The organism is Moraxella pluranimalium (genome assembly GCF_002014825.1).
GTDB classification, from domain to species: Bacteria; Pseudomonadota; Gammaproteobacteria; order Pseudomonadales; family Moraxellaceae; genus Moraxella; species Moraxella pluranimalium.
Window position 1 is genome coordinate 230,687 of the sequence record NZ_MUYU01000006.1, and the last position, 57,671, is coordinate 288,357.

The window sequence follows — 57,671 nt, forward strand, 5'->3', positions numbered from 1 at the left end:
AAAGGCTCAAAGCTTTGTTATACTATCAATTTTAGAAATGATGATTATTTCTTGGTAGGGCGTTCATGCATCGGCTGAATACCGTGGCTGAATACTGTACCAAGCATGGAAAATGCCATGACGACACAGCTACATATCGACACCCAGACACAGACCCTAAGCCTAATCCAAGACGGTCAAGTGCTGCGAAGTTTTTTGGTTTCAACCGCCAAAAATGGCACAGGACAAGCCGAAGGCACAGGCTGCACACCGCTTGGCAAGCATAAGATTGGCGAGAAATTTGGTGATGACTTGCCAAATAACGCTGTCTTTGTCGCGCGTCAATTCACCGGTGAGCTGTATGATGATAAGCTTGCCTGCGAGTATCCCGAGCGAGATTGGATTTTGGGTCGGATACTGTGGCTCGATGGCTGTGAAGATGGCATCAATAAAGGCTGTGATGCCGATGGTGTCTGTGTTGATACCAAATCTCGCTACATCTATATCCACGGTACGCCTGATAGCGAGCCGATGGGCGTGCCACGCTCGCACGGCTGTGTGCGGATGCGTAATGATGAGCTGGTGTGGCTGTATGACCAAGTGGCTGTCGGCTGTGATGTTGTGATTGTATAAATTAAGGAAACTCAGATGAAAAAATTAGCAATTGTTTTGGCGACAGCTTTGGCACTCAGTGCCTGCCAAAGTTATGATGGACTAAAAATCACCAAAAAAGACGGCATGACAACCGCCGTACCAAAGACCGCACCCAAACATAGCTTGCCTGCAGATAATGCGCTCAAATATGCCCCACAAGTCGCCCAAAATGCCGCCGAAACAGGCAATTTGATTATCTTTTTTGAGCCATCTGCCAAAGCAGGCGTGCTTGAGATGGTCAAACGCCGTGGCGATGAGCTGATTTATAGCTATGAGAATTTTAATGGTATTGCCATTCGCCCGACTTATCATCGTATTGACGATACCATCAATGCTTACCAAAAGCTAACCGGCGTACTCAGCGTACAGCGTGATACCGTGCATGAGATTGGCTTGCCAACGCCAAATACGACGCAATAGTCTGTAGTGATGGTATCAAAATTACAAGGTTGTTTTTATGAATTTACAAAAAGTTGATCTGAATTTGCTGTTTTATCTGGATGTGCTTTTGCGTGAAAAAAATGTCACCCGAGCCGCCGAACAGCTTGGCATCACACAGCCTGCGATGAGTAATATTCTGCGTCGATTACGCTCGTTGTTCAATGACCCGCTACTTGTGCGTTCGTCCGAAGGGATGACGCCGACCGAGCGTGCCTTTGAGCTACAGCCACGAGTGCGTGAAGTGCTGTCAGACATCACAACCTTGCTCGAGCCACGCACCGAGTTTCGCCCTTATAGCACATCTCGAGTGTTCCGCATTATGACGAGCGACTATGCCGAAGCAACGCTTGTACCACGCCTAGTCAAGGCATTACGCTCAGAAGCACCGAATGTCATCTTGGACTTTTTGACGCCGTCGGATGTATCGTACCGTGATATGGAACAGGGGCGAGTGGATTTGGCGATTAACCGCTTTAATGAAATCCCCCAAAGCTTTCATCAGGTCTTGGTGTGGCGAGATACTTTTAGCTGCCTGCTATCCGCCGAAAGTCCGTATGTCAATCGCTTTAATCTCAAAAATTACCTAAAAGCACAGCACGTGTGGGTCTCAAAGACAGGTATGGGCGTGGGCTTTGGGGTAAATCCCGAAAAATCAGGCGGTCTAGGCTCAATCGACCAAGCGCTACAACGACTTGGACAAAAACGCCAAATCAGCGTTTTTACCCGTCATTATCAGATGCCTGCGATGCTTGCGGCAAATAAGGATTTGATTGCGACATTGCCGACCCGTGTGGCAAAACTGCAAGCGGATAATAATTCGCAAATCGTCGTCAAAGAACCGCCGTTTTTTATCCCAGAGTTTGAGCTCACTATGGCATGGTCGCCACTACTTCAGCACCATCCTGCACATCGCTGGTTGCGTCAGTTGATTTTGCACGTGGCTCGTCAAGTCATCGCCGAAGAAGAGCAAGCTCAAAAAGCCCAAAAAACACAAACTGCTTAATTGATGTATAGAAAAACCTATCATGGTGATTGCCTTGATAGGTTTTTTTGATATATTAATTAAACTGCATTGAATCTACTTTTATTTTTTCTTGCCATGTTTGCTGAACAAATTCTAAACCAGACCCTAAGTCCTCATATGAGTGGCAACGAACCTGATTGGGATCAAACCCATCGGTTACAATGGTTGGTTTTTGCATTTCTTTTATGCTTTTATTGTATTTTACTTTAATGGCATTGCTGTATATTACTTGTCTAGTTTGATTGTCAAAAAATGCGATAGAGACATAAATTGGCAATGGATGCAAATAGCGCAACTTTCTTTTATCTTCGTGAAGGTTGTAGAGTCGCGGTGTAAGATAATATCCAACAGCGCTAACCGTAGCAAGATTATTTTGGCTTTCTAAGGTTTTGATTTGGTTTGCGATTTCAGGGTTCATTTTAAAACCAGAAAAACAATCGTTTAACAATCCATATGAATAAAGGCTGTATGTAAAATACCCCTTGTTGGCATTAATCATGGCAGTATACAGGCCTTTACTGCTGTCATAATAACCCAAATCAACCTTGATAGCACCAAGTTCGGTAGCTTGATCGTATGGACCAAAATCTAGATTAATAGTCTTTTTGTATAGAGGATATTTGTTGCGAACCGCAGGGATGATATCACTATATACATAATTCTCTAGCTGGCTTTGCTTGATAGAGTCATAACGTGCAGACTCATATGCATCTGTGAGATTATTAACAGAGTAGATGATATCTGTCGCATCAGCTTTATTTTGTTTGATTCTTTCAGAAAGAAATGCAATCTTGGCAAAGTATATAACCTCGTCACGCCCCTCGTATACATATTCGTTATAAGGAATTGAATAATCAATCTTATTCAAGTCGGCATTTGCCAATAGAACTTTTGGATTGGTTACCGCGAGCAGTCCGTCATTAACGATGGTTTTGGGATAGCCAAATACAGCAAATGCACTGTGTGAAAAAGACAATGCAGCTATCGCAACCAGGGGCAGAATTCTCATTTATTAACTCCTTTTTTAATTGGTTTTATTTATCCGCTTATCCCGTTGGTCGGGCAAGGTGGTTTGGCTTTCTTTAAAGCTAGATAGGGGATAGAAAACCACATTTTGGGCGGGTAATTTCTCGGTTTGTACCAAACGCCAATTGTGCGCACCATCATTGCCAACTTGCAGATAATATTTGCCGGCATCTGGGTCAAGCTTGACCGTGCCTTGATATAGATTGGCTTGGGTATGGTTAAGTGTAAAATCACGGTCTTTGCTATCATCGGTGGCGTGAGAGATACGCACCGCCAAAGTATCAGGATAGGTGAGCGGTGAGCCATCACGAAGTTTGCCACTAGATAGGCTGTCATCAGGATAACGAAGCTCAAAGCTGACCTGAGTCTCATCGCCTTGAGTATTGAGACGCATCACACCAGCCAATCCCAAATCATAACTCATCTTATCTCGAGAAGCATCTTGGTATAGGGTTTTACCGTCCATATACCAGTCATCACGCACGGTAGAGTCTTGGATTTTTATCGAAAAATAAATAAAATACAAACAAACAATCACGACAAACACAGGCAGACCGATGACAAAAATCAGCACCATGTAGTTTTTGTACCAAATATTGGCTTGTGGCTTGTTGTTCGATTGGGTAGTCATGTGATTATTTTTCCCAAGTAAGTATCCAAAAATCAAGCCCCATTGTATCACAACAGGGCTTGGTTTTTAAGGCTAGGCAGGTTATTTTTTGCCTTTTGGCGGTTCATAGATGAACACATCTTGCGCTGATGCACTGTATTTACCATCTTTACTATACACAGTGATGGTAATTGGCGTGCTACCTGCTTGCAAGGTCGCAGGGTCAGCTGTGATGTTTACCGGCAAATCATAAGGCTCGTTGGCGTCTAGCGGTAGTTCGTCAAAGCGGGCTTTGAGATGCATACCGTTAGCATTTTCAAGCTTGACCTTATAGACATTGCGTTCGTCAGTTTTATTGACTAGCTTAAGCACATAGCTGTTTTTGACCATACCATCACGACCGATGGTAGATAGCTGTTTGCGGTCATGGCGGATTTCCATCTCAAGTGGCGCACGACCCGTTGCCACAAGCACCGCCGCTACGATACACGCACTCAGCACGCCGATATAGGCAAAGATACGCCAGCCGATGATTTTGGTCTTTTGTTTTTCGACCAATTGACGCTCGGTGGTGTAGCGAATCAGACCACGTGGATAGCCGACTTTGTCCATGATTTCGTTACAGGCATCGATACAGGCAGCACATTGAATGCATTCAACTTGCAAGCCATCACGGATATCGATACCAGTTGGGCACACTTGCACACACATGGTGCAGTCCACGCAGTCGCCGTAGCCTTCAGGGTGGCTGTCTTTTTTGCGTGCGCCACGCGGTTCGCCACGCTCATAGTCATAAGAGACAATCAAGGTGTCTTTATCAAACATCACTGACTGGAAACGACCATAAGGGCAGATGTACACGCACATATGTTCACGCATATAGCCTGCATTGATGTGGGTCACAAAGGTGATGATACCAAAGAAAATCCAGCTAAGCTTGCTCCACTCCATAAAAAACAGTGGATTGCCGTTCAAAATCAGTTCATCAATCCCGACGACAAACGACATAAAAGTCAACGCCGTCACAATCGAGAACACACCCCAAATCGTATGAATCAAAGCAAGTTTGGCAAATTTGCTACCGCTCATCGGTTCACGGTCAAATTTCATGCGCTTGTTACGTTCGCCAAGCACCAATTTTTCTACTTGCTGATACAGATGCACATAGATGGTCTGCGGGCAGGCATAACCGCACCACACACGACCTGCATAGACAGTGACCATAAATAGCATCAACGCAGCGATGATGAATACAAAGGCAAAGAAATAAAAATCCTGCGGCATGAATGTCGCCCCAAAGATATAAAACTTCGGCTCAGTGACATTAAACAAAATCGCTTGGCGACCATTCCAACGAATCCACGGTGCAATCAAAAAGCCAATCAAGATGGCATACATACTAAATAGGCGGATGTTTTGATATTTACCCGTGACAAATCGTGGATGGACACGTTTTTTGGTGGCATCCATGTCTTTGGATGTTGGGATGATTTTTTCGGGTGCAGGGCGGGGTTTTTTCTTGGGTTTTTCTTGCTCTGACATAATATAAACCTTGGCAGTTGCCATCGCATTGCAAGTGCGACATAAATTTGCACACATTGATGGTGCAAACCTTAGGCTGGCTGGGGCTAAAAAAATCGCCAAGACTGCTCGGTGCTGCAAAAAAATGACCGAGTAATAAGCGTCCTAGCGAGTGCAATTATGTCTATTCTACCACTGTTTGTAATAAAATGTGATGAATTTTTTTTAGACAATCATCAGTTTTAATGATTAAAATCAAATCAGGATTTTTTCTAAAAATGTCATTCAAAATCAAAAACAAAAAAGCCTGATAAGAAGCATCAGGCTTATGTTAGATTTGGATAAATACCATGCAATCAATGCTTGGTGTAAGTATCACAGGCACTTAGCACCATCAAAATTCAGTCATTGCTTTGATTTGTTTATACAGTGCTTTTTGTTCTTGGCTTGGCTTGGCAGATTGTAGTGCCATCACCTGCGTCATATCGCCATCAATGCGAATTTTGCCCATCATAAATGCTTCGATAGCGATATTGACATCACCTGAATTGATGATTTGGCTAAGTGTATCGCTATCGATGCTCACCGTGCTGATGGCATTGTCAATCAAGCCTTGATAGAGTTTGCCTTGTTTTAGGTGTAGCTCGGTGCTGTCAGTGCCGGTTACTTTAGCATTCAACAACACCGCATCCAAATTTGGCGGTAGGTTGAGATTGCCTGCTTGCTCATTGAGTGTTGCAACTTCGTCAAACCATGCTTGGCTTAGAAATTTTGCCATAATAATAGTGCCTTTTATAATAAACAAAGAATCAAACTTGGTACGATTTTTGGGCTATTATAAAGCAAAAAATCATCAGGTGCGAAATAGTTTGATGTAAGTTTGGTATAAAAAAGTACAAAAATTTTGCCAAAATTGGTCAATTTTGCCCAAAATTTGTCCAATTTGCCAAATCAAATACCGCCTAAGCCATTGAAAATCCACAATAAATGTATAAAAAACAAGCAAATTTTCAAATATTGCCAAAAAATTTCATTATTTTTACAAAATATACCCAAAAATTACAATTGTGTTGTATAATAAAAGGTGATAAACCGCTGGCAATACCTTATTGCTAGTATGGATATATGAAAATGTGGGATTACCCACCTAGTCTTACGCAAGCCAAGCAAATTATTTGTAAGCAAGCATTTTATCGGGTTTTGCGGTTTGTATATAACCATGCGTCAAAACCGAACAGATATTCCTTAAAAAAATTGGGGATTTTTTCACTTTTGCTTGTCGGATTTGATGATATTTGCCTAACTTTGCGTTACAATAGACACACAATATCAAAAGCAAGTACAGTTTTGGGCATTTGTTAACCAAAACTGAATCGCTAAATAAATCGGGCTGCACAGGAAAATATCCAATGAGTCTATATAAATCAGCAGTAGCCCCACTCTCTGTTGACCATGAGTACGAAATCACCATTGTGCGATTGTTTACCATCATGGCTGTGGTTTGGGGCATCGTTGGCATGACTGTCGGTGTATTTATTGCATCGCAGTTGGCATGGCCAGTATTGAACTTTGACACTTCTTGGCTATCTTTTGGACGCTTAAGACCGCTACACACCAATGCGGTGATTTTTGCGTTTGGGGGATCGGCACTATTTGCAACATCATATTACATCGTTCAGCGTACCTGTAAAACCAGATTGTTCGCACCGTATTTGGCGTGGTTTACTTTCTGGGGCTGGCAAGCGATTATTATCGCTGCGGTGATTACACTACCGCTAGGTATCACATCAGCCAAAGAATATGCCGAACTAGAATGGCCAATCGACATCGCCATTGCATTGGTGTGGGTTGCTTATGCCATCGTATTTTTTGGCACAATCATCAAGCGCCAAACTTCACACATCTATGTAGCAAACTGGTTCTTTGCCGCATTCATCATTACCATTGCTCTACTACACATCGTGAATAGCTTTGCAGTTCCAGTTGGTCTGTGGAAATCATACTCGCTATTTGGCGGTGCAACTGATGCGATGGTTCAATGGTGGTATGGTCATAATGCCGTTGGTTTCTACCTAACTGCTGCATTCTTGGGTATGATGTACTACTTCATCCCTGTGCAAGTAGGTCGTCCAGTGTATTCATATCGTCTATCGATTGTTCACTTCTGGGCATTGATTGCTTCATATATGTGGGCAGGTGGTCACCATCTACATTATTCAGCGCTACCCGACTGGACTCAGTCATTGGGTATGGTATTCTCGCTAATCCTATTCGCACCATCTTGGGGTGGTATGATTAACGGTGTGCTAACGCTATCAGGTAGCTGGGATAAATTGCGTACTGACCCAATCATCCGTTTCTTGATTGTTGCACTATCATTCTATGCAATGAGTACCTTCGAAGGCCCAATGCTGTCAATCAAAGCAGTGAATGCTATTAGCCATAACACTGACTGGACAGTTGGTCACGTACACTCAGGCGCACTTGGCTGGGTTGGTATGGTAACGATTGGTTCGATTTATGTACTATTGCCACGTATCTATAACAAAGCAAAAATGTACTCAACTAGCCTAATCATGCTACATTTCTGGTTGGCAACGACCGGTACGGTTCTATATATCGTCGCTCTATGGATCTCGGGTATTACCCAAGGTATGATGTGGCGTGCAACCAACCCAGATGGTACATTGGCTTATGACTTTATCCAAACGGTTGTGGTATCACACTGGCCATTTGTTGTCCGTGCGTTGGGTGGTGCTTTGTATGTCGCTGGTATGGTGGTGATGGCATATAACTGCTATCGTACAATTAAGATGCCAAGCGTAGTTGAGCCAGCTGCAGAAAAGCAAGCTGACGACGCTGCAACAGCACAAGCATAAGGGGTAAACAATGTCTAAATTGACTCATGAAGTTTTCGAGAAAAATACAGGTTTACTCGTTACATTTATCGTGATCGCAATTAGCTTTGCGACATTGGTTGAGATTGTTCCACTGATTTTTGATAAAAACGCACCTGAAGAAGGTGGTGTGAACAAGCCATTGCCAAATATGCGTCCATGGACTGCACTAGAGCTTGAAGGCCGTGACATCTATATCCGTGAAGGTTGTCATGTTTGCCATACGCAAATGGTACGTCCACTGCGTGCAGAAGTAGAGCGTTATGGACCATATAGCCGTGCGGCAGAATCAGCTTGGGACCATCCATTCCTATGGGGTTCAAAACGTACTGGTCCTGATCTAGCTCGTGTGGGCGGACGTTATTCTGACCAATGGCATATCGACCATTTGATCGATCCGCGTTCTGTTGTGCCTGATTCAGTGATGCCTTCATATCCTTGGCTTGCCAAGAATGAAGTGGATGGCCAAAAAGTACAAGCTAAGATGCGTCTATTCAAAGAGCGTTTTGGCGTACCATACACTGAAGCTGACATTGAGGCTGCACCTGACCAAGTTTTGGGTGCAACCGAGCTTGATGCGGTCGTTGCATACCTACAACAGCTTGGTATTGCGATGAAAGGTCAGCGCTAATGGATTTGGGCGTTTTACATAGTATTGCGACGGTGAGTGCATTTATTGCATTCATCGGCATCGCATGGTGGGCATACTCACCAAAAAATAAAAAACGCTTTGAAGAAGATGCACAACTTGCGTTAGATGACAAAGATATCAACAGCTTGTCATCACAACAACGCACTAAGGATACACAATGAGCTTTTTTTGGGGTTCTTGGATTACCATCCTATCGCTAGGCTGTTGGTTATTCATCTTCGGTGTTTTGGTCTGGACGCTAAAATCTAAACCAGAACTAGAAGAAGATGGCACAACTGGTCATGAATACGATGGTATCCGTGAGTATGATAAGCCACTACCAAAATGGTGGTTGGTAATTTTCTTTGGTACATTGATTTGGGGTCTTGGTTATTTTGTGCTGTTCCCATCAATCCAACCAAACGTATGGAAAGGTGTGACTACAGTTGAAGTTGATGGTCAACAAGTGCCTTGGACTTCGGCAAATGAGCTAAACAGCCAATTGCAAGCGAACAACAAAGTCTTCACCGAAAACTTTGAGCAAGTGATCTTGGCAAATGCTGGCGCATCTGAAGCTACCGCAGTATTGGCGAAGCTAAATGAACTGCAAGCACAGCGCAAAGATGGCGAAGAGAACCAAGAGCTACAAAAGCAAATCGACGCACAACTTGCGCTACTTGCGCCTTATGTAGATAAATTGGCTGCCGACCCTGAAGCACAAAAAATCGGTAACCGTCTATTCCTACAAAACTGCGCACTATGCCACGGTACAAACGCTGAAGGTAACTTGGGCTATCCAAACCTAACTGACAACGATTGGCTATATGGTGGTTCAGCGGATCAAATCCTAATGACCATCCACAATGGTCGTGTCGGTGCGATGCCTGAATGGACCAAAACTTTGGGCGAATCAGGTGTAAAAGCCGCTGCGGAATATGTGATGAGCATTTCTGGCAACCAAAACCAAGAAACGCTTGATCCTGCCAAAGTGACTCAAGGTAAAGCCATGTTTGAGGCCAACTGTGTGGCGTGTCATGGTCCAGATGCCAAAGGTATGACTGCAGTAGGTGCACCAAACCTAACCGACGATATTTGGCTGTTTGGTGGTGATCGCAAAACCATCGAAGAGACCATCCGTAAAGGTCGTGCTGGTGTGATGCCTGAATGGCAAACCAAGCTTGGTAACGAACGTGTAATGCTACTTGCAGCCTATGTGCGTTCACTATCACAAAACCAAGCACAATAATTGCAATCGCAATATCCAAAAAGAGCTACAATCCGTAGCTCTTTTTTATTTACATAAAAAATTTGGTCAGCCCCCTATATTTTTTTGCTATTTTTTAGTAAAATTCGGTTTTACCAGTAACCGATGCATTACTATGACGACTAAATTTATCTTTGTAACCGGCGGCGTTGTGTCATCTCTTGGCAAAGGTATTGCCGCCGCATCTCTTGCAGCTGTTTTGGAAGCTCGTGGTCTAAAAGTGACCATGACCAAAATGGACCCATACATCAACGTTGACCCGGGCACCATGAGCCCGTTCCAGCACGGCGAAGTCTTTGTTACCGAAGACGGTGCTGAAACTGACCTTGACCTTGGTTATTATGAGCGTTTCTTACGCCGCTCAAAAATGAGCAAAGCCAACAACTTCACCAGTGGTCGCATCTATCAGACCGTACTTGCCAAAGAGCGTCGTGGCGACTATCTGGGCGGTACTGTACAAGTTATTCCACACATCACTGATGAAATCAAGCACAAAATTCGCACCAGTGGCGAAGGCTATGACATCGCCATCATCGAAATCGGTGGTACGGTTGGTGATATCGAAAGCTTGCCATTTATGGAAGCGGTACGCCAAATGCAAGTCGAGCTAGGTCGCAACAATTCACTTTTGATGCACCTAACGCTTGTGCCGTATATCGCATCAGCAGGCGAATCAAAAACCAAACCGACACAGCATTCGGTTAAAGAACTGCGCTCAATCGGCCTACAGCCTGATGTGCTGATTTGCCGTTCAGAACAGCCGATTTCTGAAGACAATCGCCAAAAAATCGCACTATTTACCAATGTCGAGACTCGTGGTGTCATTCTCTGTGAAGATGCCAAATCTATCTATCAAATCCCACGCCGTTTCTATGAGCAGGATTTGGATGATTTGATTTGTGAGCGTTTTGGTATTACTGCACCTGAAGCGGATTTGTCTGATTGGGATCAGGTGGTCAATGACCTGTTTAATTCTCAAGGTGAAATCGTCGTGGCAATGGTGGGCAAATATGTTGAACTGCCTGATGCTTATAAATCAGTCAATGAAGCATTGCTACACGCGGGTATCCATAACAAAACCAAAGTCCGCATCCAGTACATCAGCGCAGAGACGCTTGAGACTGATGGTGGTGCGATGGATGAGCTTAAGAAAGCTGATGCCATCTTGGTGCCGGGCGGCTTTGGTGAGCGTGGTACACTTGGCAAGATGAAAGCCATTCAGTATGCTCGTGAGAACGGCAAGCCGTTTTTGGGTATCTGTCTAGGTATGCAGCTTGCGGTGATTGAATTTGCTCGCAATGTGCTTGGACTACAAGCCAACTCAACCGAATTTGACCGTAAGACACCAGACCCAATTATCGGTCTGATTACCGAATGGTTCGACGAAAAAGGCGAACTACAAATCCGCTCAGATGATTCGGACTTGGGCGGTACAATGCGTCTTGGTGCTCAAGAAGCCGAATTGGTTCAAGGTTCAAAACTTGCCAAAATCTACGGTGCGAACAACATCACCGAACGTCATCGCCATCGCTATGAGATGAACAATCGCTATGTTGAGCCACTTGAAAATGCTGGTATGAAAATTTCAGGCTATTCAGCCAAACAGCATTTGGTAGAAGCGGTTGAGATTGACAGCCATCCGTGGTTCGTTGCGGTGCAATATCACCCAGAGTTTACCAGCTCGCCTCGTGGCGGACATCCATTGTTTAACAGCTTTATCAAAGCGGCAATTGATGTGAAAAACGCATAACAACAAAAAGCACATCAAATTTTGGTGTGCTTTTTGTTTTGATGGGTGCATTTTACGCAAGTTTCCTAGTATAATAGAGTGGCTTGTTTGGCTAAGGTGATAACCAGCCAATTTGCCATTTTTATAAGGATTTTTATAATGACACAGCCATTAACAGTTGCTCAATCAACCGTCAATGTTGCCGGTATTGAGATTGCCAATGACAAGCCATTTGTGCTATTTGGCGGGATGAATGTGCTTGAAAGTCGTGAACTGGCTTTTGAGATTGCTGAGCAATACATTGATATTTGTAGCCGTTTGGGTATTGGCTATGTGTTCAAGGCAAGCTTTGATAAGGCGAACCGCTCAAGTCTGCATTCGTTTCGTGGCCCAAGCCTTGAGACGGGTTTGACTTGGCTTAATGACATCAAAGAAAAATATTCTGTGCCAATCATCACTGATGTACATGAGCCATACCAAGCCGCACCAGTGGCAAAAGTCGCTGATGTGCTACAGCTACCTGCGTTTTTGTCTCGCCAAACTGACTTGGTGAGTGCCATTGCTCGTACTGGCAAAGTGATTAATGTCAAAAAAGCACAGTTTCTAGCACCGCACGAGATGCGTCATATCATCAATAAATGCCTAGAAGCGGGTAATGACCAAGTTATCCTGTGCGAGCGTGGCTCGGCATTTGGCTATAATAATTTGGTCGTTGATATGCTTGGCTTTGATACCATGAAAGCGATGAATGTGCCTGTGTTCTTTGATGTCACACACGCACTACAAGAGCCGGGTGGTCGTCCTGACAGTGCAGGTGGTCGTCGTCATCAGATTACCACACTTGCCAAAGCGGGTATGGCGACGGGATTGGCTGGTCTATTCTTAGAAGCGCATCCTGACCCTGACAAGGCAAAATGCGACGGTCCATGTGCGCTACGCCTAAATCAGCTTGAGCCATTTTTGACACAATTAAAGCAAATTGACGATTTGGTCAAAGGCTTTGAAGTATTGAATACCAAATAATTCATTTGGCACAAAGCAGGGTTTGGCTTGGTGCTAAGTATTTACAGTGATGGCTTGCCATCAATCTACCAAAGGAGTTTTTTATGTACGCAGAAGAAACCAAAAACCAAATTGAAATCAAAGATATCCGTGCTCGTGAAATCCTAGATTCACGTGGCAACCCAACCATCGAAGCGGACGTGATTTTGGCAAATGGTATCTGTGGTCGTGCGGCAGCACCGAGCGGTGCATCAACAGGTTCTCGTGAAGCGCTAGAATTGCGTGATGGCGATTCGGCTCGTTATTTGGGCAAGGGCGTCAAAAAAGCCGTCGCCAATGCCAACAGCCAAATTCGCACTGCGCTACTTGACAAAAATGTCACTAATCAAAGCGAAATTGACAACATTTTGATTGAGCTTGATGGCACTGAGAACAAAGGCAACATGGGTGCTAACGCCATGCTTGCAGTGTCTTTGGCAGCAGCAAAAGCGGCGGCACTATCACAAGCTCTACCGCTACATCAATACATCGCCAATCTGCGTGGTCAAACCGCACTGACCATGCCTGTACCGATGATGAACATCCTAAACGGTGGTGCGCACGCTGATAATACGGTGGATATCCAAGAGTTTATGATTGAGCCAGTTGGCTTTACATCATTCTCAGAAGCTTTGCGTGCTGGTACTGAGATTTTCCACAGCCTAAAATCGGTACTAAAAGCTCAAGGTCTAAACACTGCGGTGGGCGATGAAGGTGGCTTTGCGCCAAACCTCCGCTCTAACGAAGAAGCCATCACTGTTATCATGCAAGCGATTGAAAAAGCGGGCTATAAAGCAGGTCAGGACATCTTCCTTGCGCTAGACTGTGCGTCATCTGAATTTTATAAAAATGGTCAATACCTCCTAGCAGGCGAAGGCAACAAAGCCTTTGACAGCCAAGGCTTTAGCGACTATTTGACTGGTCTGTGCAATCAATACCCAATCATCTCAATCGAAGATGGTCTGGATGAGAGCGACTGGGAAGGCTGGGCGTATCTTACCAAACAGCTTGGCAACAAGGTGCAATTGGTGGGTGATGACCTATTTGTAACCAATCCAAAAATCCTACAAGAAGGTATCGATAAGCAAATCGCCAACGCCATCTTGATTAAATTCAACCAAATCGGCACACTGACTGAGACTTTGGATGCGATTTATCTAGCTAAGCAAAACGGCTATGCAACCGTCATCAGCCATCGTTCAGGCGAAACCGAAGATTCAACCATCGCTGATTTGGCAGTGGGTACAGCGGCAGGTCAAATCAAAACTGGTTCACTATGCCGTTCTGACCGTGTTGCCAAATACAACCAACTACTTCGCATCGAAGAGCAAGTCAGCGCTGCCTATCGTGGCCGTGAAGAGTTCATCGGTCTGCGCGGCTAATTGACAGGATAACGACTGTGGTAAATTCGACTTATACACCCAAACGCACCATTGGCACGAATGCTGGCTATATGTGTGCAATCGCATTTGCCGTGGTTGTGCTGATTGCATTGCAGTATCAATATTGGCATGGTGAATATGGCCGTACCAATCTTGAAGCCTTGAAAATCAAGCTCCAAGAACAACAGCGACTCAACGAATCGCAGATTTATACCAACAGTATTTTGCTTGCTGATGTGCAAGATTTGAAATCGGGACTATCTGCCATCGAAGAGCACGCTCGATTGGATTTGGGGCTGATTAAACCGGGTGAAACTTTCATCCAATTATCCAATGCGCCGATTACTTATAGTCGTCAGCCATTACCAAGCACAACCGAATCGCTCGAAAGTGTGGATTCAGTGCCTGAGCTTGAGCCAAGTGCGACAAAGTCATCGACGACGGGTAATTAAAATACAATGCAATTCGCCTGATGCCTGATAGTTAGCTTTTTTTGATAATAATCGCCAACGAGTGTTTGGCGATTTTTTGTACATTAAATGAATCATTAATAATACATTGAGTGATAATAAATGAGCACGCCCAAGATTTTTGCATTGATGGTGGCAGCTGGCAAAGGGATGAGATTTGGCGCAGATGTGCCAAAGCAATACACAAAGCTACTGGATAAAACAGTGCTTGAACACAGTGTCTTGGCACTCAAATCGCCCCGAATGGTTGATTTGACTTTGGTGCACGCTTGTGATGATGAGTATATTGCCAAGCTTTTGCCACGTCTGATGGTGCAGTATGGACAGACGATTCATCTAGCACATGGCGGTGATGAGCGCTGGCAATCTGTGCGTAATGGCGTGGCAGCCATTCGCAGTCGTGGGGCAGATGATAATGACTGGGTACTGATTCATGATGCTGCTAGACCATGCTTACCTGATGATGATTTGGCACGCCTGTTGACTTGTATCGAACAAGCAGATGGTGATGAAGTGCAGGGGCTGATTTTGGCGACGCCTGTGGTAGATACGCTAAAGAGTGTCAAGGATGGGCTGATAGAGCGTACGGTCAGCCGTGAGCAGTTGTGGTGTGCATTGACACCGCAGGCATTTCGCTTATCTGAGCTTGAAGTGGTGCTTGATTATGTGGATAAGCAAAAGCTTGACATTACTGATGAAGCCAGTGCGTTTGAGATGCTGAATAAGCCTGTGCGTATCGTCCCTGCGTCACGGATGAATATGAAGCTGACCTATAAGGATGATTTACCGATATTGGCATTAATTCTGCAAGCCAAACAAGGCTAAACGCATAGCACGATGGCGGTTTGGCTGTTTGTTGGCATCAGTAGTTTGGTGCTTGTGATATTGGGCGTGACTGATGGTTTTATGCTAAGTGATGTATGGCTTGGCTATTTGTCATCAGGCGGTGCATCTGTGGCGGGACTGTGCTTGCTTGTGCTGTGCGCCTTGCTGATTTGCTGTATCAAAGGTAGATATCGCATTATTTGCATGACGCTATGCTCTGCATTGATGGCGATACTATTTGCCATGCGTGCGTTGATTGCGGCAGAAGCCTTTGACCAAAAAACGCTCGACACTCGGCATATCGTCCAAGCCAAAGCATATATGCCTACCATCAGTGATGGTGTCTATGACCCTGTATTGGGCACAAGCTATCGACAGATGGCAGTGCTGTCTGATGTCAAGCTTGCCCAAGCACCTAGTGATACCATTGGGGTGCAGACCATCGCCAATCCATTATCTGATACGGCGACGGCTACAACCAACCAACCGCCACCATCTGATATCAGCCTAGATGCGCTTAATGGCATTAGTGTGATGATGTCTGCCAATCCTAATTTTAGTAAGCAAGATTTATCAGTGCTGAACACGCTAAAGCCGGGCGATGTCGCTGATGTGGTGCTCTTGATTACGCCGATTGAGCGGACGGTCAGTGCTGGTGGCTTTGATGCCAATCAGTGGCTACGCACACGCCATATCCATGCTAATGCGCGCATTATCCAAGCGGGTTCTATCAGCACGCACACGCCACAGAGCTTTGGCGAAGGGCTGATTATCACGCTTGAGCAATACCGCCATCGCTTGCGTACGCATTTTTATCAAGATTGGCATAAGCTCACCACCGAGCAAGCGCAAGCACAGGCGGTTACTCTAAGCCTATTAACCGGTGATCGTGCGCTGATTGATAAATCCACTAAGCAGATGTATCAGCTTGCTGGCATTTCGCATTTGCTCGCCATCTCGGGCGCTCATGTGCTGTTTTTGGCGATGATGTTGGCGGCTGTACTGCTGTGGGTGCTTGATCGCTTTGCGATGAGTGTCTATCAAGCCATACCCAGATGGCAAATTCGCATGGCGATTATGGTGGCAGCAAGCCTGCTCTATGCGCTGTTTACAGGCTTTGATGTGCCGGCGGTGCGTACTGTGTATATGCTGATGGCGGTGTGGGCGGTGCGTTATTTTGCTTTGCCGATATCGGCGCTGTCGGTGCTGTGCGTCGTGGCTTTGGTGATGGTGTGGCTTGACCCGTATATGCTGTGGCAAGCAGGATTTTGGCTGTCGTTCATCGCTGTGCTACTACTCATGCGATATGAGATGGATGATGCTAAGCTGGTGCAAGGCGGGGCGATGACACTTGGCTGGGTGCGCACCAAGCAACTCATTAAGCTACAATGCTGGCTATTTTTTGCGATGTTACCTTTGTCGGTGATGCTATTTGGCAAGGTATCAATATGGGGCTTGGTGGTCAATGTATTTGCCGTATCGCTATTTGGTGCGGCAATTGTCCCGATCAATCTGATTGCAGGGGCAGTATTTGTCATCGCACCAAGTATCTCGGATATGCTGTGGGATGTGTCGGCGCAGATTTTGCAGTTATTGCACACAGGGCTTGAGTTTACGCTCGTGGAGCAATTAGGCGGTATCAGTGCTTGGCTGTATGCGCCGTTTGGCATGGCGGGCTTTGTGCTGTGCTTTATGATGGTGGCATTATTACTACTGCCAAAGGTGCTACCAAAGACCGTGCTATGCGTGCCACTTGTGGCGTTATGCTTGATTGGTATGCCAAAGCATTCATCAGGCATTGAGCTGATTTGGCTAGATAGTGATAGCCCAAATCTTAGCCAATATTTACTAAAAGTGCATGATGACAACGGTACACGGCATTGGCTACTACTATCCGAACAAGGGGCTCGGCTTAAGGATAATTATACAAATCAGCTCATAGATACACTACATCGACAAGGCGTGGATACGCTTGATGGTGTCATCGTCCAAAGTCCAAGTGCCAAACTAATGCCTGTAGTGGCGCACATTCAACAAACCATCCCCATTCATCGCTACTGGCAAGCAGGGCGGCATGAGCCATTGCCATCACCATATCATGAGCCATGCACCGCAGGGATGGCGTGGCAAGATGATGCACTCAGTATTCGTGCCTTGACAGGGTGGCAGATGATTGATGATGAGCGTGTCCAGCACTGTGAGCTTGAGATTATCAGCGATTTGCCGATGCTTGCGGTTGATATGCCAAGCATGGATGCTGATGCGGCCGCTTTGGATGAGCTGGACCAAGATGATGCACAATTGCCACAACCAAACCCATTAAATCCACCCAATCAGCAGGGCGTGCAGATGGTAACCATGACCGGTGGTGAGCCGCTATTATGGCAATTATGGGCGATGCTGTGCGATAGCGAGCCATCTTTGGCAGTTGCACCAAAGCAAGGGCATCAGCCACTGATTTTGGGCACACAAAACGCTACCGACACCAAACCCATCACAAGACAACTTCCCGCGGCGACCATCTATCCGAGCACAAGATAGATGGCATGGATTGCGGACTATCGCCAAAGGGATTTTTGGGGTAGAATAGAGTGGTTTTAGTTATCAAATTTATCCATCAAAGGAATTTTTATGGCGTGGCCACCAAATCCCAATAAATCCAACGAATCCAACCAACCAAAGCTTGAGCAAACGCCAATAACACCGCCAAGACAGGGCGAAGAATGGCGTCTGCTCGAAAAAACCCTACTTGCCAGCATCGAAGAACAAAAGGCAAGCCGTCGTTGGGGGATTTTCTTTAAATTACTCACTTTTGCTTATATTGTATTTATCATCATCGCCTTTGGCTATGGCTGTAGCTCGTCATCATCGACACTTGACACGGTGGGCATGGCTGAACCGCACATTGCGGTGGTGGATGTCAATGGCGTGATTGCCAGCGACACTGATACCAATGCCCAAAATATCGGCGAGTCACTGACTCAAGCCTTTGAAAATGACAACGCACAAGCAGTGGTTCTAAACATCAACTCGCCTGGTGGCTCACCTGTGCAGTCAGATGAGATTTGGCAAACGGCGATGGATCTACGCAAAGAATACCCTGATAAGAAACTCTATGCCATCATCGGCGATGTCGGCGCATCTGGTGCGTATTATATCGCAGCGGCAGCTGATGAGATTTGGGTCAATCCATCAAGTCTGGTTGGCTCAATCGGTGTCATCATGTCGGGCTACAACATCGAAGAGCTGATGAAAAAAGTCGGCGTCAAAGATCGCACCTTGACCGCAGGCGAGTACAAGGACATCTTGAGTATGAGCCGTGAGATGACCGCAGAAGAAGCTGCCCATGTCCAAAAAATGCTCGATACCACGCACCAAAATTTCATCAATGCCGTCAAACAAGGTCGTGGCGATAAGCTCAAAAATCCTGAACAAAATAAGCTATTTACAGGGCTTTTTTGGACGGGTAAAGATGCGGTGGCACTCGGGTTGGCGGACAAAACCGGTGGCATCACCCAGCTCAAAAAACAGCTTGAGCTAGATACGGTGGATTATACCTATGTTGATCCGATGAATCAGTTTTTTGATCGATTTGGTGTGCAAATCGGCAAAGGGCTTGGCGATGGCGTAAAGTTAAGCTTTGACGAACCTGCGACCAAATTGCAATAAACTTTCCATCAGCATTGTATCAACATTGCAATCAGCATTGCTATAAATCAGTCCAAAGAAATGCACCATCTTGGTAGGTGGTGCATTTTTTATATGGCTTTGATTGGTCAATCAGTGTTGATAAGTGTTTGGCGGTGTGAATTTAGCCCAAATCGCATTTTTGATTGACATCGGCTAGGGCTTCATCGATGATTTTTTGGCTGACGCCTTTTTGCGTAGTTTTTCGATAAATAGCACATCATCAGCTAGGGTGTAGTTGGAATTATCACGGTCAAGCCCTTGGCGGATATACAGGCGAATCAAGCCTTGAATACGGTCAAAGCCATGATCTTGGGCGGTGACTTCAAGATGCTTGATAATCTCTTCGGATAGACGCAGATGCACAGGGCGCATGATGGTCTGCGGATGATCTGAGTAGCGATTTTTGATGTGTGGGGGTAGCATGGCAAATCCTTTGTATTATAAAATCTGAATGGTCGCCCATGATTATAGCATGATAGCTAGGCTTGTCAAATTACATGGTTTGGCAAATTATCATGATGCAAATAAAAAAACCCTTGGCAATCACCAAGGGCTTCTTTGAATATGGCTCCCCAACCTGGGCTCGAACCAGGGACACACGGATTAACAGTCCGATGCTCTACCGACTGAGCTATTGGGGAATGATGGTGGGTCGTGCAGGATTCGAACCTGCGACCAATTGATTAAAAGTCAACTGCTCTACCAACTGAGCTAACGACCCGTTAGCGATACTAGGATAAATGGTGGGTCGTGCAGGATTCGAACCTGCGACCAATTGATTAAAAGTCAACTGCTCTACCAACTGAGCTAACGACCCATTTATCTAGTCGGATACGGTACTCCGTATCGCTAATGTGGTGCATATTATACGCATAATTTTTATGATTGCAAGCATTAATTTGCAAAAAATCCAAAAATTTTCAAAATTTTAGCAAAAAATCACGCCAAGCATTGATTTTATTGAATTTTGTCTGCTGTGCTTGGGCGTGTAATGCACCACAATTCTACATCAGCACGATTAATTACGACTCAAGGCATCCACAGGATTAAGCTGTGATGCAGAGCGGGCAGGCAAAAAGCCAAATACCACGCCAATTAGGGTCGAGCAGATAAAAGCGGCAACGATGGATAAGGGCGAATATACTACGCTAAAATCCCCACCGCCAAACTTATTAATCAGCTCACCAATGGCAAAGGCAAACGTCACACCCAAAATTCCGCCAAGAATACATACAAGCACCGCTTCAATCAAAAACTGCTGCATGATGTCGCTTTGGCGAGCGCCTACCGCCATACGCACACCGATTTCGCTCGTGCGTTCGGTAACTGAGACGAGCATGATATTCATCACGCCGATACCGCCGACGATGAGCGAGATGATGGCGATGGATGAGACAAGTAGTGTCATCGTGCCTGTCGTGGATTCGATGGTCTGACGAATTGAGTCGGTGTTCATGATATTAAAGTCATCCGTGCCGTGCCGTGATTTGATGAGCTCACTGATGGCGGTTTCGGCAACATTGGATGGCGTGTTCTCATCGATCAGCACCACAAAGCGGTCTAGGTAGCTTGTACCAAGCATCCGATGCATCACCGTCGTGTAGGGCATATACAGCTGTGGTGTGTTGTTTTGGCGACCAAAGCTTGTGTTTTTGCTAGACAGTACGCCCACCACTTGCCCCGGGACTTTGCCCACTAGGATAATCTCGCCGATGGGATTGCCTTGACCATTAAAAAAGGTCTTATAAGCATTGTTATCAATGATGATATCTTGGGTGAGTTTATTGACACTATCGGCACTAAAGCCTTGTCCCATAGCAAGCTTTTCGCCGGTGACGGCCAAATAATCCTTGCCCACGCCATTGACGCTGGCGGATGCTTCGATGTTCTTGTAGCGAGCGGTGACACTGCTATCGACCTGCGGGCTGACGCTTTTGGCATACGGCTGAGCGGCGACGGCATCGGCATCGGCGGTGGTGAGATTGTCATGACCGTATTTACGCCGTGGGTCGCCAAAGGGGTAGCCATCGATGACGGTGATGGTATTCGTGCCCAGCTGATTGATGTCGGCTAGGATTTTTTGTTGTGAGCCTTGACCCAGACCCACCACCGATACCACTGATGCGATACCGATGATGATGCCAAGCATGGTCAGCAGGGTGCGCATCTTGTGGGCTTTCATGGCGTAGAGCGACATTTTGAACGCTTCTTTTAGCCGATCAAAAAAGCCAAATAAGGCGTTTTTTGTATCTGATTTTTGGCGTGAATGGTCACTGTGGCTGATGCTGGTGCGATGGGTGGCGTGCTCGGTGTAGTAGTCAGCGATGACTTGACCATCTTTGAGTTCAATCACGCGTTCAGCTTCAGCAGCAAGCTTAGGATCGTGCGTGACCATGATGATGGTATGGCCTTTGTCCTTGAGCTCGTGCAAGATTTTCATCACTTCGATACCAGAGTGGCTATCGAGTGCGCCTGTAGGCTCATCAGCTAGGATGATATCACCACCATTCATCAAGGCACGAGCGATAGAGACACGCTGCTGCTGACCACCTGAGAGCTGATTTGGACGGTTTTGGGTCTTATCACCCAAACCCAGTGCGGTGAGTAGCTCAGCGGCTCGGGCACGGCGTTTGGCGGTGTCCATACCGGCATAGACGGCAGGCACGGTGACATTGTCAAGCGCATTGATATCGCCAAGCAGATGATATCGCTGAAAAATAAAGCCAAAGTATTCACGGCGTAGCTTGGCAAGCTCTTCGGTGTCCATATCATCGACCGAGCGACCAAAGATGGCATAGTGTCCGCCGCTGGCTTTATCAAGACAGCCTAAGATATTCATCAAAGTGGACTTGCCTGAGCCTGACTGACCGATGATGGCGACCATTTCGCCTTGATATAGCGTCAGATTGATGCCGTGCAAGATGCGGATTTGGCTATCGCCTGCTGGAAAATCTCGCACCAACTCACGTACTTCAATCAAGGGCGTCTTGCCCTGATGGGATGTCGTTGTTTGCATCATCATCACCTTACATCATCGGTGGGCGGTTATTGCTTCTGCCGCCGCTCGATGACTGCTCTTGGCTTTGTTCGCCGATGACGATGACATCGCCTTTGTTTAGTCCTGATTTGATTTCAGCATTGACTCGATTGTCGATACCGACGACGACTTCAACGGGCTTAGCAAAGCCATCTTCACCGATGATACGCACGGTGCTTTTGCCATCTTTGGTCTCAATGGCAGATGATGGCACGACAAGCACGCCACGAGCGGCATTGATGATGATATTGACCTGTGCGGTCATGTCGATGCGAAATTTACCTTCGCTATTATCCACATCCAAGTAGCCGATATAATACACCGCAGAGTCAGTGCTACTAGTGGTGCTAATGGTCTCGGGCGCAGGCTCGACACCGCTTAAGATGGCGTCAAACTGCTGATTGGGATTGCCAATGATATTAAATCGTGCCGCCATATTTGGGGTGATGTTCACCACATCTGCTTCAGAGATTTGGGCGTTGATACGCACACGGCTTAGGTCAGCGAGCGTCACGATGGTTGGGGCGGATTGGTTGGCATTGACCGTCGTGCCTTGTTTTTGGCTGATGGCGACGACTGTGCCATCCATCGGTGCACGGATGGTGGTGTAGCTTAGGTCTTCTTGGGCGGTGATGACATCGTTCTTGGCTTTGGTGATGGCAGCTTGTTGGCTGTCAATGGCAAGCTTGGCATTATTGACCGCCGTCAGGGTGTTTTGATAATTGGCTTTGGCGGTGGCAAGGGCAGCTTTGGCGACTTCAAGGTTTGATTTGGCTGTGTCGTATTCTTCACGGCTGATGGCATCAATATCAATGAGTCCTGCGAGTCGATTAAAGCTTTGCTGAGCTTTGTTGAGCTCGGCTTGGCGAGTGTCAATGGTGGCTTGGGCGCTTGCGACTTCACCTTGCTTAGTTGCCAAATCCCCCCGTGCTTGGTTTAGGCTCGCTTCGGCTTGTGATAGCGATGCTTGGGCGTTTGAGACGGTGTTTTTTTGTTCGACTTGGCTGATTTGCGCAATCAAATCACCTTTTTTGACTTCATCGCCAATCTCAACATAGAGCCTCGTAATCTCGCCTGAGACCTGTGCGCCGACATCGACGGTTTGGATGGCTTTGATTTTGCCTGATGCCAGTACGGTGTTTTCGATGTTGCCTGTATCGACGGTGGTGGTGAGATATTGTGGGGCGACAGGGGTTGGGTTTAGTTTTTTATACCCAAAAAAAGCAAGGGCAGCCAACACTAAGGCAAGGATAATCCACTTAATATAACGGATGAATTTAACAGAGCTGAACGATTTGGCAGTTGGTTTGGCGGATGACATGATAAATCCTAAAAAATGTCAAAAACAGTGATGATATTGTACCTATAAAATGATGATAATGATAACAGTTTTTATTTATAGTAGGATTTTGGCAAACGTAACTTATGTAGAGAATTGTTGTGTTTTTGTAATTTTTTATCACAAATGGCGTTATGGACAGCTTTGGTCTTTGGGATTGATATAGAAATATAGGCTGATGATGGCGTGATTTGGATACAGTGATGATGGCTCAATGCTTAATTCTTGTTGATTGCGGCAGTAGAATTTTAGTGTATTTGGCTTTTGGATATTGACTGGTTGCCAATTGTGTTCGATGGCATTGGCGTGTACAAGCTGAATTAATTGTTCGTTATAGGGGTATGAGTAGCTGATACCTACAAAATCAATCCCTTGTTTATGCGTATGAGAAATATTTGCGGGTTCACCCAAGCCTTTGGTGAGCTTGGGTATTTCTTGTTGAAATTCTTGGAAAATCTGTGAGCGATTGGCGTAGGGCTTATCACGACCATATGGTCGCTCGCCACTGATGAGAAAGTGAGCAATGGTGATAATAAAGATGATGATTGGGAACACAATGGCGAGCGGATGAGTTTTCATACATCAGCCTGTAGCAACGCCACACCACACACGCCCAAAATCAGCCGTTCAAGCAGTCGCCAGACATCATCATTGCTAAGCCCTTTGATGGCTTTGTCGCAGTGATAGACTTGGGTGTGTAGCACGCCAAGTGCGCTCGGTGCTAGTCGTCTTGATAGACGATAGTAGTTGTTTTCTTTGTTACGCCAAATGCCTAGACTTTGGGCATCTTTACCCGCTTGTAAGCCTGCAATTAGTTTTAGGTCTTTATTAATCGCCCATAGGATGATACTGGGTGCGGTGTCGGTTTGCTTAAGATGGTGTAGGATTTTTTGGCAAGTAATGGCGTCTTGATGGATGAGCGCATCGGACAAATCAAATACGCTAAAGCTACCGCCATCGGACAGCGACTGCATCAGCATCGGTATATCGATGGCTGTTGGCGTGCTTTGGTCGGGTGTGGTATGGCTATACGACAGTCGCCACAGACACTGATAAGCGGTGAGTAAATCATGCTCGGTATGGCTCATCAGCATCCGCCAAGCATCGGTATCTAGCTTTAGATGCAGGCGTGTCGCCCAGTATTGTAGTAGCTCTTGGCGTTGATTTTCGTTAGAGACATTGCCGTCAATAATCGTGCCATGCGTATCAAATAGCCGAAAAGCTTTGGCGGCTTGGGATTTTTTGTCCTGTTTGGGTAGTAGCCAAATCAGATGGTTGGTGCTGTTGCCTGCTTTGACATCATCGGCAAAGCGTGTCAGTGCATCTATCGTGTCATTATCAGGCTTATGCTTGCCTGTGACGATGATGGCGGTGGACTCGGCAAACAGCGATAGGGCGGATAGCTCATTGATGACTTCTTGCCACTGTTTGGGGCTGTTCAGCTCAATGCGTTTGGGCAATTGAGCGTTTGCTTGCCAACTGGGGCGGCAAGCATCGATGAGCCACTGAAGTACTAATGGCTCATCAGAATGCACAAGCCACAATCCACACAGGGTTTGTGGTGCTTGTGATAGGCTTTGGGCAAGTGCCAAAAAACGCTGCTGCATGATTATTGGCTAGTCTGACTACCCATCGCATAGTACTGCTCGGCGATGCGCTCGGCTAAGTTGTCCTGTAGCCATGCTTGAGCCTGTTCGCCTTGCTGGTCGCTGGTGGCGACACCTGCTTCATTGTACTGATAGCTACGCTCGACTTGGATTGGGTAGGTGACACTTTTACCATTGATTTGATAAGTCACATCCGCCATCATCAGTAGGCGTACTTCGGTCAGTACACCAAGAAGCTCATAGCGACGATAACGCAGATTTTGCACCATGATGGTGTGGGTGGCGTCGCTACTGGTGCTCACGCCAAGCTGAGCCAAACGGGTGGCAAGCTTATGCTTAAAGCCATAAGCCAGTGCATTGTCTTCGGTGGTGATATTGACCTGACTATACGCCGGGGCAAGCTTTAGGCTATTTTCGCCCATGCCACGCAGCTGATAGCCGCAGGCGGTCAGTGACAATGCACCGACTGCCATTAGGCTGATCGAAAGGGCTTTTAATGTTGTCATCATGCACCTGCCACGACGAAGCTGATGAGTTTGTTCGGTACGACGATTTCTTTTTTGATGTCGCCGGTGATGAACTTAGCAACGCCTTCTAGTGCTTTGGCTTCACGGATTAGCGTGTCATTGTCAGTGCCGACAGCGACTTCCATTTTACCACGCACTTTACCATTGACCTGTACGACCATCGTGATGGTGTCATTGACTAGGGCGGTTTCATCAAGCACAGGGAACGCAACCATGCGTGTATCAATGCCAAGCGCATCTAGCAAATATTCGCCAACGTGCGGCGCATACAGTGATAGCATGGTCAGTAGCGCAAGAATGGCTTCATGGCGGACTGCCAGCTCATTATCATTTGCTACTTCAAAGCTTGCAATCTCATTGCACAGCTCCATCAGGCTAGATACTGGTGTGTTCAGTGCCAAATGTTCGCCTAAGCTGACATCGATTTTGGCGATGGTTTCGTGTGTCTTACGGCGTAGGTCTTTGGCAACTTTTGATAAATTGGCTTTATCGATATCGCCAATGGTTTTATTGCTGATGGCGTCAATATGCTCGCCAACGGTACGCCATACTTTTTTGACAAAGTTATGTGGGCCTTTGAGTGCTGAATCTGACCATTCGAGAGTCTGATCAGCAGGGGCGGTGAATAGCGTGTATAGACGCACCGTGTCCGCACCGTATTGCTCAATGATTTCTTGGGGATCGACACCGTTATTTTTTGATTTACTCATTTTTTCGATTTTGCCGATGATGACAGGTTTGCCATCAGCTTTGAGCGTCGCGCCACTGACTTCAGTACCATTCATCACAAGGTCGATCTCATGTGGGAAATAGTATGACTTTGAGCCATCGGCATTTTCACGATAATACGTGCCAGCCAGTACCATGCCTTGGGCAAGTAGATTGGCAAATGGCTCATCACCGCTCACTAAGCCTTCATCACGCATCACCTTGTGGAAGAAGCGTGCGTATAGCAAATGTAGGACAGCGTGCTCAACACCACCAACATACTGATCCACAGGCAGCCATTTGTCAGCTGCAGCACGGTCAATCATTTGTGTGTCGTCATGTGGGCTGGCAAAACGCTGTGCATACCAGCTAGACTCAACAAAGGTATCAAAAGTATCTGTCTCACGCTCGGCAGGCTGACCGCATTTTGGGCAGGTGCAGTTGATGAACTCTGGTATATTCTTCAGTGGATTGCCACGACCATCAGGGATGACATCGGTCGGTAGCACCACAGGCAAATCCGCTTCATCGACAGGCACAGTACCGCAGTAAGCACAGTTCACCATCGGAATCGGACAGCCCCAATAACGCTGACGGCTCACACCCCAGTCACGCAGACGGTACTGGATGGTGGCTTTACCAAGATTTTTTGCGCCGACGATTTCTTCGACTTTGGCGATGGCATCAGCTGATGATAGGCCATCAAGCACGTCTGAATTAATGCAGTGGCCAGTTTCTTTGTCGCCGTACCATTCTTGCCACTCACGGCTGTCGTATTGACCTTGTTTGTCGCTCCAGTCGATGACTTGGGTGATTGGCAAGCCATATTTATTGGCAAATTCAAAATCACGCTCATCATGCGCAGGCACGCCCATCACTGCACCTGAGCCATAGCTCATTAGCACATAGTTGGCGACCCAGACAGGCACATTTTCGCCTGTGATTGGGTGGGTGGCAAATAGCCCTGTATCCATGCCGACTTTTTCGGCTTTGGCAAGGTCAGCTTCAGCCACTGAGCCTTGTTTACATTCAGCGCAGAATTGTGCGATGGCTTCGTTTTGCTTAGCGGCGTATTGTGCCAATGGATGCTCGGCAGCCACAGCCAGATAGCTGACACCCATCACCGTATCAGGGCGGGTGGTGAATACACGCAGTACATCGCTTTGCTCACCGAGCGTATAAGTAAAATCAAGCTCCATACCACGACTTTTGCCAATCCAGTTGTGCTGCATTGATAGCACTTGTTTTGGCCAATGACCTTCTAGGGTTTTTAGGTCATCGAGTAGCTCATCGGCATAGTCGGTGATTTTGAAATAATACATCGGGATGTCACGCTTTTCGACAATCGCACCCGAACGCCAACCACGACCATCGACCACTTGCTCATTAGCAAGAACGGTATTGTCCACAGGGTCCCAGTTCACTGTGGCAAGTTTTTTATAAACCAGTCCTTTTTTGTAGAGTTGTAAAAATAGCCACTGCTCCCAGCGATAATATTCAGGCGTACAGGTAGCAAATTCACGAGACCAGTCAATCGACAGACCCAGTGCCTTAAGCTGTGTGCGCATATTGTCGATGTTTTGGAAAGTCCATTTGGCAGGGGCGACCGCATTGGCAATGGCGGCATTTTCGGCAGGCAGACCGAACGCATCCCAGCCCATCGGCTGCATGACATCATAGCCTTTTTGGCGATAATAACGGCTGAGCACATCGGTGATGGCATAGTTACGCACATGACCCATATGCAGTTTACCGCTTGGATAAGGGAACATGGACAGCATATAGCGAGTTGGCTTGTCGCTTGGCTCATTGGTGGTGTGATAGCGTTTGTCGCTGTCCCATTGTTGTTGCAATGTACGCTCAATCGTCGAAAAATCGTAATTGTCCAAGTGGCTGTCTGATGAAATCTTACTCATATCAAATCCAATGCGGTAAAAAAAGAAAATATAAACAGGTTATTATACCTAAAATCCGTGCCAATTTGCTATAATTTGGCAAACTTTAACCAAAAAACTTTGGGGGATATGATGACAATCACTGTCTATGGCATCAAAAATTGCAATACCATGAAAAAAGCCTTTGATAAGCTGACCGAACTTGGCGTGAGTTATGACTTTTTTGATTATAAAAAACAAGTACTTAGCCCAGATGACTTTAGCAATTTTGTCAGTCTGTTTGGCGAAAAAGTGATTAATAAACAAGGCACAACCTATCGCAAGCTTGATGATGATACCAAAGCGGTGCTTGCTGGTGTGGTGGACGGCGGTCAGCAGGCGGTGTATGAGATTGTCAAAAATAACCAAAGTATGCTAAAGCGCCCCATCGTCATTGGCGACTATCAGGGCAAGCCGGTGGCGGTGATTGGCTTTGATGAGGGCGAGTATCAAGCGGTGTTTGCTTGATTTATCTTTTAAAAACTTCAAATACAAAAAAAGATGGACTTAATCAGCTAAGCCCATCTTTTTAATTGGTTTTATATTGCTAAATTTATGGTAATTATATGCTTAATAACAATCTGCATTAATCATCTTTTTGACCGAACTACCATGATAATACACATCGTCAATCTTGTATGAATTACCAGATTTGGCGAGTACAAATGTGGCTGAATAGCTACCACCAATAGTAGCAACAACATTGCCATTGCCATTGCCATTCACACGATAACTGACCGCAAGACGAAAATTTGGGTCTTGATTGCCATATAAGGGATCTTCCCCTATACCGCAAAAATTATCATTCGCCCAATTACGATCTTGGCGATTTAATTGTGCGATTAAGCTTGGTGTGCCAAATCTTCTAAGTGTACCAGTTCCATCTTGATTTGCTTTTGAGCTGGCATATACTTTTTTTGACAAAAGCGATTTTTTGACTGTTATTTGCCCAAGCGGTATTCGATGCCATCATCGCTACAATTGGCAGAGCTAGTATTAATTTTTTCATACAGTAAGTCCTATCGTGAGTTAACCTATTGTTTAGTAGTAGCGACTGACGCAGGGTCCGTAATTACCATTGATTGAGTCGCAGTCATATTCTTGTTGCTTGTTGCGATTTAGCAGTTTGGCTTGTTTTTTGGTGAGCTGAATGTAGTACTGCTGTCCACCTTCTTTGAAACCAATCATGGATTTGAACGCCCCTGAATATAGAGTGACAGGGCGGTCACAGTGCGATGAATAGCAAACCGTCTTGGTTAATTTGGTTTGTCCGTTTTTCTTGATGCTTAATGTGTAGCCTTCATGATGAGCAGGCACACCGCCAAAATCAAAGCTCTTTGTGCCTACAAAAGGTAGGTTGTTGTTAGCAAATGCTTGTGTAGATAACAAGCCAAGCACCAAGAATAGTGAAGATTTTTTCATAACAGTTTCCTTGTAAACAACTAATGTTATTAATATTTGAGAATTAGGCATTGGTATCTTTAGGAATTATATTATTAATTGAAAAATTTATCAATAAAAATTTGAACTCATTTGTGCTAATTTTAGTACATGATAAGTACTTCTCAAAATCAACGACAAGCCTTTAGCAGGAGACTGCAAGATTGTTTAGTCCAACGATCTTTACCAATTAGTCCCACAGCACTTGCCAAGGGTTTTAATGCGCAATTTAATGGCAAGCCAATCACTGTGCAGACAGCTAGTAATTGGTTGTATGCTGTTTCGTTTCCCAGTCAAGATAAATTACAAGTATTGGCGGATTGGCTAAGTGTGGATATACACTGGTTGAGATTTGGTGATGATAGTCAAACTGCGGCAATTAAGCATTTAACCCAAGAGCAGCTTGATTTGTTGCAAAATTTTGCATTGCTTTCACCCAAGAATCAAAAGCTTGTTAGTGATTTGATTGTTGCTTTGAATCAATAACGTGAATTTGACATATTGGATTGTGGGTTTGTAAACAAAAAAAGATGGGCTTAATCAGCTAAGCCCATCTTTTTTTAATGATTTTTTTTAATGAATTTGTTTAATAAACAACCGCTTATTTCACCTGCGACTGATTTTCGGCATAGATGGCGGCTTGTAGCCAAATATTGGCTTGGATATAGTCATGCACAGCGATGGCATTAGTGGTGGCAGTCGTTGGCGTGGCGATACGCACCACAAATGGGTCGGCATCAGGTTCACGCAAAATCACCACATCAAACAAGGTAATGTCTTTGCCAAAAAAGTCGGTCTGCGATTTGCCAAGCACTTGACCCTGACACCAAGCTTCGTCTTCTTGACCAAATACTTCACCAAATAGATAAGCACACATATGCCCAAGATTAATCTCAACAGGGGCAAGTGGTTCGTTGTCTTTTTGGTCGGCAGGTTGCCAATTGCGGATTTGTTCATCGATGTCATCAGGCACTTGACCGCCGTTACTGGCAATAATGTCATTGAACGCACGATGATGGCGGATGGCTTCTTGGTCTTCGATTAGGATGGTTTCGTCTTGGCGGCTTGGCTCGATGTTGTACGCCCATGCGCTAAAATTGACATAGTATTTTTTTGGTGTGCGATAATCGGTGCGATTGACCGCATACAGCTGGTCAAAGGCATAGATGGTCGCACCATCAGGCGTGCTTAGGCACAAAATCGCATCCGATGTCGCATCACAGCGGATAATCCGCTCAATGGTACAGGTCAGACCATAGGGGCTATGCACCGCAGGAAAGGCATTGATAAAGGCTTGTGGCTTGCCATCTGCCATCGATAGGATTTGCTTAATATGGCAAATGTCATTCATGCCAAGTAGTAGCTTGGCGTTGGCGGCGCTGTTTTGACCGATACCCGTTGGCAAAGTTGCCTTATCCAGCATGGCTTGTAGCCAATTGGGGACATCTTCGGCAATATTATCGGTCAAAATCGCCCAATGGTCGCCATGACTGGCATTCTCATCACAAGGCAAATCAATCTTAATCGGTGCGGTTTCGTGGGTGTATTGATAGCGAAAAGTTTGGGTGGTCATGATTTATACTCATTAAAAATTGCTTTTTATATAGGGATAAGCCACAAAAATATCAAGCGATACGCATAAAATTCATCACAAGTTATCAGGATAAATTATCAGGATAAATCGCTCAAGTAATCACTGTTTGTATCACCAACTTAATTGCTGCGAGTTATCTAAACGGTAAAATTTGGCAAAAATTGATGGCATAGCAATAGTTTGATGGTGATTTTGGTCAAAAAATGCTAAACTGTTAAGATTATTGTACTATGGAAAAAATCTATGTTTCGTCCTTTGGCGTTATTTATCGGGCTTAGGTACACCAAAGCCAAGCGCAAAAACGGCTTTATTTCCTTTATTTCGCTCATCTCTATGATTGGCCTGACGCTCGGTGTGGCGGTGCTCATCACCGTGCTGTCGGTGATGAATGGCTTTGACCGTGAGCTCAAATCACGCATTTTAGGCATGGTGCCACAAGCGACTGTCATGTCATCAGATATCATGACCGATTGGCAGCCTTTGGCAGAAAAAATTCAGGCTGAAAATAAAGAAGTGCAAGCGGTTGCGCCATTTATTCAGCTACAAGGGATGCTGACTGCCGAAGGGCAGGTGGCGGGCATTATGGTGACAGGGATTGAGCCTGACTACGAAAAGCAAGTGTCTATCATTGGTAATCACATGATTGCAGGTGGGCTTGAGTCACTCAAAGCAGGTGAATTTGGTATCGTCTTGGGCGAGACGATGGTGCAGTCATTAGGCTTACAGCTTGGCGACCAAGTGACTTTGGTCCTGCCTGAAGCGACACCATCAGCAGCAGGCGTGATTCCCCGCTTTAAGCGATTTACCTTAGTGGGTGTGTTTCGCATCAGCAGTGAGATTGATGGTGCGATGGGCTTTATTCAGATGCGTGATGCAGGCGTGATGCTCAGACTACCCGAAGGGGCACAAGGGCTACGCATGAAGCTTGACGATATTTTTAAGGCGCAACAAGTCTCATACAACGCCGCCAATATCGACCCGATGCGCCTACATCCGAGCAACTGGACACAGACACATGGCAATCTATTTAGCGCCATTCAGATGGAAAAAGCGATGATTGGTCTGCTACTGTTTCTCATCGTCGTGGTTGCAGCGTTTAATATCGTCTCAAGCCTTGTTATGCTAGTCACTGACAAAAAATCTGATATCGCCATCCTAAAGACTTTTGGTGCATCACCCAAGCTCATCATGCAAGTATTTATGGTGCAAGGGATGATTATTGGTGTCATTGGTACGGTGGTTGGTACGGTGCTTGGGGTGACTTTGGCTTTGACGGTGAATGATATTTTGGTGTTTATCAGCCAAGTATTTGGCATTAGCCTATTTGATGGTAGCGTGTATTTTGTGGATTATCTGCCATCACAAGTCAAGGCGTCTGATGTGGCACTGATTACTGTGGCGTCATTCTTGCTAAGCTTTTTGATGACGATTTATCCAGCACTGCGAGCATCTCGTATTGAGCCTGCTCAGACTTTGCGATATGAATAAGGATATATGATGAGTGTGATTTTAGAAGCCAAAAACATCAGCAAAGTCTATGACGAAGGCAAAATCAAAACTACCGTGCTATCGGGACTGGATTTGACCGTCCAAGCAGGCGAGCGTATCGCCATCGTCGGTAGCAGTGGTTCGGGCAAATCCACGCTACTGCATCTGCTTGGCGGGCTGGATACACCGACCACAGGCGAAGTATGGCTAAAAGGGGTTTGCCTAAATCAGCTGAATGAGACTCGCCGTGGTGAGCTACGCAATCAGCATCTGGGCTTTGTGTATCAGTTTCACCATCTATTGGCTGAATTTAGCGCCACCGAAAATGTCGCCATGCCACTACTGATGCGTGCTGATGTCAGTATCAAAGAAGCCGAACGCCGTGCCAATGCGCTACTTGAGCGTGTGGGGCTGGGTCATCGCCTACATCATCGCCCAAGCGAGCTGTCAGGCGGTGAGCGTCAGCGTGTGGCAATCGCCCGAGCTTTGGTGACTGAGCCTGCGCTGGTCTTGGCAGATGAGCCGACGGGTAATTTGGATGATGAAAATGCCACAGCGGTATTTGAGCTATTGACCGAATTGCAGTCATCCATCGGTATGGCACTACTGATGGTGACGCATGACAGACAGCTGGCTGCTCGTGCCGATAAGATTCTTGAAATGAAAAGTGGTCAATGGGCATCATGCTAAGCTAAATGACTGATAATCAAAGCAGTAAGATAACAAAAGGCAGAAATTGAGTTTCTGCCTTTTGTGTTTATTAATAAGTCAATGGACTGATTAGCCCGTATTTCTCAAGCCTTGCGCCACGCCATTGATGGTCAGGTGAATCAGCTGTAATAAGCGGTCATCATCAAAGCCATCGGTGCGGTCAAGCGACTGCTCGCCACGACGCTCTTTGAGTAGTAGCACCTGTAGCCAGTTGAGTGCATTGAGATACGGTAGGCGTAGGGCTAATGAGCGAGCCAATGAGCGGTTGCCTGTCAGTACGGTGTCTTGCTCGGTCAGTTGTAGCAGAGCATTTTTACTGCGTGTGTATTCTGCTTCAATCATTGCATAGATGACATCGGCAGATGCTTTATCTTCGGCAAGCTCAACATAGGTCTTGGCGATGCTAAGGTCGGTTTTGGCAAGCACTTGTTCCATATTTGAGAGCATCGCATAAAAGAATGCGCTGTCTTTGGCATGGGCTTTTAGCTTAGCCAAATTACCATCATCCGCTTGAATCAGCGTCTCAATCGCCGTACCAAAGCCATACCAAGCCGGTAGCATTAGGCGGTTTTGCATCCATGAGAACACCCACGGAATCGCTCGCAAATCCTGAATGCGTGCCAAAGTCTTACGACTAGCAGGGCGAGAGCCGATGTTCAAGGTGGCAATCTCGGTGATTGGACTGGTTTGTAGGAAATAATCAATAAACGCAGGATGCTCAATCAGCGCACGATAATGAGTAAATGCTGATTCGGATAAATGTGACATCAGCTCAAAATCAGGCGTCATTGTCGCATTTGGCAAGATGGTTGCCTTGAGCGTCGCTGCGACAAGCACTTCTAGATTATGCTCAGCGTTATTGGCTTCGGCGTATTTGGCAGTGATGACTTCGCCTTGTTCGGTGATGCGGATTTGACCCGCCACCGAGCCTGCAGGCTGTGCCAAAATCGCTTCAAAAGACGGGCCACCACCACGACCGACACTGCCGCCACGACCGTGGAACAGACGCATTTGCACTTGATGTTTGGCAAAGATTTGCACCAGTTTTTCTTCGGCTTGATATAGTGACCATTGGCTGGTGACATAGCCACCATCTTTGTTGCTGTCGGAGTAGCCAAGCATGATTTCTTGGGTATTATCACGGCTTTTGAGCAGGCTTTGATACCACGGCTTGCCAAGCAGTTCATCCATCACGCCGATACAGTTTTGTAGTGCTTCGATGGTCTCAAACAGTGGCACGATATTTAGGCGTGATTTTGGACTGCCATTTTCGATATGTAGTAATCCCGTTTCTTTCATAATCAGTGCTAGGGCAAGCATATCGCTGATGGTTTCGCAGTTTGAGATGATGCTTTGGGAAATGGCAGTTTCGCCGTAGCGGTTCTTGATGTCCGCTGCCGCCAAAAAGATGTTCAGCTCTTTGGTGGTCTGCGCATCATACTCGACATATTGGCTATATAGTGGGCGAGCAGTGGCAAGCTCACGCAGTAGCACGCGCTGACGAGCAGGCTCAGATAGGCTCAGATAATCTTCCAAATCAGCGTGCTTGAACAAATCATGCACCGTCTCAGCGTGCACCTGTGCGTGCTGACGCAAATCCAGTGGCATCAGATAAAAGCCAAACACACTCACCGCACGCATCAAATCCTGCAGGCGACCTTGTGCCAGATACTCACTGCCATTTTGGGTCAATGAGCGGTGTAGCTTTTCCAAATCCGCCAAAAATTCAGCACTGTCTTGGTAGGCATCCGCCACCCCAAAGCGACAGCCATAATTTAGGTCAAAGCGATGACTAGTCGCTACGATACGAGCGGAAATCAGCGCCACCGCCAAGCGATACGGCTCTTCGGCGCGAGATAGCAGCTTTTCGGGAGAATTGGCAGCCATCTCAAGCACATCATCATTGACCTTGACACGGCGAATCGACAGCGGTAGCTCTTGGTACAGCTCGCCCAGCTGGTCACGATAATAATAAAACAGTGCCGCACTTTGACGCTTGAAGGCATGACGCAGGGTGTCAGCATCCACGAATGGGTTGCCATCACGGTCGCCACCAATCCAGCCACCGATGCGAATCACATCAGGCAGTGTGGTGTGCGGATAGCGTTCGCTAAGCTGATGACTTAGGCGGGCATATAGCTTGGGAATGGCTTGGAAAAAACTCAAATCAAAATACGCCACGCCATTGGTAATCTCATCGCTGACATTGATTTTGAAATGGCGAGTTTCATTGGTCTGCCATAGTGACAGTAGCACGGTTTTGATTTGTTCGGTCAGGCGATGTTTTTGGTAGCCGATGGCGTGCTGATGCTCGGTGAGCAGGGCGCGGATTTGGCGATGGAGCTTGAGCACACTTTGACGCTGTACTTCGGTCGGGTGAGCGGTCATCACCGCACTGATGGATAGCTTATCAAGCTGTTTTTGTAATTGGGTTGGGTTGATGCCTTTTTCTTCGATTTCGCCAAGCACACCGGCAAAGCTTGATGGGCTTGGTGTGCTCTCAAGCTGTTCATGGATTTGGCGGCGGCGTGCGTGGTGATGGTCTTCGGCGATGTTGAGCACTTGGGCGAATAGACTGCACGCACGGATGAGATTTTCGATTTGACGACTGTTGAGCTTTGGCAGAGCGTCCTTGATGATATGCTCAGGATTACCCCCTGCGATCAGCTGATCAATGGTATCAGCGACAATCGGTGAAGTTTGCTCTTTGAGCACATCCAATAGAATACGACCAAGCAGTTCGGTATCAGCGATGAGTGGTAGGTCTTTTTCTTGATCCAAAAATTCGTTAGGTGCTTTTGAAGGGCTAAGTTGCTTTGCCATAATTCATCTCCTGACAAGAGTAAACTTCAATATATAACAAATACTGATATTTTAATCAAAATTTATCATAATTCAATCTGATTAAACATTTTTTCATACTTAATAGGCATATTACACCAGTTTTATGAAATTTTAAAGCCGTAATCGCACAAAAATATGCAAGTGATTTGCCAACATCCGTTGATGGCTATCTCCTTAAATAATCACAACTATTCATATTATGCATAATATAACCATCAAAAGTCGCAATTTGCCACGAATAATTATGCAAATTATACATATTAAAGCCATTATAACAACCCGAATGATAATAAAAATAGTAAATTTTAATACTAATTTTCTTGCTATTTAAAAATTTATGCGTATAATACCGTCCAATATTTAGTAACTATTGGGACTATTTTATGAATTATTTTGACGAATTGGGCAATCGTATTGGTGAAATTGACGGCACGGTTAATCAATGGATAAACAAATTAGGCTTAAGCTATAACCATTTTGCGGTACTGTATTGTCTGGCAAATGCCCAAGATGGACAATGTACCCAAAAACACATTTGCGATGAATGGTATTTGCCAAAACAAACAGTCTTTAATATTTGTAAAGAATATAAAGAAAAAGGCTGGATTGAATTTAGCGAAAGCCCAACTGATAAACGAGAAAAAATCTTGCATTTAACTCAAACTGGGCAAGCCTATGCCGAACCTATTTTGCAAAAAACTCAAGCAATTAGCGAACAAGCATTTGCTAAGTTTGGCGAAAGAAAAACCAAACAATTATTTACTTTAATGCAAGAGTTTTCTAATATTTTTCAACAACATATTGATAAGTATGAATAACGCACAACGGCTGACCCTTGAGCCAAATGTACTGCGTACACTCAAAAGCATTGCCGTTCAACATAAAAAACGCCTAGCAATGACCTTTGGTTTAGTGATGGCAGAAAATTTACTGCTCCTACTCTATCCTTTGGTCGGTAGTTTTGCGGTCAATGCGGTATTACAAGGCAATTTGGTTTCTGCTTTGGCGTATGCGGTGATGGTGCTGATTATTTGGGCGGTCGGTTCTGCACGGCGAGCAGTCGATACAAGGGCATTTACTCGTATTTATAGCGAACTTGCGGTGCCTGTGATTGTGAATCAACGGCTTAAAGGCTTTGATACATCAACCACAACCGCTCGTGTGGCATTATCTCGTGAGTTTGTCAATTTTTTTGAACAGCATTTGCCGATTTTAATCACATCGCTATTTTCCATTATTGGAGCGGTGGTGATGTTATTATTGATTGAATTTTGGTCGGGTGTCGTGGCATTGTTGATTGTACTTGGGTTTGGGCTGATTTTACCAAAGTTTATCAAAGCCAATGATGGCTTGTATTTTAAACTCAATAATCGCCTTGAAAAAGAAGTGGATTGTGTGGAGCGTGCTAATCCGTACGAACTCATCAAACATTATCGCTTGGTGGAAAGATTACGCATTTTGATTTCTAATCGTGAAGCCTTGAGTTTTTTGTGTATTGGCGTGGCGATGTGTGTGTTATTTGGGGTTACGCTGACCGTGCTAACACTAACAAAAGGCGTAACCACTGGGCATATTTATGCGGTGATTACTTATCTGTGGACGTTTGCTATTAGTCTTGATGATATGCCAAGATTGGTGGAAGAATTGTCCAAATTAAAAGATATTGGTAAACGGGTGGAAGTTGGACAAGATACCGTGCCAAGTTATTGATAAACCACAAAAAAGCTGTTCAATGCGAACAGCTTTTTTGGATTTTGGTGATTGATAACCGTTTGGCTGATTTAGCCATTGGGCTTAGCCATTAGATTTAGCAAGATTGGTATATTTGTCAAAGTTTTCGATATACTGGTCAAGGTTCTCTGACAGCATTTGTTGGTATTTTTCGGTGTAGAATTTGATGATGTCATCTTTTTCTTTTGCCAAATCACTACCCTTAACAAAGCCGATGGTCGCAGCCGATACCGCAAAGCGAGCAGCGGCGTAGTTTAGGCTGGCAGCGACTTGTCCTGCGTGTGATTGTGGACTTAGCTGACTGTTGGCAAGATTAATCACCGCATCTGCTCGCTCAAAAAACGCATTCATCTGCGCTTGAAATTCTTGTTCGTTAAATTCTGGTTTGTCGCTCATGATGATTTCCTAATAAAAAAGCCTTAGAACACGAGTATTCTAAGGCTTTTGGATGTGCTAAGCAAGCGTTTGATTAAATTGCGTTGCGTAGTAGTTCGGCTTTGTCGGTACGCTCCCAAGTAAAGGCAGTGTCCGAGCCTGTACGACCAAAGTGACCGTAGCTTGCAGTGATTTCATACATTGGCTGCAATAGATCCAGCATACGAGTGATGCCGTATGGGCGTAGGTCAAAGTGCGCACGGATCAGTTTTACGATGTCGTTATCACTGATTTTACCAGTATTAAAGGTATTCACCGAAATCGAAGTCGGCTCAGCGACACCGATGGCATAGCTCACCTGCACTTCACAGCGATCAGCTAGGCCTGCTGCGACGATGTTTTTGGCGACATAACGACCAGCATAGGCGGCTGAGCGATCCACTTTTGATGGGTCTTTGCCACTGAATGCGCCACCGCCATGACGAGCCATACCGCCGTAGGTGTCGACGATGATTTTACGACCGGTTAAGCCTGCATCACCGACAGGGCCGCCGATAACGAATTTGCCCGTTGGGTTGATGTGATATAGCGTGTCTTTGTGTAGTAGCTCAGCTGGGATGACTTTTTTGATGATTTCTTCCATCACAGCTTCGTGTAGGTCAGCTTGGCTGATCTCAGGGCTGTGCTGAGTGGAGAGTACGACGGCATCGACGGCAAATGGCTTGTGATTGGCATCATAATGCATGGTCAGCTGAGCCTTAGCATCTGGGCGTAGCCATGGCAATGTGCCATTTTTACGAAGTTCAGCTTGACGCTCCATTAAGCGGTGTGATAGCTGAATCGGTGCTGGCATCAGTACATCGGTTTCGTTGGTGGCATAGCCAAACATCAGACCCTGATCGCCTGCGCCTTGATCTTCTGGGCGTGAGCGATCGACGCCTTGGGCGATTTCGGGTGATTGCTTACCAATCATATTGATGACGGCACAAGTTGAGCCATCAAAGCCAAGATCAGAGTGGTTGTAGCCGATCTTATTAACGGTATCACGCACGATGCTCTCAACATCGATGTTGGCGTGTGTGCTGATTTCACCTGCCAATACCACTGCCCCTGTTTTTACCAAGGTTTCACACGCCACACGAGCGTCTTTGTCTTGGGTCAAGATGGCATCAAGCAAGGCATCAGAGATTTGGTCAGCCATCTTATCTGGATGACCTTCACTCACTGATTCTGAAGTAAATACGGAGTAGTTCATAAGATTTCACTTAATAAAAAAATAAAAAAATGTGCGATTCTGGTGGCTTTTTTAGGCTTGACAGAATAAATACCCATCCGCACGGCAAATTTCATCAAACTCAATAGGTATTTGGCGGAAAATTATACGCCATTTATGAGCAAAAGACTAATGAAAAATTTTCATATCCATAGGCAAGATATCGGATATAAGGTGCGATAAGGGATGGGATTAAATAGAAAAATCGTTATCCGATGACTGCTGTGTCTGTTGTGTGTGTTGATTGCGCAGTTTGTCCCGCAGTTTATGACCTTTTTGGCTGCTGAATTTGGGTGCTTTGGCGTTGTAGCCGTGGCGTGCTTGCCAATCTCGCACCGTGCGATAGTGCCAAAATAAGCGAAAAGCAATACCAAGTACGATACTGGTAATAATAGCAGATAGGACAAGCCCAACCACCATCGCCTGCCACGAAAAAATCTTGTGATGGGTAAAAGGATTTACACCATCAGCTGTCACCCACAGCGTCAAATCGGTCAAAATCATGCCAATGGCACGCAGTCCGATGAGTGGCTCACCAAGTAGCAGTGCACCCAATGAATACGCAAGCCAAAACACAGGAATACCTGTCAAAGGATTGGTAATCCAAGTCAAAGCGACTGCCATCGGGATGTTGGCACGAGCAATCAATGCGCCGATGATGGCAAGTGGCATCTGACCAGGTAAAGGAAAAAATGCTGCCAAAACACCGACATACACCGCACGATTGAGCGAGTTGCGGTTCATCTGCCATAGGCGTGGGTCTGCCAAAAACGGCGCAAACATCGCCACCAAGCGATTTTCACGCAATTTTTCAGGTGTGGGTAGCCAGGCTTTGATTTTATTCTTTGGCATGGGCTGTCGGCAACATGGATAAAGTGGAGATTATAACAAAATTTTTGCCACAAAACGACTGCTAAGCGTTGCTTTTTGGTAATTTATCCTGACGGCTCATTCATCATGCATTGGATTAATGGTGCGTGCATGGTGATGGTGGTGTCGTTACCTTTGATTGTCTATTGGTGATTATGACTTGGCTGTGATACAATGCATGGATTGAATAAGGATAGTATATGACTGATAAAATCAAAATCGCCACCCCAAAGCCGTCTGCCAAAGCCAAAAAAGCACTGATTTGGATTGACCTTGAGATGACGGGGCTGGATACTCAACACGATGAAATCATCGAGATTGCCACCATTGTCACCGATGATGACCTAAATATCCTAGCCGAAGGGCCAGTACTCGCCATCAAAGTCAGCGATGTGGTGCTAAACGGCATGGATGACTGGAACAAGACACAGCATGGGCAGTCAGGGCTGATTGACCGTGTACGCCGTAGTAAGGTGACTTTGGCGGATGCTGAAGCACAGACCATTGAATTTCTATCAAAATGGGTGGATGCGGGCATCTCGCCGATGTGTGGCAACTCCATCTGCCAAGACCGTCGTTTTTTGGCTCGCCAAATGCCAACGCTTGAGCGATATTTCCACTATCGCAACCTAGATGTCTCAAGTATCAAAGAGCTGTGCTATCGCTGGCGTCCTGATGTCGCTAATGGCTACCAAAAAGGCGGTGCACATCTAGCGCTTGATGATATTCGTGATTCGATTCGTGAACTGCGCCATTATCGTGAGCATTTTTTTAAGTTGTTGGATTAAGATTTTTAAATTAGCAAAATTAGCAAAATTAGCAAAATTAGCAAAATTAGCAAAATTAGCAAAATTAATATAAGCTACTTGATTGAATAATGCGTATCTTGCGAAAAAGCGAATGGCTGATGGCTGTTCGCTTTTTTTTGATGAATAAAGTAAATGGCAAAAGTGGCAAAATACACCAAATCTATTTTGCTGATAATGACAGCCAAAGGCTTAATTAGCAGTGTTTTTTACGCACTAAAACTTGCCAACATAATTTCATCACCAATTAATAGCCCAATTTCTGCCGTGATGTGTTTGCCATCATCTCGCCAGTCGCTAAGCACGATGCGAGTTTTATCATTCATCTGATGTACGGCAGGGCGGTGCGTGTGCCCGTGGATAAGTCGCGTACAGTCTCTCATAGCATGGCGCACGGTATCGTCATTGACATCCATGATGGTGTAGGATTTGGATGCTTTGTCTTGGCTGGATTTGTTTTTGATGTCTTGCCCGAGCTTTGAGCGGATGGATAGGGGTAGGCGTAGTAGTAGCCACAGCACCACAGGATGGCGGATGATGGCACGGTATTGCTGATATTTGGTGTCGTCGGTGCATAGTGCATCGCCATGCTCTAGGCGGATGCGTGCTTGTGGTGTGGTCAGATAATACGGTTCGCTGATGATAGCACCGCCAAAGACTTTGGTCAGGCGATTGGACAGCGTAAAATCACGATTGCCATGCATGACAAAGAGTTGCACCCGTTTATCCGCCAATTTTTTTAGGCTCATCAGCACGGGTGTCAGCCAGTGCTTGGCTTTGGCAGTCTCATCAAGCGATAAATACACATCATCGCCAATCCATGCATCTAGCCAATCGCCCAAAATATAGACGCTGCCAAGATTTGGCAAAACGCACAAATCATCAATCAGCTGAATGAATGCACGGCACAAGCGGGGCGTGCGTGCCGATAAGTGCAAATCACTAACAAAAACCGCCTGAATTTCAGACGGCTTTGTGGTAAAAAAATAATCAGTCGAATGCATTATTTCTTAACGACTTTGGCGCTGTTGATGACGATTGGCTCTGTCGGTACATCGGCATGATAACCAAAGCGACCTGTTGGCACGCCTTTGATTTGGTTCACGACATCCATACCTTCGATGACTTGACCGAATACCGCATAGCCCCAGCCTTGTGGCGTTGGGCTGGTGTAGTTTAGAAAATCGTTGTCACGCACATTAATAAAAAACTGCGCAGTTGCTGAATGTGGGTCAGAAGTGCGAGCCATAGCGATTGTGCCGGTGTTGTTTTTTAGGCCGTTGTCCGCTTCGTTTTTGATTGGCGTGCCAGTGCGTTTTTCGTTCATGTTGGCGTCCATACCGCCACCTTGAATCATAAAGCCATCAATCACACGGTGAAAAATCAAGCCGTCATAATGACCTGACTCAACATAATCGATGAAGTTGGCAACGGTTACAGGCGCTTTTTCGGCGTTTAGCTCGATGACGATGTTACCATAAGTGGTGTCAAATTCTACAATTGGCATATCCATGACAAATCCTTAAAGTGAGTGAAAATTTCGGCTATTATAGCACAGTTGTCCGATAAATATGGGGATGATTTTGATGATTTAAAGAATTAATCCGCCAAGAAATGATTAAGCAAAATTGCTGATTAAATTGCTGATTAAACAGATGAAAAATCATGCCAATTATGCTAAAGTATTAAGGTTTATTTTGTGTTTATTGATAATAATTTGGACAAACAGATGACAACTGCTAACGAGTTACCCGAAAAAAACGACTTTATCCGAGCCATCATCCGTGATGACCTACAATCAGGCAAGCACGAGCGTATTTTGACCCGCTTTCCGCCCGAGCCGAATGGCTATTTACACATCGGTCATGTCAAATCCATCTGCCTAAACTTCGGCGTGGCAGGCGAGTTTGGTGGTGCGTGTAATCTGCGCTTTGACGACACCAACCCAACTGCCGAAAAACAAGACTATGTCGATGGCATCAAAGAAGATGTCAAATGGCTGGGCTTTGAATGGGCGGGCGATGTGCGTTATGCGTCAAGCTACTTTGAGCAGCTGCACGCTTGGGCGGTACAGCTGATTAAGCAAGGCGATGCCTATGTGGACTTACAAAGCATCGATGAAATTCGTGCCAATCGTGGCTCATTCACCGAAGTGGGCAAGCCATCACCACAGCGTGATGAGAGCGTTGAAGTGAATTTGGCTCGCTTTGATGACATGAAAAACGGCAAATATCCTGACGGCGGTGCGGTACTGCGTGCCAAGATTGATATGGCACACCCAAACATGAATATGCGTGACCCTGTCATCTATCGTGTGATGCACGCCCATCACCATCAGACAGGCGATGACTGGTGCATCTATCCGATGTATGACTTTGCTCATCCGCTGTCGGATGCGCTCGAAGGTATTACCCATTCGCTGTGTACACTTGAGTTTGAGGACCATCGCCCGTTTTATGATTGGGTGATTGAGAAAGTGGGCTTTAAAAACCCGCCACATCAGTATGAATTTAGCCGTCTGAATATTGATCATACCTTGACCAGTAAGCGTAAACTTAAGCGCCTCGTGGATATGGGCGTGGTGTCAGGCTGGGATGATCCGCGTATGCCGACGGTGGCAGGTATGCGCCGTCGTGGTTATACGCCTGAGGGCTTGCGTGATTTTTGTGAGCGTGTGGGCATCACTAAGTCTGATGGTCTGGTGGATCATCGTATGCTTGAATTTAGCGTGCGTAAATCACTCGAAGACACTACCGCTCGTGGCATGGCGGTGCTGCGTCCGCTGAAGGTGACGATTACCAACTTTGATGAAGCGGTGGCAAAATTTGCTGAACTTAAAAACCCAAAAACCGTCGCTGACTTTGATGGTGAAGTGCTATGGCTGACGCAGCCAAAGCATCCGACACTTGACATGGGTGAACGCCGTATTCCATTTACCAAGACCATCTATATCGACCAGACTGACTTTGAAGTCGTGCCACCGGCAGGCTACAAGCGCCTATCGCCCGAAAATCCTGAAATCCGCCTGCGTAATAGCTATGTGCTCAAGGTCAATGAACATAAGGTAGATGAAGCAGGTCAAGTGGTTGAGCTGATTGCCACCATCGATGAAAATACACTGGGTAACAACCCAGAAGGTCGCAAAGTCAAAGGTGTCATCCACTGGGTATCAGCCAGTCATGGCGTCGATGCGGTGGTGCGTCTGTATGAGCATCTACTGCTCGAAGATGATGAAATCAGCGATGTCAGCCTACACGAAAAAGAAATCATCGATGCCGACACTGATGCTGATACGCTATGGATTAAACAGCATCTAAATCCAAATTCACTCACCATCTGCCAAGCGGTGGTTGAGCCTGATTTGGCAAAAGCGGCGGCAGGCGAGCATTTCCAATTCGAGCGTGAAAGCTATTTTATCGCTGATGCCATCGAGCACAATGCCGATTTGCCGGTATTTAACCAAATCGTCGGGCTAAAAGACAGCTTTAAGCCTGAATGATGTGGTCGTTTATTTTACAGTTAAGTGAATACCACAAAAGCCTTATTCGGATGGATAAGGCTTTTGTTTTTCTAGGTGAAAAAAATCAAGCCATCATCTGATGACTTGATTTGTATTGATATCAATCAATTGAATAATTTACTCAACCTGACTGACATCACGCACCGCACCCGTATCGGCAGATGTTGCCATCGCTGCATAGGCACGCAACGCTTGTGAGACATAGCGTTCACGATTGGCAGGTTTCCACGCCATCTTGCCACGAGTTTCCATCGCTTCACGGCGTTTTGCCAATTCTTCATCTGACACATCCAAATGAATACTACGATTTGGAATATCAATATGAATGGTGTCAAATTCTTCCACCAAGCCAATCGCACCGCCTTCGGCAGCTTCAGGGCTGGCATGACCGATAGACAGACCTGATGTGCCCCCGCTGAAGCGACCATCGGTGAGTAAGGCGCAGGCTTTGCCTAAGCCTTTTGATTTGAGATATGAAGTTGGGTAGAGCATCTCTTGCATGCCAGGGCCACCTTTTGGGCCTTCGTAGCGGATGATGACGATGTCACCAGCGACGATTTGGTCGTCTAGGATAGCAGCGACAGCAGAGTCTTGGCTCTCAAAGACACGGGCACGGCCAGTGAATTTTAGGATGCTCTCGTCCACGCCTGCAGTCTTGACCACACAGCCGCGCTCGGCGATATTGCCAAATAGCACCGCAAGTCCGCCGTCTTGGGAATAGGCGTGCTCACGGCTACGGATACAGCCTGACTCACGATTGACATCAAGATTTGACCAGACTTTATTTTGGCTAAAGGCTTGGGTGGTGCGTACGCCACCTGGTGCTGCGATATACAGCTCACGAGCTTCGGTATTGTCAGGGTTCATGATGTCCCACTTGGCAAGCGCATCGGCAAGCGTCGCACTGTGGACGGTTGGCACATCAGTCTGTAGCAGTCCTGCACGGTCAAGCTCGGCTAGAATACCCATCACGCCACCAGCACGGTGCACATCTTCCATGTGGTATTTTTGGGTGGCAGGGGCGACTTTTGATAGGCAAGGCACTTGACGAGATAGGCGGTCAATGTCTGCCATCTTAAAGTCCACGCCTGCTTCGTTGGCGGCGGCCAGTAGATGCAAGATGGTATTGGTCGAGCCACCCATAGCGATGTCTAGGCTCATGGCGTTCTCATAAGCGGCTTTGGTAGCGATTGAGCGGGGTAGCACAGATGCGTCGTCTTGTTCATAATAACGCTTGGCAAGCTCAACGATACGGCGACCGGCTTCCAAGAACAAATCACGACGCTTGGCATGAGTGGCAAGCAGTGAGCCATTGCCCGGTAGTGATAGACCAAGCGCTTCGGTTAGGCAGTTCATTGAGTTAGCGGTGAACATCCCTGAGCACGAGCCGCAAGTCGGGCACGCTGAGCGTTCGGTCGTGGCGACATCGCTATCACTGATTAAATCATCAGCGGCATCAATCATCGCATCGACTAGGTCAAGCTTACGCACCTTTTGACCATTATCATCGGTCACTGTCTCATGCACGGTATGACCATCGCCAAGCGTGCTTGCTAGCACCTTGCCTGCTTCCATCGGGCCACCTGAGACAAAGATGGTTGGGATATTTAGGCGCATGGCAGCCATCAGCATCCCTGGGGTGATTTTATCGCAGTTTGAGATACAGACTAGCGCATCAGCACAGTGAGCATTGACCATGTACTCGACACTATCAGCAATCAAATCACGGCTTGGCAAGCTATACAGCATACCGCCATGACCCATAGCGATACCATCATCGACAGCGATGGTGTTAAATTCTTTGGCGACACCGCCAGCCGCTTCGATTTCACGAGCGACCAGTTGACCTAAGTCTTTTAGGTGCACATGACCGGGGACGAACTGCGTAAATGAGTTGGCGATGGCGATGATTGGCTTGTTAAAATCGTCATCCGTCATACCGGTGGCACGCCATAGCGCACGAGCGCCTGCCATATTGCGACCAGCGGTAGAAGTCTTGGAGCGATAAACTGGCATAATCTGTCTTCCTATATTATTTGCCGATGAGGGCAGTGGGTAAATTATCACTTATTTTAGCATTTTTATTGACAAAATGATGCTTGATTTTGTTTGCTATTGTCATAAATTTTGGTTATCAATTGGTAGAAGTTGTCGGACAGATGGCAGGTTATTTATAAATTTTATTGATAAATTACAAAATAAAAACAAACTTTTATATGTCCAAAAATTGCCCCAATTTTCAATCACTTATCGGATAGTACAATATCAAATGTGACTGGTTAATCAGATATATTGTATCATAAAATTTGCAATCGTTTGATTTTATTGATAATCTGTATTTCTACTTAGCGAGGTTTTCAGATAGATTTTTAGTTGTATTTTTTCGGCAGTGACGCTGATTGATAGATTTATTGGAAAGTATCAATAATACAACTAAAAGTCCATCATCATCCACCAACAGATTGATGGGATAGTTTTATGAATAACACAAAAAATCAGTCCACCGCACCACCGATAGCGCATCAAGCGGACACAGTACGACACGGCGTGACGATATCCAAATTTGGTATCTTTCCTAAGGTAAGTGTGCCTGTATTTGCCATTTCAGCAGCGCTGATTGTAGTTTTTATGCTGTATGGGGCGGTATTTAGTGAGCACGCAGGGCAGCTGTTTGGACAGGTGCAGTCGCTGATTAGCACGCATTTTGGTTTTGTACTGATTATTTTGATGAATACGGCGCTTGTGTTTTGTGTGTATCTAGGCTTTAGTCACTATGGTGATATTCGCCTAGGGCATCAGACGGAGACACCGCAGTATAGCTTTGGTTCGTGGATTGGGATGCTGTTCTCGGCAGGGATTGGTATTGGGCTATTGTACTGGGGTGTGGCTGAGCCCTTGTATCATTTTGTTGCACCACCTGTGGCGGATGCGCAGACGGTAGAAGCCGCCAAGCAGGCGATGCAGATTTCTTTTTTGCATTGGGGGCTACACGCTTGGGCGGTCTATGCGTTGGTGGCGTTGTCGCTTGCGTATTTTCATTATCGTCGTGGCTTGCCGTTATCCATCCGCTCGGTGCTGTTTCCCTTGATTGGTCAGCGCATCTATGGCGGCTGGGGTCATACGGTGGATATTTTGGCGGTGTTTGGCACGATTTTTGGGGTGGTGACAAGTCTGGGTCTTGGTGTGATGCAACTTGAGACAGGGCTTGTGCAGATGCTTGGTATCACACCAAGTCTGACGCTCAAGGTAGCACTGATTGCAGGGATTACCGCTTGTGCGGCGTTTTCGGTGATGGCAGGCTTGGATAAGGGTGTGAAGCGATTAAGCGACATCACCATCATTGTGACTTTGGCGCTGCTTGCTTTTATCGTCATCACAGGCCCGACGCAGTTTATTTTTGATAGTTTTGTTGAGAATATTGGCAATTATGCTGGCAATCTGATTACGCTTGGGCTATGGAATGAAGCTTATAGCGACAGCGATTGGCAGGCGAGTTGGACGGTGTTTTATTGGGCGTGGTGGGTGAGTTGGTCGCCATTTGTGGGTGTGTTTATCGCGCGTATTTCTCGTGGTCGTACCATTCGTGAGTTCTTGTTTGGCGTGCTGTTTGTGCCGATGTTACTGCTGTTCTTTTGGTTTACGGCATTTGGTGGCGTGGCGGTGCAGATGGCACTCGATGGCAACATAGGCTTGGTCGAAGCGGTACAAACCGATTATGGCAGTGCGATATTCAAGCTGATTGAACAGTATCCATTGACCAAAGGCTTGATGGTCGTGATTTTGATGATGATTGTGCTGTGGTTTGTGACATCGGCAGATAGTGCAAGCCTTGTTGTGGATATGCTGACTGCTGGTGGTGAGACTGACCCGCCGAAGGTTCAGCGACTGTTTTGGGTGACATCCGAAGGGGTGATGGCAGCGGTGCTACTGACCGCAGGTGGCTTGACGGCATTACAAGCGGCGGCGATTGTTGCTGGTGCACCGTTTGCCATCGTGGTGTTTGTGATGATGTACTGTCTATGGCGTGGCTTAGGGCGTGATAGATTGACCCTGTATCGCAATAGTCAATGGTATATCACCCAAGAGTCCGCCGAGCACAATTCGGCCAATGAACTGGCGGATGAGCATCTATTGACAGGGCCATTGGCGCTACCTGATGATACGGACAATAAAGCATAACAAGTACGCAAACCCAATGGCAAATCGCTATTGGGTTTGTTCTTGATAAGTTGCCAACACTTTATCGACTATCGCATCATGCATAAAGCGGACCAGCTCTGGGGTGTTATTCTTGATGGTGTTGATGGCGTGCGTGGTGGCGAGTGCATGAGCATTGGGTAGTCTGACATAGCCATCATGTGGCTCAATGCTGAGTATCTCATCGTCCATATCTATGCTGATTAGCTTGTGCTTGCTGCTTTTGTGCAGTAGATTGACCGTGCCCGTCAGTTGCCATTTTTGGGCTTCTTGCTCTACCAAAGTTGCGATGTCTTGACCATAGATTGCTTGCGATGATTTGGCAGTATTGGTAAATGACAAATGTAGTGCCAGTGGCAAATCATCATTGACAATCACCACCGTGCCACTGATTTTGATATGATAAGCCGCTCGAATTGTACCCGATGCCAAGCCAAGCAAGAGATTGGCTTCATCAGCGGTCATCAAGATGTTAATCTGTCTTAATAATTCAGGGCTCAGCGGTGTGTCTGCTTTGATATCATCATCCAAGCTGTCATAGTGCGCCAAGAACATCTGTGGCAAGTCACGATTGATAGTGAGTGTCGTCAGCTTGATATTATGCACCCGAAATACAAAAGCGTCATTTTTTAGAAGTTCTTGTAAAACAAATTCAGGCGTATCAGTGGTTTGTGTCATGTCAAAAACTTTTAAACAAAAATACTACTATAACACAAAGGCTATGCTAAAATATAGTTGTTTTATACGCTATTCGTGTGAGTTTAATTCAGTAAAAAGGAGCAAAAAAATGACGATGGTCTATGATGAGAACAATATTTTTGCCAAGATTTTGCGTGGTGAAATCCCATGCCACAAGGTCTATGAAGATGATAAAACCCTTGCTTTTATGGACATCATGCCAGTGGCAAAAGGCCATACGCTTGTGATTCCAAAATGCCAAGCGGTTGAGCTGTCGGATTTGCCTTGTGAATTTGCTTGTGCGGTGTTTAAGACTGCCCAAAAAGTGATGACAGCACAGCGTGTGGTGCTTGGCGTACAAGGCATCACCCAAATGCAGCTGAATCACTCAGATGCAGGTCAGTCGGTGTTTCATTATCATATGCACCTTGTGCCGACGCATTTGAGCAACATTGCCAAGCACGAAAGTAAAATGGGCGACCAAGACGAACTGGCCAAATTGGCAGAACAGCTACGCACCGCCATCGCTGAATAATTGCCAAATAACTCTTTTTTCATAAAAGTGTTTATCATAAAAGCAAAAAGCCAACAAGTTACAATGTTGGCTTTTGTTTTGCTGGTTGTATGGCTTGTATGGCTGAATCAACCCACAAATGCACGCTCAACCACATAATCAGCAGGCTCACCCATGCGTGGTGAGATGGTCAGACCAAAGCTATCCAAAATCGCACAGGTGTCATTATTCATCGCCATGCTACCGCAGATCATCACACGGTCGTCGTCTTTGTTCATCGGTGGCAAGCCGATGTCGGTGAACAGTTTGCCTGATTGGATCAAGTCAGTGACACGACCTGTGTTTTTGAACTCATCACGGGTGACGGTCGGATAATAGATGAATTTTTCACGCACCCATTCACCAAAGATCTCATCATTTGGCAATTCGTTCTCAAAGAAATCACGATACGCCAAATCATCGACATGACGCACGCCATGTACCAGGATGACTTTTTCGAAGTGTTCATAGACTTCAGGGTCACGGCATAGCGACAAGAATGGTGCAAGACCTGTACCTGTAGCAAGCATATACAGATGTTTGCCTGGTAGTAGGTCATCTAGTACGAGTGTGCCTGTTGGTTTTTTGCTGATAAGTAGCTCATCGCCGACTTTGATGTGCTGTAGGCGAGAAGTGAGTGGGCCATCAGGTACTTTGATTGAGAAAAACTCCAGCTCTTCTGCCCAGTTTGGACTGGCGATAGAATACGCACGTGCCAATGGCTTGCCATCGACCATGATACCAATCATCGCAAATTCGCCATTGCGAAAACGCAAGCTGTCGCCACGGGTGGTCTTGATGGTGAATAGGCTATCATTCCAATGATGCACATAAGTGACGGTTTCTGTGATAAACTTTGACATAATAATCTCTTATTATTGGATGCTTGGCAATGGATATGCCAATGATTGAAATTTTGGCTATAATAGCGAGTTTTTACCCAATGGTTTAGGGTAAATTTGGAATAAGCACCGTTTATTTTAGCATAAATAAGAAAAATTCTCTATGACTACTGTTCAATTACCCATCATCGGACATCATCGCTCGCCATTGGTGCAAAAATTTGGCGCACCAAGACAGCCCAATCTCGTCGAAGTGGCAAGCGTGATTGAGTTTGTACCGCCGTATGATACGCCGTCCGCCTTTGTTGGGATTGAGAAATTCAGCCATCTGTGGGTGATGTGGCAGTTTCATCAGAATAAATCACAGGATAATTTTCGTCCGCAGGTACGCCCACCGCGTTATGGTGGCAATGATAAAGTCGGCGTGTTCGCCACTCGCAGTATGTATCGTCCCTCAGCGCTTGGCTTGTCGGTGGTGCGACTGTCCCGAGTGGAGATAATCCAGCATCGGGTGCGGCTGCATATCATCGGTGCGGATATGGTCGATGGCACGCCGATTGTCGATATCAAGCCGTATCTGCCCTTTGTTGATAGTGTACCTGATGCCATCAGTGGTGAGATTGATGTGCCGATGACCAAGATGGTACAGATGTCAATGCAGGCGAGATATGAGTTTGATAGGCTTTGCAAGGATAATAAACTCACCATAGTAGATAAAAATATTATCCAAAATCTCATCGCCCAAGACCCACGAGTGGCATACCGTCAAGCCGAAATCGAAGTGGTCAGCACCATGCGTTATGGAGTGGTGGATGTGGATTTTTGGATGGATAAAATGGGTGTGATGGTTATCACAGGCTTACGAGCGGTGGCTGAATAGCGATAGTGAATAAGCAAAAATTAAGACAACAAAAAAGCCCTTATCGCTGATAAAGGCTTGATAATACGGTGGTGCCCGGGGCCGGACTTGAACCGGCACGCTCAAAAGAGCGAGGGATTTTAAATCCCTTGTGTCTACCAATTTCACCACCCGGGCATTTATTACTTGTTTTATTGATTCGATTGCGTCGTTACGCAAAATCATAAACAAGCTGGTAAACTAAAAAAATGGAGGCTGGAGTCGGAATCGAACCGGCGTACACGGAGTTGCAGTCCGCTGCATGACCACTCTGCCATCCAGCCATTAAGTGCTAGCTATATTACCAAAAATTTTCAAAAACACAAGCAAAATTTTCAAAAATTTTAGAAAATTCATCCAATGTCCGTGCTTTGCACACATTTTTTGGCAAATTGCAAGACACATTTTTGTCATTATCCACAAAAATAGTGCAAAAATTCTCATTTGCCAATGATGTAATAAGGTATAATACTAGGATTTAACTCAAGTGATTGACAATTTTAAATTCATAATGTGATATTATATCAATTTTATCATAATTATGAATATAAAATTCATAAACTTAATCGATTTTTTAAAAATTTTTTGAATTGAGTTAAAATTGCTCAATTTGAATTGGGTTGGTGGTTCTGTAGCCATTAAGTGGTTTTAAGATTTTGTCTGTTTTGGGCGATTGCCTTGATAATGCCTTGATAATTAAGTAGACAAAGACCTTAAAATCATTATCAAAACAAGTTAAGACAACGTAAGATAGGTTTTTTATGAAGTTAAATGTTCAAACGGCGATGATTGTTGCAATCATGGCGGGTGCAACTGCACTGACTGCCTGTAGCAAATCTGAGCAAGCAGATGCAGCGGCGGCACAGCAGCAACAAATGCCAAAGACAACCGTTGATGTGCAGACCATCAGCTTGCAGGCTGTGCCGGTGATTCAGACCTTTTCGGGGCGTATTGCTGCTAGTGAGACATCTGAGGTGCGTCCACAGGTGACGGGTATTGTTGAAGAAGTGCTATTTCGTGAAGGTAGCACCGTGCAAGCAGGTCAGCCTTTGTATCGCATTAATCTAGACAGCTACCAAAGCTCGCTAGAGGCAGGGCAAGCAGCCGTCGCCAATGCTGAGGCAACCATGCAAAATGCACAAGCGGCTAGAGCATCAGCGCAGGCGAATTTGGTTGCACAGCAGGCAAACCTTGCACAAGCGCAGGCGGATTTGAACCGTTATAAGGGCTTGCTTGAGATTGGTGCGATTTCTGAACAGCTACATGACCAAGCAATAACCGCAGTGCGTACCGCTGAGGCGAATGTCAAAGCATCTATGGAAGCAGTCAATCAAGCGGATGCATCCATCAATAGTGCCAAAGCATCCATCGCTAGTGCCAAAGCTAGCCTGAATGCCAGCCAGCTTGATGCATCACGTACCATTGTCAAAGCACCGATTAGCGGTGTGACAGGTATTTCGGCAGTGACGGCAGGTGCATTGGTATCAGCCAACCAAACAACAGCACTAGTGACCATCAACCGTCTTGACCAAGTCTATGTCGATATCAGTCAATCCTCTGCTGAGATGCTCAAGATGCGTGAAGAAATTGCATCAGGCAAGATGGGTCAAGGTAGCCCAGAGGTGCAGTTGGTACTAGAAGACGGTACAACTTATCCTATCATTGGCCGCTTGCTACTTGCTAATGCTAAAGTCGATGAAAAAACAGGTGCAGTGACTTTGCGTGCCTTATTCCCAAATCCTAACGGTCAACTATTGCCAGGGATGTTTGTTAATGCACGTCTGATTCAGACCGTTGTGCCAAATGCTGCCTTGTTGCCACAAAGTGCCATTACTCGCACCGCAAAAGGCGAAACTCAAGTCTATGTGGTCAACGCCCAAAACAAAATCGAAGTGCGTGATGTTACCACTGCAGGCACTTATAATGGTAACTGGATCGTGACAGGTGGCATCAATAATGGCGACCGTGTTGTCATCATTGGTGGCTCAAAAGTCAAAGCAGATCAAGAAGTGGATGTGCGTGAGCTGCCGCCGGCAGGTGTCAGCCAAGAACAAGCTCAGGGGCAAACTGCGCCAACATCCAATTCTACTGAGCAGGGTGTGCCTGCACAAAGTGCAACTCAAGCACCAGCTCAACCAGCTGTGCCAATGGCACGACCTGCTGAGCAAGTAGATGGCGAAACCACAAAACAAGCTCAATAACCCAACAAATAGGTAATTTATGTCTCGATTTTTTATTCAAAGACCGATTTTTGCTTGGGTCATTGCATTATTGATTATGTTGGTGGGTATTTTGTCCATTCGTGGATTGCCTATTGAGCAGTATCCGCAGATTGCACCCCCAACTGTACAGGTGTCCGCTGTCTATCCAGGTGCTGATGCACAGACCATCGAAAACTCAGTGACGCAGGTGATTGAGCAACAGATGAAAGGCTTGGATGGTTTGATGTATATGTCATCTAGCTCATCTGCAAACGGTCAAGCAAGCGTTACGCTTACCTTTGAAAGTGGTACTGACCCTGATACAGCACAAGTCCAAGTGCAAAACAAACTACAATCAGCGACCAGTTCATTACCAGAAAGTGTGCAGCGTCAAGGCGTCTCGGTCAATAAGTCATCCAGTGGCTTTTTGATGGTTTATGGCTTTGTCTCAGAAGATGACAGTATGGATGAGGCGGATATTGGTGATTATCTTAATACCAATATTGTTGATGGTCTAAGCCGTGTCGAGGGCGTGGGTTCAGTAGAGGTGTTTGGTTCATCTTATGCGATGCGCATTTGGCTAGACCCTGCCAAGCTACGTGCCTATAACCTAATGCCATCTGATGTCTCAGCGGCGATTCAGTCGCAGAATGTGCAAGTCTCAGCAGGTCAGTTGGCAAGCCTACCGACCAATAATGAGCGTGCTTTGATTAGTGCTAGTATTGGCGTTCAAAGCCTGATGCAGACTCCAGAAGAGTTTGAAAATATTCTGCTAAAAACTGATACCGCAGGGGCAAAGGTATATCTAAAAGATGTCGCCCGTGTGGAACTTGGCTCTCAAGATTATTCAAGTAACACCAAGTACAATGGTAAAACCGCTGCAGGTATGGCAATCAGCCTAGCATCTGGTGCTAATGCGCTTGAAGTGCGTCAGGCGGTCGAAGATAAAATGACTCAAATGTCAGCCAACTTTCCAAAAGGCTTGACCTATGTTGTGCCATTTGATACCACGCCATTTGTCCGTCTGTCTATTGAGCAGGTGGTCAAGACGCTACTTGAAGCGATTGCACTGGTATTTGTGGTGATGTTCTTGTTCCTACAAAACTGGCGCGCGACCATTATTCCTACACTAGCCGTGCCTGTGGTAATTCTAGGTACATTTGCTGTGCTGTCCGTATTTGGCATGAGTATCAATATCTTGACCATGTTTGCGATGGTGCTTGCTATTGGTTTGCTGGTCGATGATGCGATTGTTGTGGTTGAGAACGTTGAGCGTCTGCTCGAAGAAAATCCGGAAATGTCCGTCATCGAAGCAACCACCGAATCGATGCGTGAGATTAGCAAAGTGGTTATCGGTATTGCGCTGATTTTGTCAGTGGTGTTTGTTCCGATGATTTTCTTTGGTGGCTCAACAGGGGTGATTTATCGTCAATTTGCTGTGACGCTGATTACCAGTATGGTGCTGTCGGCGATTGTGGCGTTGGTATTTACGCCTGCACTGTGCGTGTCGATTCTTAAGCGCAAAAAACACCATGATATTCAAACCCAAAAAGGCTTTTTTGGTTGGTTTAACCGTGCTTTTTATAAGGCAAGTAGCGGTTATGAAAAATTTGTTGGCAAAACCTTTAATGCCAAGCTGATTTATGTCGTTGTCTATGCGGCGATTATTGCTGTACTTGGCTTTTTCTTTGTGCGTCTGCCAAGCGCGTTTGTCCCTGAAGAGGACCAAGGCGTGCTATTTGCGATGGTGCAGATGCCAGCAGGCACAACCGAAGATAAGACTTCAGCAGTGATGGACAAGGTTCGTCAGTATTATCAAACCCAAGAAGAAAAGAATGTCGAAAGCGTATTTTCGATTACTGGCTTTAGCTTTATGGGTAGTGGTCAAAACATGGGTATGGCGTTCATCAAGCTCAAAGACTGGAGCGAGCGTACGGGCGATGAGAATGCCGCGGCAAATATCGCCAATCGTGCCATGATGATGAATATGACCATTCCTGAAGCAAGTATGGTAATTTCAATGGCACCGCCTGCGATTATGGGTTTTGGTAACTCAAACGGCTTTAACTTGCAGGTTAAAGATAATGGTGGTGTTGGTCGTGAAAAACTGCTCGAAGCACGCAATATGTTACTTGGCATGGCATCCCAAAGCCAAGTGGTGACAGGTGTCCGCCCTGGTGGTCAAGAAGATGCGCCAAAGCTAAAACTCAATGTTGATTATGAAAAGGCGGCAGTGCTCGGCATCCCTGCAAGCAATATTAACTCAACACTTGCAATGGCATGGGGTAGTAGCTATGTCAATGATTTCATTGACCGTGGCCGTATCAAAAAAGTCTATATGCAAGGTGAGCCTGATAGTCGTGTGATACCAGAAGATATTGGCAAATGGTATGTGCGTAACAACGATGGTCAGATGGTGCCGTATAGTACTTTTGCAACGAGCGAATGGGAGTACGCTAGCCCAAGTGTCGTCCGTTATAATGGCGTACCATCGATGGAGCTATCGGGTAATGCTATCCCTGGCAAGAGCTCGGGTGATGCGATGGCCGAGATGGAGAATTTTGCCAAGCAGTTGCCTGAAGGTGTTGGTATCGAGTGGAGCGGCTTGTCTTTAGAGGAGCAAAAATCTGGCGGTCAAGCACCACTCCTTTACGCACTAGCTGTCGTGGTGGTGTTCTTGTGCTTGGCAGCATTGTACGAAAGCTGGTCAATCCCATTCTCGGTGCTACTGGTGATTCCGCTGGGTGTCTTGGGTGCGGTGCTGTTGACCAAGGTGCATGGGCTTAGCAATGATGTGTACTTGCAAGTGGGTCTGTTGACCGTCGTTGGTCTATCTGCCAAAAACGCCATTTTGATTATTGAGTTTGCCAAAGAGCTCCAAGAGTCAGGCAAATCACTCAAAGAAGCAGTGATGCAGGCAGCTCGTATGCGTCTGCGCCCGATTATCATGACATCACTTGCATTTGGTATTGGTGTTGTGCCATTATACTTGGCAACAGGTGCAGGCTCGGGCAGCCAAAATGCCGTTGGTACGAGTGTGCTTGGTGGGGTGATTACCGCAACCTTATTGGGCGTGTTCTTTATCCCGATGTTCTATGTATGGGTGAGAACCTTATTCCCGCTCAAGCAAAAAGATGTCAGCACCACAGCCAAATAATTCAGGAAAATATATGAAAACAACTCAAACTTTGCGTATCTTTGCATTGTCTGCACTCGCTGTCAGTATGGCAGCGTGTAGCACCATTCCAAAGAAAATTGACACCAGTATCCCTGTGGTCGCACAGCCAAAAGTTGATATGGATAAAGCTTATCAA

At 46.0% G+C, this 57,671-nt stretch carries 50 protein-coding genes, 5 tRNA genes and 1 pseudogene (1 of these 56 cut by a window edge); 28 read left to right on the forward strand and 28 right to left on the reverse strand.

The genetic code is table 11. The features are described from left to right. Positions 1-117: 117 nt before the first annotated feature. The 3 genes from B0680_RS02270 to B0680_RS02280 are packed head-to-tail and all read left to right on the forward strand — an operon-like array spanning position 118 to position 2,077. Positions 118-612, forward strand: a complete 495-nt coding sequence (locus tag B0680_RS02270; protein WP_143821326.1) for a L,D-transpeptidase — start codon at positions 118-120, stop codon at positions 610-612. Positions 613-627: 15 nt separating this feature from the next. Beyond that, complete coding sequence (locus B0680_RS02275) at positions 628-1,053, forward strand: hypothetical protein (protein ID WP_078253428.1); 426 nt, start codon at positions 628-630, stop codon at positions 1,051-1,053. 37 nt (positions 1,054-1,090) lie between these two features. Further along, complete coding sequence (locus B0680_RS02280) at positions 1,091-2,077, forward strand: LysR family transcriptional regulator (RefSeq protein ID WP_078253429.1); 987 nt, start codon at positions 1,091-1,093, stop codon at positions 2,075-2,077. Between the two features lie 55 nt (positions 2,078-2,132). On the opposite strand, the gene B0680_RS02285 is transcribed toward B0680_RS02280, so the two are convergent. From B0680_RS02285 to B0680_RS02300, 4 genes are all read right to left on the reverse strand, one after another. After that, complete coding sequence (locus tag B0680_RS02285; protein WP_078253430.1) at positions 2,133-3,107, reverse strand: hypothetical protein; 975 nt, start codon at positions 3,105-3,107, stop codon at positions 2,133-2,135. Between the two features lie 15 nt (positions 3,108-3,122). Continuing rightward, positions 3,123-3,755, reverse strand: a complete 633-nt coding sequence (locus B0680_RS02290) for a FixH family protein (RefSeq protein WP_078253431.1) — start codon at positions 3,753-3,755, stop codon at positions 3,123-3,125. A gap of 81 nt (positions 3,756-3,836) precedes the next feature. Then, positions 3,837-5,276: a cytochrome c oxidase accessory protein CcoG gene (ccoG, locus tag B0680_RS02295; RefSeq protein WP_078253550.1), complete on the reverse strand. Its 1,440-nt coding sequence runs from the start codon at positions 5,274-5,276 to the stop codon at positions 3,837-3,839. Positions 5,277-5,649: 373 nt separating this feature from the next. Beyond that, complete coding sequence (locus tag B0680_RS02300; RefSeq protein ID WP_078253432.1) at positions 5,650-6,033, reverse strand: SCP2 sterol-binding domain-containing protein; 384 nt, start codon at positions 6,031-6,033, stop codon at positions 5,650-5,652. A gap of 631 nt (positions 6,034-6,664) precedes the next feature. Here B0680_RS02300 and ccoN point away from each other — a divergent pair. The 11 genes from ccoN (at position 6,665) to sppA (ending at position 19,163) form a co-directional block, all read left to right on the forward strand. Further along, positions 6,665-8,134, forward strand: coding sequence for a cytochrome-c oxidase, cbb3-type subunit I (gene ccoN / locus B0680_RS02305; protein WP_078253433.1), 1,470 nt, complete (start codon positions 6,665-6,667; stop codon positions 8,132-8,134). 10 nt (positions 8,135-8,144) lie between these two features. Continuing rightward, positions 8,145-8,783: a cytochrome-c oxidase, cbb3-type subunit II gene (gene ccoO, locus B0680_RS02310; protein WP_078253434.1), complete on the forward strand. Its 639-nt coding sequence runs from the start codon at positions 8,145-8,147 to the stop codon at positions 8,781-8,783. Continuing rightward, positions 8,783-8,965, forward strand: coding sequence for a cbb3-type cytochrome oxidase subunit 3 (locus B0680_RS02315; protein ID WP_078253435.1), 183 nt, complete (start codon positions 8,783-8,785; stop codon positions 8,963-8,965). The genes ccoO and B0680_RS02315 overlap by 1 nt, the downstream gene beginning before the upstream one ends. Then, on the forward strand, positions 8,962-10,029 hold the full coding sequence (gene ccoP, locus B0680_RS02320) for a cytochrome-c oxidase, cbb3-type subunit III (RefSeq protein WP_078253436.1): 1,068 nt from the start codon (positions 8,962-8,964) through the stop codon (positions 10,027-10,029). Before B0680_RS02315 ends, ccoP begins: the two co-directional genes overlap by 4 nt. Before the next feature lie 133 nt (positions 10,030-10,162). Beyond that, a complete protein-coding gene (locus B0680_RS02325) occupies positions 10,163-11,797 on the forward strand; it encodes a CTP synthase (RefSeq protein WP_078253437.1) in 1,635 nt (544 codons plus the stop codon). Between the two features lie 138 nt (positions 11,798-11,935). Beyond that, positions 11,936-12,799 carry a 3-deoxy-8-phosphooctulonate synthase gene (gene kdsA, locus B0680_RS02330; RefSeq protein WP_078253438.1) on the forward strand — a complete coding sequence of 288 codons (864 nt, stop codon included), beginning with the start codon at positions 11,936-11,938 and terminating at the stop codon, positions 12,797-12,799. A gap of 83 nt (positions 12,800-12,882) precedes the next feature. After that, on the forward strand, positions 12,883-14,199 hold the full coding sequence (gene eno, locus B0680_RS02335) for a phosphopyruvate hydratase (RefSeq protein ID WP_078253439.1): 1,317 nt from the start codon (positions 12,883-12,885) through the stop codon (positions 14,197-14,199). A 71-nt stretch (positions 14,200-14,270) separates the two neighbouring features. Continuing rightward, a complete protein-coding gene (locus tag B0680_RS02340; RefSeq protein WP_078253551.1) occupies positions 14,271-14,651 on the forward strand; it encodes an FtsB family cell division protein in 381 nt (126 codons plus the stop codon). A gap of 120 nt (positions 14,652-14,771) precedes the next feature. Beyond that, on the forward strand, positions 14,772-15,494 hold the full coding sequence (gene ispD, locus B0680_RS02345; RefSeq protein ID WP_078253440.1) for a 2-C-methyl-D-erythritol 4-phosphate cytidylyltransferase: 723 nt from the start codon (positions 14,772-14,774) through the stop codon (positions 15,492-15,494). 12 nt (positions 15,495-15,506) lie between these two features. Next, positions 15,507-18,035 carry a ComEC/Rec2 family competence protein gene (locus B0680_RS02350; protein WP_078253441.1) on the forward strand — a complete coding sequence of 843 codons (2,529 nt, stop codon included), beginning with the start codon at positions 15,507-15,509 and terminating at the stop codon, positions 18,033-18,035. 90 nt (positions 18,036-18,125) lie between these two features. Continuing rightward, on the forward strand, positions 18,126-19,163 hold the full coding sequence (sppA, locus tag B0680_RS02355; protein ID WP_078253442.1) for a signal peptide peptidase SppA: 1,038 nt from the start codon (positions 18,126-18,128) through the stop codon (positions 19,161-19,163). Positions 19,164-19,305: 142 nt separating this feature from the next. Here the strand turns inward: sppA and B0680_RS02360 are convergent. From B0680_RS02360 to leuS, 10 genes and pseudogenes are all read right to left on the reverse strand, one after another. Next, positions 19,306-19,607 (reverse strand): annotated as a pseudogene (locus B0680_RS02360) (CopG family transcriptional regulator). Positions 19,608-19,749: 142 nt separating this feature from the next. Continuing rightward, positions 19,750-19,825 (reverse strand) — tRNA-Asn (locus tag B0680_RS02365). 4 nt (positions 19,826-19,829) lie between these two features. Continuing rightward, a tRNA-Lys gene (locus tag B0680_RS02370) sits at positions 19,830-19,905 on the reverse strand. A 20-nt stretch (positions 19,906-19,925) separates the two neighbouring features. Further along, positions 19,926-20,001 (reverse strand) — tRNA-Lys (locus tag B0680_RS02375). A gap of 201 nt (positions 20,002-20,202) precedes the next feature. Further along, positions 20,203-22,200: a MacB family efflux pump subunit gene (locus B0680_RS02380; RefSeq protein WP_169835325.1), complete on the reverse strand. Its 1,998-nt coding sequence runs from the start codon at positions 22,198-22,200 to the stop codon at positions 20,203-20,205. Positions 22,201-22,210: 10 nt separating this feature from the next. Further along, the gene (locus tag B0680_RS02385) at positions 22,211-23,542 is read right to left on the reverse strand and encodes an efflux RND transporter periplasmic adaptor subunit (RefSeq protein WP_078253444.1); all 1,332 of its coding nucleotides are present in this window, start codon (positions 23,540-23,542) and stop codon (positions 22,211-22,213) included. 150 nt (positions 23,543-23,692) lie between these two features. Beyond that, positions 23,693-24,139, reverse strand: a complete 447-nt coding sequence (locus B0680_RS02390) for a hypothetical protein (RefSeq protein ID WP_078253445.1) — start codon at positions 24,137-24,139, stop codon at positions 23,693-23,695. Next, positions 24,136-25,167 (reverse strand): DNA polymerase III subunit delta, encoded by a 1,032-nt coding sequence (gene holA, locus B0680_RS02395; RefSeq protein WP_078253446.1) that lies wholly within the window; start codon positions 25,165-25,167, stop codon positions 24,136-24,138. The genes B0680_RS02390 and holA overlap by 4 nt, the downstream gene beginning before the upstream one ends. Positions 25,168-25,169: 2 nt before the next feature. Beyond that, positions 25,170-25,673, reverse strand: a complete 504-nt coding sequence (locus B0680_RS02400; protein WP_078253447.1) for an LPS-assembly lipoprotein LptE — start codon at positions 25,671-25,673, stop codon at positions 25,170-25,172. Then, complete coding sequence (leuS, locus tag B0680_RS02405; RefSeq protein WP_078253448.1) at positions 25,673-28,318, reverse strand: leucine--tRNA ligase; 2,646 nt, start codon at positions 28,316-28,318, stop codon at positions 25,673-25,675. The genes B0680_RS02400 and leuS overlap by 1 nt, the downstream gene beginning before the upstream one ends. Positions 28,319-28,429: 111 nt before the next feature. On the opposite strand from leuS, the gene B0680_RS02410 reads away from it, so the two are divergent. Further along, positions 28,430-28,804, forward strand: a complete 375-nt coding sequence (locus B0680_RS02410; protein ID WP_078253449.1) for an arsenate reductase family protein — start codon at positions 28,430-28,432, stop codon at positions 28,802-28,804. A 102-nt stretch (positions 28,805-28,906) separates the two neighbouring features. Here B0680_RS02410 and B0680_RS02415 read toward each other — a convergent pair whose 3' ends face one another. Further along, positions 28,907-29,260: a hypothetical protein gene (locus tag B0680_RS02415; RefSeq protein ID WP_078253450.1), complete on the reverse strand. Its 354-nt coding sequence runs from the start codon at positions 29,258-29,260 to the stop codon at positions 28,907-28,909. Between the two features lie 117 nt (positions 29,261-29,377). Next, on the reverse strand, positions 29,378-29,758 hold the full coding sequence (locus B0680_RS02420) for a hypothetical protein (protein ID WP_078253451.1): 381 nt from the start codon (positions 29,756-29,758) through the stop codon (positions 29,378-29,380). A 129-nt stretch (positions 29,759-29,887) separates the two neighbouring features. On the opposite strand from B0680_RS02420, the gene B0680_RS02425 reads away from it, so the two are divergent. Then, positions 29,888-30,262, forward strand: a complete 375-nt coding sequence (locus tag B0680_RS02425) for a hypothetical protein (RefSeq protein WP_078253452.1) — start codon at positions 29,888-29,890, stop codon at positions 30,260-30,262. A 115-nt stretch (positions 30,263-30,377) separates the two neighbouring features. On the opposite strand, the gene B0680_RS02430 is transcribed toward B0680_RS02425, so the two are convergent. Next, positions 30,378-31,349 (reverse strand): hypothetical protein, encoded by a 972-nt coding sequence (locus B0680_RS02430; protein WP_078253453.1) that lies wholly within the window; start codon positions 31,347-31,349, stop codon positions 30,378-30,380. A 264-nt stretch (positions 31,350-31,613) separates the two neighbouring features. Here B0680_RS02430 and B0680_RS02435 point away from each other — a divergent pair, with 264 nt between their 5' ends. After that, positions 31,614-32,858: a lipoprotein-releasing ABC transporter permease subunit gene (locus B0680_RS02435; protein WP_078253454.1), complete on the forward strand. Its 1,245-nt coding sequence runs from the start codon at positions 31,614-31,616 to the stop codon at positions 32,856-32,858. Positions 32,859-32,867: 9 nt separating this feature from the next. Beyond that, entirely contained in the window at positions 32,868-33,548 is a 681-nt protein-coding gene (gene lolD / locus B0680_RS02440; protein ID WP_078253455.1) for a lipoprotein-releasing ABC transporter ATP-binding protein LolD, read from the forward strand. 90 nt (positions 33,549-33,638) lie between these two features. Here the strand turns inward: lolD and ppc are convergent, their stop codons facing one another. Further along, positions 33,639-36,392, reverse strand: a complete 2,754-nt coding sequence (ppc, locus tag B0680_RS02445) for a phosphoenolpyruvate carboxylase (RefSeq protein WP_143821327.1) — start codon at positions 36,390-36,392, stop codon at positions 33,639-33,641. Between the two features lie 404 nt (positions 36,393-36,796). On the opposite strand from ppc, the gene B0680_RS02450 reads away from it, so the two are divergent. Together B0680_RS02450 and B0680_RS02455 are read left to right on the forward strand one after the other, a co-directional pair. Then, positions 36,797-37,231 carry a MarR family winged helix-turn-helix transcriptional regulator gene (locus B0680_RS02450; RefSeq protein WP_078253456.1) on the forward strand — a complete coding sequence of 145 codons (435 nt, stop codon included), beginning with the start codon at positions 36,797-36,799 and terminating at the stop codon, positions 37,229-37,231. Continuing rightward, on the forward strand, positions 37,224-38,123 hold the full coding sequence (locus tag B0680_RS02455) for an ABC transporter six-transmembrane domain-containing protein (RefSeq protein WP_143821328.1): 900 nt from the start codon (positions 37,224-37,226) through the stop codon (positions 38,121-38,123). Before B0680_RS02450 ends, B0680_RS02455 begins: the two co-directional genes overlap by 8 nt. A gap of 84 nt (positions 38,124-38,207) precedes the next feature. Here B0680_RS02455 and B0680_RS02460 read toward each other — a convergent pair whose 3' ends face one another. The 3 genes from B0680_RS02460 to B0680_RS02470 all read right to left on the reverse strand — a co-directional run bounded on the left by B0680_RS02460 (position 38,208) and on the right by B0680_RS02470 (position 40,644). Then, complete coding sequence (locus B0680_RS02460) at positions 38,208-38,540, reverse strand: DUF3144 domain-containing protein (protein ID WP_078253457.1); 333 nt, start codon at positions 38,538-38,540, stop codon at positions 38,208-38,210. Between the two features lie 73 nt (positions 38,541-38,613). Beyond that, positions 38,614-39,774 carry a methionine adenosyltransferase gene (gene metK / locus B0680_RS02465; protein ID WP_078253458.1) on the reverse strand — a complete coding sequence of 387 codons (1,161 nt, stop codon included), beginning with the start codon at positions 39,772-39,774 and terminating at the stop codon, positions 38,614-38,616. A 210-nt stretch (positions 39,775-39,984) separates the two neighbouring features. Next, positions 39,985-40,644 (reverse strand): DUF2062 domain-containing protein, encoded by a 660-nt coding sequence (locus B0680_RS02470; protein WP_078253459.1) that lies wholly within the window; start codon positions 40,642-40,644, stop codon positions 39,985-39,987. Positions 40,645-40,862: 218 nt separating this feature from the next. Between B0680_RS02470 and orn the strand changes: the two genes are divergently transcribed. Next, positions 40,863-41,450, forward strand: coding sequence for an oligoribonuclease (gene orn / locus B0680_RS02475; protein WP_078253460.1), 588 nt, complete (start codon positions 40,863-40,865; stop codon positions 41,448-41,450). Positions 41,451-41,677: 227 nt separating this feature from the next. Here the strand turns inward: orn and B0680_RS02480 are convergent, their stop codons facing one another. Both B0680_RS02480 and B0680_RS02485 read right to left on the reverse strand, forming a co-directional pair. Further along, on the reverse strand, positions 41,678-42,472 hold the full coding sequence (locus B0680_RS02480) for a UDP-2,3-diacylglucosamine diphosphatase (protein WP_078253461.1): 795 nt from the start codon (positions 42,470-42,472) through the stop codon (positions 41,678-41,680). After that, positions 42,472-42,981: a peptidylprolyl isomerase gene (locus tag B0680_RS02485; RefSeq protein WP_078253462.1), complete on the reverse strand. Its 510-nt coding sequence runs from the start codon at positions 42,979-42,981 to the stop codon at positions 42,472-42,474. The genes B0680_RS02480 and B0680_RS02485 overlap by 1 nt, the downstream gene beginning before the upstream one ends. A gap of 216 nt (positions 42,982-43,197) precedes the next feature. Between B0680_RS02485 and B0680_RS02490 the strand changes: the two genes are divergently transcribed. Next, the gene (locus B0680_RS02490; protein WP_078253553.1) at positions 43,198-44,967 is read left to right on the forward strand and encodes a glutamine--tRNA ligase/YqeY domain fusion protein; all 1,770 of its coding nucleotides are present in this window, start codon (positions 43,198-43,200) and stop codon (positions 44,965-44,967) included. A gap of 138 nt (positions 44,968-45,105) precedes the next feature. On the opposite strand, the gene ilvD is transcribed toward B0680_RS02490, so the two are convergent. Continuing rightward, positions 45,106-47,004: a dihydroxy-acid dehydratase gene (ilvD, locus tag B0680_RS02495; protein ID WP_078253463.1), complete on the reverse strand. Its 1,899-nt coding sequence runs from the start codon at positions 47,002-47,004 to the stop codon at positions 45,106-45,108. Positions 47,005-47,466: 462 nt separating this feature from the next. On the opposite strand from ilvD, the gene B0680_RS02500 reads away from it, so the two are divergent. Further along, entirely contained in the window at positions 47,467-49,167 is a 1,701-nt protein-coding gene (locus tag B0680_RS02500) for a BCCT family transporter (protein WP_078253464.1), read from the forward strand. A gap of 27 nt (positions 49,168-49,194) precedes the next feature. Here the strand turns inward: B0680_RS02500 and B0680_RS02505 are convergent, their stop codons facing one another. Continuing rightward, positions 49,195-49,863, reverse strand: coding sequence for a hypothetical protein (locus tag B0680_RS02505; RefSeq protein ID WP_078253465.1), 669 nt, complete (start codon positions 49,861-49,863; stop codon positions 49,195-49,197). A 109-nt stretch (positions 49,864-49,972) separates the two neighbouring features. Between B0680_RS02505 and B0680_RS02510 the strand changes: the two genes are divergently transcribed. Next, the gene (locus tag B0680_RS02510; protein ID WP_078253466.1) at positions 49,973-50,398 is read left to right on the forward strand and encodes an HIT family protein; all 426 of its coding nucleotides are present in this window, start codon (positions 49,973-49,975) and stop codon (positions 50,396-50,398) included. 107 nt (positions 50,399-50,505) lie between these two features. Here B0680_RS02510 and B0680_RS02515 read toward each other — a convergent pair whose 3' ends face one another. Next, on the reverse strand, positions 50,506-51,279 hold the full coding sequence (locus B0680_RS02515; RefSeq protein WP_078253467.1) for a ferredoxin--NADP reductase: 774 nt from the start codon (positions 51,277-51,279) through the stop codon (positions 50,506-50,508). Positions 51,280-51,421: 142 nt separating this feature from the next. Between B0680_RS02515 and tsaA the strand changes: the two genes are divergently transcribed. Further along, positions 51,422-52,138: a tRNA (N6-threonylcarbamoyladenosine(37)-N6)-methyltransferase TrmO gene (gene tsaA / locus B0680_RS02520; protein WP_078253468.1), complete on the forward strand. Its 717-nt coding sequence runs from the start codon at positions 51,422-51,424 to the stop codon at positions 52,136-52,138. A gap of 69 nt (positions 52,139-52,207) precedes the next feature. On the opposite strand, the gene B0680_RS02525 is transcribed toward tsaA, so the two are convergent. Beyond that, positions 52,208-52,294: transfer RNA gene (locus tag B0680_RS02525), tRNA-Leu, on the reverse strand. Positions 52,295-52,366: 72 nt separating this feature from the next. Further along, positions 52,367-52,440 (reverse strand) — tRNA-Cys (locus B0680_RS02530). 477 nt (positions 52,441-52,917) lie between these two features. Between B0680_RS02530 and B0680_RS02535 the strand changes: the two genes are divergently transcribed. The 3 genes in view from B0680_RS02535 to B0680_RS02545 are tightly spaced (at most 19 nt apart) and all read left to right on the forward strand, a layout consistent with a single transcriptional unit that may run on beyond the window. Next, the gene (locus B0680_RS02535; protein WP_078253469.1) at positions 52,918-54,357 is read left to right on the forward strand and encodes an efflux RND transporter periplasmic adaptor subunit; all 1,440 of its coding nucleotides are present in this window, start codon (positions 52,918-52,920) and stop codon (positions 54,355-54,357) included. A gap of 19 nt (positions 54,358-54,376) precedes the next feature. After that, positions 54,377-57,514, forward strand: coding sequence for an efflux RND transporter permease subunit (locus B0680_RS02540; protein WP_078253470.1), 3,138 nt, complete (start codon positions 54,377-54,379; stop codon positions 57,512-57,514). Between the two features lie 13 nt (positions 57,515-57,527). Further along, positions 57,528-57,671, forward strand: partial view of an efflux transporter outer membrane subunit gene (locus B0680_RS02545; RefSeq protein ID WP_078253471.1) — the start only. The gene runs 1,455 nt beyond the window's last position; only the first 144 of its 1,599 coding nucleotides appear in the window; it begins with the start codon at positions 57,528-57,530; its stop codon lies beyond the right edge, outside the window.

Bases quoted from the DNA above. Each gene is read 5' to 3' on its own strand.
- B0680_RS02460 (WP_078253457.1), bottom strand. From the start codon at position 38,540: ATGAGCGACAAACCAGAATTTAACGAACAAGAATTTCAAGCGCAGATG.
- holA (WP_078253446.1), bottom strand. From the start codon at position 25,167: ATGCAGCAGCGTTTTTTGGCACTTGCCCAAAGCCTATCACAAGCACCA.
- sppA (WP_078253442.1), top strand. From the start codon at position 18,126: ATGGCGTGGCCACCAAATCCCAATAAATCCAACGAATCCAACCAACCA.
- B0680_RS02470 (WP_078253459.1), bottom strand. From the start codon at position 40,644: ATGCCAAAGAATAAAATCAAAGCCTGGCTACCCACACCTGAAAAATTG.
- B0680_RS02435 (WP_078253454.1), top strand. From the start codon at position 31,614: ATGTTTCGTCCTTTGGCGTTATTTATCGGGCTTAGGTACACCAAAGCC.
- ccoN (WP_078253433.1), top strand. From the start codon at position 6,665: ATGAGTCTATATAAATCAGCAGTAGCCCCACTCTCTGTTGACCATGAG.
- ccoP (WP_078253436.1), top strand. From the start codon at position 8,962: ATGAGCTTTTTTTGGGGTTCTTGGATTACCATCCTATCGCTAGGCTGT.
- B0680_RS02490 (WP_078253553.1), top strand. From the start codon at position 43,198: ATGACAACTGCTAACGAGTTACCCGAAAAAAACGACTTTATCCGAGCC.
- B0680_RS02485 (WP_078253462.1), bottom strand. From the start codon at position 42,981: ATGGATATGCCAATTGTAGAATTTGACACCACTTATGGTAACATCGTC.
- B0680_RS02300 (WP_078253432.1), bottom strand. From the start codon at position 6,033: ATGGCAAAATTTCTAAGCCAAGCATGGTTTGACGAAGTTGCAACACTC.
- B0680_RS02515 (WP_078253467.1), bottom strand. From the start codon at position 51,279: ATGTCAAAGTTTATCACAGAAACCGTCACTTATGTGCATCATTGGAAT.
- B0680_RS02410 (WP_078253449.1), top strand. From the start codon at position 28,430: ATGACAATCACTGTCTATGGCATCAAAAATTGCAATACCATGAAAAAA.
- B0680_RS02540 (WP_078253470.1), top strand. From the start codon at position 54,377: ATGTCTCGATTTTTTATTCAAAGACCGATTTTTGCTTGGGTCATTGCA.
- ispD (WP_078253440.1), top strand. From the start codon at position 14,772: ATGAGCACGCCCAAGATTTTTGCATTGATGGTGGCAGCTGGCAAAGGG.
- metK (WP_078253458.1), bottom strand. From the start codon at position 39,774: ATGAACTACTCCGTATTTACTTCAGAATCAGTGAGTGAAGGTCATCCA.
- B0680_RS02425 (WP_078253452.1), top strand. From the start codon at position 29,888: ATGATAAGTACTTCTCAAAATCAACGACAAGCCTTTAGCAGGAGACTG.
- B0680_RS02400 (WP_078253447.1), bottom strand. From the start codon at position 25,673: ATGACAACATTAAAAGCCCTTTCGATCAGCCTAATGGCAGTCGGTGCA.
- B0680_RS02285 (WP_078253430.1), bottom strand. From the start codon at position 3,107: ATGAGAATTCTGCCCCTGGTTGCGATAGCTGCATTGTCTTTTTCACAC.
- tsaA (WP_078253468.1), top strand. From the start codon at position 51,422: ATGACTACTGTTCAATTACCCATCATCGGACATCATCGCTCGCCATTG.
- B0680_RS02480 (WP_078253461.1), bottom strand. From the start codon at position 42,472: ATGCATTCGACTGATTATTTTTTTACCACAAAGCCGTCTGAAATTCAG.
- B0680_RS02340 (WP_078253551.1), top strand. From the start codon at position 14,271: ATGTGTGCAATCGCATTTGCCGTGGTTGTGCTGATTGCATTGCAGTAT.
- B0680_RS02275 (WP_078253428.1), top strand. From the start codon at position 628: ATGAAAAAATTAGCAATTGTTTTGGCGACAGCTTTGGCACTCAGTGCC.
- B0680_RS02325 (WP_078253437.1), top strand. From the start codon at position 10,163: ATGACGACTAAATTTATCTTTGTAACCGGCGGCGTTGTGTCATCTCTT.
- B0680_RS02315 (WP_078253435.1), top strand. From the start codon at position 8,783: ATGGATTTGGGCGTTTTACATAGTATTGCGACGGTGAGTGCATTTATT.
- lolD (WP_078253455.1), top strand. From the start codon at position 32,868: ATGAGTGTGATTTTAGAAGCCAAAAACATCAGCAAAGTCTATGACGAA.
- B0680_RS02380 (WP_169835325.1), bottom strand. From the start codon at position 22,200: ATGCAAACAACGACATCCCATCAGGGCAAGACGCCCTTGATTGAAGTA.
- leuS (WP_078253448.1), bottom strand. From the start codon at position 28,318: ATGAGTAAGATTTCATCAGACAGCCACTTGGACAATTACGATTTTTCG.
- ccoO (WP_078253434.1), top strand. From the start codon at position 8,145: ATGTCTAAATTGACTCATGAAGTTTTCGAGAAAAATACAGGTTTACTC.
- B0680_RS02350 (WP_078253441.1), top strand. From the start codon at position 15,507: ATGGCGGTTTGGCTGTTTGTTGGCATCAGTAGTTTGGTGCTTGTGATA.
- B0680_RS02385 (WP_078253444.1), bottom strand. From the start codon at position 23,542: ATGTCATCCGCCAAACCAACTGCCAAATCGTTCAGCTCTGTTAAATTC.
- B0680_RS02505 (WP_078253465.1), bottom strand. From the start codon at position 49,863: ATGACACAAACCACTGATACGCCTGAATTTGTTTTACAAGAACTTCTA.
- B0680_RS02535 (WP_078253469.1), top strand. From the start codon at position 52,918: ATGAAGTTAAATGTTCAAACGGCGATGATTGTTGCAATCATGGCGGGT.
- B0680_RS02290 (WP_078253431.1), bottom strand. From the start codon at position 3,755: ATGACTACCCAATCGAACAACAAGCCACAAGCCAATATTTGGTACAAA.
- ccoG (WP_078253550.1), bottom strand. From the start codon at position 5,276: ATGTCAGAGCAAGAAAAACCCAAGAAAAAACCCCGCCCTGCACCCGAA.
- eno (WP_078253439.1), top strand. From the start codon at position 12,883: ATGTACGCAGAAGAAACCAAAAACCAAATTGAAATCAAAGATATCCGT.
- kdsA (WP_078253438.1), top strand. From the start codon at position 11,936: ATGACACAGCCATTAACAGTTGCTCAATCAACCGTCAATGTTGCCGGT.
- ppc (WP_143821327.1), bottom strand. From the start codon at position 36,392: ATGGCAAAGCAACTTAGCCCTTCAAAAGCACCTAACGAATTTTTGGAT.
- B0680_RS02455 (WP_143821328.1), top strand. From the start codon at position 37,224: ATGAATAACGCACAACGGCTGACCCTTGAGCCAAATGTACTGCGTACA.
- ilvD (WP_078253463.1), bottom strand. From the start codon at position 47,004: ATGCCAGTTTATCGCTCCAAGACTTCTACCGCTGGTCGCAATATGGCA.
- B0680_RS02430 (WP_078253453.1), bottom strand. From the start codon at position 31,349: ATGACCACCCAAACTTTTCGCTATCAATACACCCACGAAACCGCACCG.
- orn (WP_078253460.1), top strand. From the start codon at position 40,863: ATGACTGATAAAATCAAAATCGCCACCCCAAAGCCGTCTGCCAAAGCC.
- B0680_RS02270 (WP_143821326.1), top strand. From the start codon at position 118: ATGACGACACAGCTACATATCGACACCCAGACACAGACCCTAAGCCTA.
- B0680_RS02450 (WP_078253456.1), top strand. From the start codon at position 36,797: ATGAATTATTTTGACGAATTGGGCAATCGTATTGGTGAAATTGACGGC.
- B0680_RS02420 (WP_078253451.1), bottom strand. From the start codon at position 29,758: ATGAAAAAATCTTCACTATTCTTGGTGCTTGGCTTGTTATCTACACAA.
- B0680_RS02280 (WP_078253429.1), top strand. From the start codon at position 1,091: ATGAATTTACAAAAAGTTGATCTGAATTTGCTGTTTTATCTGGATGTG.
- B0680_RS02390 (WP_078253445.1), bottom strand. From the start codon at position 24,139: ATGAAAACTCATCCGCTCGCCATTGTGTTCCCAATCATCATCTTTATT.
- B0680_RS02500 (WP_078253464.1), top strand. From the start codon at position 47,467: ATGAATAACACAAAAAATCAGTCCACCGCACCACCGATAGCGCATCAA.
- B0680_RS02510 (WP_078253466.1), top strand. From the start codon at position 49,973: ATGACGATGGTCTATGATGAGAACAATATTTTTGCCAAGATTTTGCGT.